Raw genomic sequence first — 57,671 nt, 5'->3', positions numbered from 1 at the left:
CAACAAGCTTTGAATGCTCGCAGCCAATTACGGGAGGACTTTTTACTACAAGGCATAATTTACCGCAGCGATAAAATGCAAAAGCTGTTGGAGATGGCCACTCAAGTAGCGAAATCTGAAGTTCCCATCCTGATCACAGGGCCAAATGGGGCCGGCAAAGAGAAGATTGCTGAGATTGTCCAGGCGAACTCTTCATCTAGAGAAGGGCCTTTTATTAAAGTTAATGTGGGTGCACTGCCGGAAGATCTGATGGAAGCAGAGCTGTTCGGAGCCGAACCCGGAGCCTATACCGGCGCCGGCAATCGGGCACGGGAGGGTAGGTTTGAGGCCGCCGATGGCGGCACCCTGTTCCTCGATGAAATTGGCGAGCTGTCACCCAGTGGTCAGGTGAAACTACTGCGTGTACTACAAACTGGGGAGTTCCAACGTTTAGGCAGCAGCCAAACCCGCAAAACCAAAGTTCGGGTAATCAGTGCTACCAATAAGGATCTCCACAAGGCTATCGAGGAAGGTAAGTTTCGCCAGGATTTATTTTATCGACTCAATGTTATAGAACTGCGCCTCCCGCCACTGCATGAACGCCCTGAAGACATCCCTCCCCTCGCGATAAGCTTCCTCGCGGAAAGTGGCAATTCAAAAAAGCTATCTCCTCAAGCGTTAAACGCCCTTACTCGCTATCATTGGCCCGGCAATGTGCGAGAACTTCAAAATGTTATGCAGCGAGCGGCCGTCCTTAGTCAGGAGGATACTATCGATGAAGCCATCCTGGCGCTCCCTGAGCAAACGCCAACCGATAAAGTGGAAGTGAGTTTCGAGCCCAGCCGTGAGCTGCTACAAGAGACACTATCCAACTGCAATGGCATTATTGCCCAGGCTGCACGAGAACTCGGCATGAGCCGCCAAGCGCTATACCGCCGCCTGGAAAAACACGGTATACCCTATTGATGTCGAAATATTTTTCACTTGAAGGCCGCCTTATTGCAACAGCGGCCATTCCCTTAGTCGCTGGTATTACCATATCCTGGCTCGGCACTCGGGCTGGCTTTAGCCCTTCTCTCGCCTGGTCAGCGGGACTCATCATTTCATTGCCGTTATTAATTGTACTGGTTCGCCTTATACTTACTCCTCTAACTAGCACCCTAAAATCACTACAAAATGGCCTGCTAAATTTTCGTGACGGCGATTTCTCAATATCCCTAGTACACCCCAAGGATAGCGAACTCAGGCAAATAACAATACTTTATAACGAGATTGGGGAACACTTGCGTAAGGAACGTGCCCACATTTATCAACGGGAACTCCTTTTGGATACGGTTATCCAAACATCACCCCAAGCTCTTCTACTGGTGGATCAAAACGATCGTATTATTTATTCAAACAGTAGTGCCAAACAACTACTTAACAACGGAAAACCAATACAAGGACTACTTTTATTGAGGCTTTTATCCAAGAGCCCCAAAGAAATAGCCAGCGCCATTAACAGCTGGAAGAATGGACTGTTTAATTATACCGACATCAATGGTCCCCACTCCATGCATATCGTAAACAGCACTTTTGTTTTAAACACGCAAAAACATCGTCTAATCGTTTTACGCGAAATGACCCGTGAGTTGACTCGTGCGGAGGTAGAAGTTTGGAAAAAAGTTATTCGTTTAATCAGCCATGAATTGAATAACTCTCTAGCCCCAATTTCATCGCTCGCGCACTCTGGAAAAATGTTGGTAGCAAAGCCTGGTAAAGAACAGGCTTTGGAGAAGGTTTTCGATATTATCGCAGACCGCTGTAAACACCTGACAGAGTTCACTCAGGGATACGCCTCTTTTGCCAAACTACCCGCTCCAAGCTGTGAGACTATTAGCTGGCAGGAACTGGTCAATCGTATAATGCCAATTCAAGCTTTCTCCCTAAAGGGAGGTCTGCCAGACAAACCCGGTTACTTTGACCCCATCCAGATAGAGCAAGCCCTACTAAATCTAATTAAGAATTCACGAGAAGCTGGTAGCGATAGCAAAGATATTGAACTTGAAGTTAGTACCGACAATTTTGGACAGAAGCTGGTTCTCTCCGACCGAGGCTACGGGATGAGTGAGAAAGTACTTGAGCAGGCACTACTCCCCTTCTTCTCAACAAAAGAACAAGGCGTGGGCTTGGGATTAGCTCTTTGTAGAGAAATCATTGATGCGCATGATGGGTATATACAGCTTTTGAATCGTCCCAATGGAGGGTTGCAAATCTGTCTCTGGCTGCCATGGAAAAACAATAAAAATTAGATGCACAACAAGTTATACTACAGAAGCCATCCAAATAGGGGAATAATCCCCAATAACATTATTAGGAAAATTTATCAGCGATAAAATGAACATCACACTTTAGTTTAAAATGATGCAAAACCCCCATAAATTTATTGCTGCCTAATCATCTTAAAACGTCATCCCTCTGTAGCTAATAATAAAAAACCTGAGCTGCCATAACTCGAAATCCGACTATTTTAGTTAGTTTTACTTATGTCCAATTTCGAAACTTAAAATCATCTCGAAACGCACAAGAAGGGACTATGTTAAAAATAAATAGTTTGCTCTCCGCCAGCACACTTGCACTAAGCCTGATGGCAGCCAATGCCCAGGCGATTAATTCACATCAAAAAGGTGGTGATCAAGTTGACTTGGTCATTGCCAATGAAGCCAAATTAATTGATATGCTCAAGCGCTCTGGGCGCATCAGCCAAGATGCCTCTATTGCAGAAGCTGAACGCACTTTAAGGGCTTACTTAAAAGAGCGGGCCACCCATAGCATTAATGGGGCTCAAGATCTTTCCAGCGATACCGTAACGATGATGCGCGATGCCCGTGGAAAACATCACCCCCGGCTTAAAAGGGGCAAAGGTTCCCTTCACCGCAACCATGGCAGCCGCCACCCTAGAAACATTCAACTAGAGAGCTACGACGGTGAAGCCCAAACTGCACGGGTTCTCGCTATTTTGATGGAGTTCCCCGATTTTCCCCATAACAGCATCGAGCCCGGGGAAAGTGATATGTACTACGCGGATTACGCCGCTGAACATTACGCTGACTTACTTTTCTCCCAAGACGGCTTTGAAGGCCCCAGTGGGGAAAACATGCTATCCATGCAACAGTTTTACTGGCAGCAATCCGGTAACAGCTACTCAGTTGAAGGCTCTGTAGCAGGTTGGTATATGGCCAGTCAACCAGCAGCTTTTTACGGCAATAACACTGATGGTGATGCTCGCTCCCTAATTCGTGAGGCCCTGGAAGCTGCAGCTGCCGACCCCACAGTAAACCTGTCAGATTTTGATATTGAAGACCGTTACGACTTGGATGGTGATGGCGATTTTTGGGAAGCAGATGGTTTGGTAGACCACATCATGATCTTCCACTCCTCGGTTGGTGAAGAAGCAGGTGGCGGGCAACTGGGTGAAGACGCCATTTGGTCTCACCGTTGGAACCTTGGCAGCGTCTATTCACTTGAAGGAACTACTGCGGAGGTAGATTACTGGGGCGGCACTATGGCTGCTTATGATTACACCATTCAGCCGGCGGACGCCGCTGCAGGGGTTGTCAGCCATGAATATGGCCATGATTTGGGCTTGCCCGATGAATACGATACCGATGGTAGCGGTCGCGGTGAACCCGTCTCCTCCTGGTCCATTATGTCCAGTGGTAGCTGGGCCGGTATTATTCCGGGTTCAGAGCCCACCGGCTTCTCTGCCTATGCCAAGGAATACCTGCAACACAACCATGGTGGGAACTGGCTTCATGGTGAAACTATTGCACTAGATGAAATTCCTCGCCGCGGTATCGAGTTGCTACTCGATGAAGCGGTTAATAAGGGGACCAATAACGATGCAGTCCGAATTGACCTACCAGCAAAACAAGAAATAGTTACCGAACCCAGCAGTGGAGAATACGCCTACTTCAGCGGTAGCGGCAACAACCTGCAAAACTCTATGACAATATCTGTTGATCTGAGCAATGCAGAAACAGCAAGCCTCTCTTTCAAAGCTTGGTACGACATTGAGCTGGATTGGGATTACGCCGCGATCATGGTAGATTCCGGTGATGGCTTTGTCTCCATTCCTGGTTCAGTAACTACAGATACCAACCCCAACGGCACCAACCCAGGTAATGGTATTACTGGTAGCTCCGAGGGCTGGATTGACGTTGCATTCGATCTAAGCGCTTACGCCGGGCAAGAAATTAGCCTTTCACTTACCTATATTACTGATGGCGCCGTAGCGAATTCAGGTCTTTTTGCCGATGACATCAGCATCGAAATTGATGACACAACATTCCTTTTCGATGATGCTGAAACTGATGGCAACTTTAGCCTTGCAGGCTTTAGCCGAAACCCTGGCTATCTCGAGCACGATCACTACTACTTACTCGAATGGCGTACGCATCGCGGCGTTGATGCCGGATTGGCACATGTCAATGTAGCCGGCGAGATGCTCACTTTCACAGAAGGCCTCTTGGTTTGGTACGTAGATTCCAGCTACGATAATAACTGGGTTGGCGTACACCCAGGAAACGGCTTCCTCGGAGTTGTTGATGCCGACCAAAATGTATTGAGATGGAGTGATGATTCCGTTGCCAGTACCCGCTATCAGGTTCACGATGCCACATTTAACATCGAAAGAGCCGACGACATGGTTCTGGATTTACTCGAGGACTACGGCATACTCTTAAGTGACACTCACAACCGCCGCTACCCATTGTTTAATGACACCCGGAGCTATAGCAGCGAAGAAATACCAGATGCCGGCCGCGCTATCACACCTTACGGCTTAAAGGTTCGGGTCGTATCTCGCAGCGGAGATAAATCTGTAGCTAAAATACGCGTAACCAAGTAAAGAAGTAAAAACAGACGGCGCCTACATGGCGCCGTCTCCAATTTAACAAATAGAATAAGATTACCGCTTAAAACAAAGCCTTTAATTTGAGCAAAACTCCCTTCGCCAACTAACCTGAATGCCAGAAACTTTTTTTCATCATTCAGGCGTTCATTTATGGAAAAGCCTCTAGACAACTCCCGCCGCCACTTTCTTAAGCTTTCAGGAACATCGCTACTTTTAATTCCTGCCACATTTATTGCAACACCCTCAGCTCAGGCCCAAATCAAAGCGCAAAAAGACAAGGTAAATTACCAGGATACTCCCAAGGATGGGAAAAAGTGCGTGGACTGTCAGCTGTTTGAGCCCCCCAATGCCTGCCTGGTTGTGGAGGGCGATATCAGTCCCGAAGGGTGGTGTAGCTTATTTGTTTTGAAGCAGGGCAACCCAGTTTCAAATTAAGCTGGGACCCGTTGTTCACCGCGCAATTTAATCACGTCCGCGCGGGGCGGAAGACCAAACATGCGGCTGTATTCACGACTGAAATGAGAGGGGCTCTCATAGCCAACCCGATAGCTGGCGGAAGCCGCTTCCAGCCCCTCGGTCAACATTAGGCGTCGCGCCTCGTGTAAGCGCAGCTTTTTCTGGAACTGCAACGGGGACATGCGGGTGATCTGCTTAAAGCTGTGATATAGGGATGACTCACTCATATTGGCCTGGTCGGCCAAGTCGCTAATACGCAGCGGTTCTGAGAAGCGGTCTTTTAGCACCTCAATCACGCGGGATACCCGGTTCGCCTGGCTATCTACCATGGCAAACTTGCGCATCCGCGCGCCAATCTCCCCCATCAGGGCGCGATAGATAATCTCACGCCGGGCTAATGGCGCCAGTATCGGGACATCTTTAGGGCTATCCAACAAGGAGACCAGCCGGTTTAGCGCATCGAGCATACCGTAATCCATTTTGGTCAGGCACAGGCCGCAGCTGACTTCGGGACAGTCGTAGCCAGCCTCTACACCCGGCGCCTTATCACCCAGCTCCATAACCAGGTCTGCCACCTCTTGCGGATCGATCGTTATCTTTACGCCGAGAAACGGAGTATCCAGGGAAGCGTCTTCAACACGCCCCAGGATCGGTAAGTGCACTGAGGTTGCCACATAGCTCAGCGGCATATAGGAAATTTCCCGGTCTCCCAGCTCCAAGGTCTTGCGGCCTTGAATAATAAAATTCAGGGACGGTGTATACACCGATGCCGCACAGGCTCCCGGCTCGTTGCAGCGAATCAGGGAGAGACCACCCAGTACTGTTTCATTTAATCCCTGTTCCGGTGCCTGACGCATCAGGGAGGCAATCAGTTTCTGCCGTATCGACTCCATATCCATGGCGACAGAGTTGAATTCCGCTCTTTTTCCAGTGCTCATATGCTCCCCTTGTGCCCGCTAACAATTCCACGTCTCAACACGAAGTGGCACAGAGTATACGGAGTTTTAGGCAATTTCCGTGCAGTTTTGCAGGATTGGGCAATCACTGTGCAGTAATAGGTAACCATAACCGATTAATAGCCCTACAGTCACTGTAATATCTTAATCACTTTTTGCGACAACTAGTTATATATCCAGTTCTTTACACATCCACCAGAATGTGATCCTTCCAACCCAAAAGCACGCCTTCAGTAGAAATAGGCAATCAATTAACAGTTCCCGGATACCGCAACCAACTTGGCCAGCGCTAGAGTTACGCCCTTACTGGGAGAAGCACCCAATAGCCCTTCCCCCTCCGTAGCAAAGGGAGTACACGCGTAATGGTAAGAAAATTAACGACGGTTTTATTCGGCGTATCTGCACTGGTACTCGCCGGCTGCAACAGTGACGCACCCAGCGGTCAACAACCGCCTCCCCCAGCTGTGGAGGTCGCCCAGGTATCTGCAGGAAATACAACATTGTGGCGCAGCTTTACCGGCCGTGTGGCAGCCCCAGAAACCGTTGAACTGCGCCCGCGGGTTAGCGGTTATATCGACAAGGTTTCATTTGCCGAGGGAACTCTGGTCAAACAGGGCGATGTCCTGTTCACCATTGACCCCCGCCCTTATCAGGCCCGCGAACGCGCCGCCCGCGCAGACCTGGCTCGGGTTCGCAGCGACCTCTCCTATAGCGAGAAGCAAGCCGGCCGGGCAAAACAGCTACTCAACAGCAAAGCCATCTCCCGCGAGGAATACGACCGGCGTATCGCTTCGCGAGATTCGGCCCGAGCGGCTCTCAGCGCCGCCGAAGCAGCACTGGAAAATGCCCAGTTGGACCTTCAATACACTGAAGTTAAAGCACCAATAAGTGGCCGAGTAAGCCGCGCCCTGGTTACTCAAGGCAATCTCGCCAATGCCGACAGCACCCTGCTGACAACGCTGGTCTCTGTCGACCCAATGTACGTGTATTTCGAAAGTGACGAACAGACTTTTGCTAAGGGCCGCGACTTACTTAATAGCGGGCAAAAACCTGCTGTGCGCGTAGGTCTCGCCGGTGAGCAGGGCTATCCACACAGTGGAGAGTTGGACTTTATTGATAACCGCTTGAACAGCCATACCGGCACTATTCAGTTCCGCGCTGTGGTTAACAACAGGGACGGCTTTTTCAGACCGGGGCAATTTGCCCGGGTGGAAATGCCAATTGAAGAGGTTTCACAGACAGTTTTAATCAATAGCAAAGCGGTTCTTACCGATCAGGACCGCCGCTATGTCTACATCGTCAACGACAGTAATGTCACCGAAAAGCGCCCCGTGGTCGCTGGCCAACGCCAAGGTGACCTTGTGGTTATCCGCAGCGGCCTGGAGCCCGGCGAGAAAATTGTGGTGAATGGCCTGCAAAAGATTTTCTTCCCGGGCATGCCCGTCGCACCGGAAATGGTGGCCATGCAGGAGCAGGTAAAGGCGACCCAAGTCGCTGGCCACTAAACAAAGAGCAAGGGGCTTGCCGAAGTGAGCCCATACATTCAGCTAATCCTATCAATGGAATCCGAGCGGCTGACTGAGTCGCTCTCGGAGTAGCAGTATATGAATTTTTCCCGTTTCTTTGTCGACAGACCGATATTTGCATCCGTGTTGTCGATCATTATTTTCGTCGTCGGCCTGATCAGTATTCCCTCACTGCCGGTCAGCGAATATCCCGAAGTTGTACCCCCCAGCGTGCAAGTGAGTGCTCGCTATCCTGGCGCTAACCCTAAGACGATCTCAGAAACTGTAGCCACGCCGCTGGAAGAAGCGATTAACGGCGTGGAAAATATGATCTACATGAAGTCAGTGGCTGGCAGTGATGGCACCCTGACTTTGAACGTGACCTTTGAGTTGGGCACCGACCCGGACCAAGCCCAGGTACAGGTGCAAAACCGGGTGTCCCAGGCCCTGCCGCGCCTGCCTGAAGATGTCCGCCTGCAAGGTGTTACTACCCAGAAGCAGTCGCCAAACCTGATGATGGCGGTGCACCTGATTTCACCGGACGATAGCCTCGACGCTACCTATATTCGCAACTACGCCGTACTGCATATTCGCGATGAGCTATCGCGCATTCCCGGCGTGGGTCTTGCCGCCGTATTCGGTTCCGGTGACTACGCCATGCGCTTGTGGGTGGACCCGCAGAAAGCCGCCGCCGTAGGCATTACTGCTGCCGATATTGTCAGTGCCGTGCGTGAGCAGAACGTACAGGTTTCCGCCGGCCAGATCGGCGCCTCCCCCATGCCGAACGGCTCCGACTTCCTGATTTCCATTAACGCCAAAGGCCGCCTGGAAAGTGAAGAGGAGTTTGGCGATGTTGTACTCAAGACCGGCAATAATGGTGAGATCACCCGCCTGAGAGATGTGGCCCGTGTAGAGCTGGCCTCTTCCCAGGACTCCCTGCGCGCCCTGCTCAACGGCCGCCAGGCTGTCGCCATCCCTATTTTCCAATCCCCCGGCTCCAACTCACTGGAGGTTTCTGCGGCGGTACGGGAGAAAATGGCTGAACTGGATGATCAGTTCCCGGAAGGCCTCAAGTGGGAAGTCGCTTACGACCCCACGGTTTTTGTTAGCACCTCCATCAGCTCAGTGATCAAGACCCTACTGGAAGCCGTGCTGCTCGTGGTTCTGGTAGTTATCCTGTTCCTGCAAACCTGGCGCGCCTCATTGATCCCACTGTTGGCCGTGCCGGTATCTATTGTCGGCACCTTTGCGGTGCTGTTGATGTTGGGCTTCTCAATCAACACCCTGACCTTGTTCGCTATGGTGCTGGCCATCGGTATTGTGGTGGATGACGCCATTGTGGTGGTGGAAAACGTCGAGCGGAATATCGAGGAGGGACTGACACCTTTAGCCGCTGCCCACCAGGCCATGCGAGAGGTGAGCGGTCCAATTGTCGCGATCAGCCTGGTGCTCTGCGCGGTGTTTGTGCCCATGGCATTCCTGGACGGCATCACCGGCCAGTTCTACCGCCAGTTTGCCACCACCATTGCCATCGCCACTATTATCTCCGCGATCAACTCTCTGACTCTGTCTCCGGCTCTGGCGGCAACTCTGTTGAAGCCTCACGGCGCCAAACCGGATATGCCCGCGCGGATTATTGAGCGTTTGTTCGGCTGGATATTCCGCCCGTTCAACCGCTTCTTCCAGCGCAATTCCGAGCGTTACCAGCGGATCGTTGGTGGTAGCCTCAAGCGTCGCGGTATCGTATTTGGTGTTTACCTGATATTGCTCGGCGGTACTTTCGCCCTGTTCCAACAGGTGCCCGGCGGTTTTATTCCGGTTCAGGATAAGACTTACTTGGTGGGTAGTATCCGCCTGCCGGAAGGTGCTTCTCTGGACCGCACCGAGGAAGTTGCTCGCCGCGTGAGTGAATTGGCCCTGGAAACAGAAGGTGTTGCCAACGCCGCGGCCTTTGTCGGCTTCAATGCCCTGCAAGGTACCAACACCCCCAACGTGGGCACGGTATTTATCCTGTTCGACGATTTCGATGAACGTGAGCGCAGTGCCCAGGAAATCGCTGCGGAGCTAAATGGCAAGATCTCACAGATCAAGGAAGGCTTTGCAATGACCTTTATGCCGCCGCCCATCTTCGGTCTGGGTGCCGGCTCCGGCTACTCGCTCTATGTTCAGGACCGTCGCGGTGCCGGCTACGGTGAGTTGCAAAACGCCACCAATATGTTGGCTGGTGCCCTGAGCCAAGCCAGCGGCCTCAGCTACCCCTTCAGCTCCTACCAGGCCAATGTGCCGCAGATGGACGCGGAAGTGGATCGACTACAGGCCAAGGCTCAAGGTGTGCGCATGGACGACTTGTTCGGCACTCTGCAGCTCTACTTCGGCTCTATGTATATCAACGACTTCAACCTTTTCGGCCGCACCTACCAGGTCGTTGCCCAGGCTGATGCACCCTTCCGCGATGAAGTGCAGGATCTCGATAATCTCTACACTCGCAATATGAATGGGGAGATGGTGCCCATCAGCACCATGGTGACCCTGCGCCAGAGTTACGGACCCGATCCGGTGATCCGCTACAACGGCTATCCGGCAGCCGACCTGATGGGACAGTCCGATCCCAGCATGTTGTCTTCTTCCGAGGCACTGGCAGCGGTTGAGCAGGTTGCCAGCCAAGCCCTACCACCGGGCATGCAAATCCAGTGGACCGACCTCAGCTTCCAGCAGGTCAACCAGGGCAATGCCGCCATGGTGGTTTTCCCTCTCGCAGTACTACTGGTATTCCTGGTGCTGGCCGCCCTCTATGAAAGCTGGGTAATGCCACTGGCGGTGATCCTGATCGTGCCCATGTGTCTGCTGGCTGCACTATTCGGTGTCTGGGCTACTGGCGGCGACAACAATGTATTTGTTCAAGTCGGGCTGGTTGTACTGATGGGGCTGGCTTGTAAGAACGCCATTTTAATCGTGGAATTTGCTCGCGAACTGGAAATGGAAGGCAAAGGCACTGTCGAGGCTGCACTGGAAGCCTGCCGCCTGCGTCTGCGCCCGATCATTATGACCTCAGTCGCCTTTATTGCCGGTGTTGTTCCACTGGTATTGGCCGGCGGCGCTGGCGCTGAGGTGCGCAATGCCATGGGCATTACCGTATTTACCGGCATGATCGGTGTAACCCTGTTTGGCCTGTTCCTCACTCCGGTATTTTATGTTGCCCTGCGCAAGATTGCCGGCGGCAAACTATCAGCTGCCCGCACTACAGATAGCCAGGAGAGTAACTTACCTCTGGAGCAAGTAGCTAACACTTAACCCCGCTTAGCCCGAGCGCATAAATGCTATGCGCCCGGGCTTTTTTCTATTTGCGCGTTTCCTTTTTCCAGCGGGCTCTCGGAAATAAAATTACATAAACCCGAATCAATAACCCCATGGGTACACAAAAAATAATAACGATCACCCCCAGAAGGGCTCGCATATAGTCACTGCCCTCTTCGTGTTTCTCAGCGCGATCCCACAGATAAGACTGGTAACAGTGATCCGGCCCATCTATTGGCATCAAGGTGTAATTAATCACCCGCTCCAAAAATCTCCAATAGTGGCGAAAACGGGTTTCCGTCACTCTAGAAAAATACCCACAGCGTGCCGATATAGTTGCATCGGGATTACCACCGGCAATAGCATTTCCCAGCTGATCCACTGCGACAATTACATTTCGCATCCAGCTTCTATTGGCACCCCTCATTATTAAACCTGTTTAAATCGGCATCCCAAAATAAAACGATCCAGTCTTAATTTTTACTCCACTCAGGAAAAAACAATGGAGTCAAAATAAACTGCGTGCCCCCATACCACCATTTCGCACCGGCTCAAAAAGCGGCACTAGCGGAAAATTACTTGGTCAGTAGAAACTGTAACTCAACTCAAATGGTGAATAGGGTCCTTCACACCAATCACCGGTGTCCAGTTGATAGCAGTGCACACCCTCGGCAATACAGTTGTCGAGACTTCCCATATAGGGATCACCGGCCAGACAAAAACGCGGGAATGCTGTAAGTTCATCCGGTGGCACCGGAGTAGTTTTGTAGGTGTAGTAAGTTGCCGTGCCGGTTAAGTCATAACCGAAACCGTCAGCCACGCAGCCCGCCAGGGACTGCGCTACAAGAATAAGAAAAAAAACAACGCTAATTTTCATAGGAAATACAACGCCTTCCACCGGAAATGTCAAAACAACGGGCACTGGGTGGACAAATAGAACCCGGCGCCAGCTCCTCAGAATCCCCCGGGCAGCTTGTTGGAGACGCAGGTGCATCTGGCACATGGGAGGAATGAGAAGAGTGAGAAGAGGGATAACCCCGGTATTCCGCATGGCGGGGAATTGGCGGGCTTACGGGATAAACCACTTGATTGCGCGTATCGGGGGTTCCACAACCCTCAAGGAATACACCCATCGACAAGGCAGAAATAAATATCGCAAACTTTTGCATGGTAGCGCTCCGTATCAGCACCGCGCGGACAGAGTCCACGCACTTTTAGATCCGGCTATTTCGCAACAGCTCCACACTGGGCTCGGCTACTGTCGTTAGTAAACCCGCAATATAGGGAAAAACCAGGCCATGGAGTCCTGCAAGCTATCTACGCAATCCGCCGCCTCGCATTCGCTTTTGGCGGTAAGGGGTTGTGGGTATTTTGTGTGGTTACTGCCGACTTCCACAAAGCTGGCGCTTTGTCCGGCAGCCTCTGCCTCATAAAAGAAAGGGTCTTCGCCCTCCACTTCGTCCGCAGGCAAAAACAAGCAGCCCTGCATCGCAAATACCGCCACAAGCGGCAACGCGAATTTCCTTGTAGGTCCCATAATCCGACACCTCACATTTTCAGTGCTGCGATGATAGTAGCCTCTCTGTGAGTCTAGCTGCCGAGGCATTAGCAGCCAGCAACCCAGAATCGATTTGCGCGTAAATCATCTTGTTGATGTTTTTCGCGGCGAATATTTCATTTCCACTTAAAAGCTAACTTACTTATATGGAATGTACGGAGTTATTCAGAGGCTCCCTAGTCCTGACTATAAAAAAAGCGGCCGATTGGCCGCTTTTTTGTACTGACTTTAACTCGCTGGTAATTACAGCAACAGTCTTCGCACATCTGCCAGCACGCTGACCAAGTAAGTCATAAAGCGTCCGGCATCTCCGCCATTTACCGCGCGGTGATCGTAGGAGAGCGCCAAGGGCAACATCTGCCGAGGCTCAAAGTCCTTACCGTTCCACACCGGCTTCATCGCCAGCTTGGAAACACCGAGGATACCAACTTCCGGAGAATTGACGATCGGGGTAAACCCGGTGCCGCCGATAGCCCCCAAACTGGAAATGGTAAAGCAGGCGCCCTGCATCTCGTTGGGCTTCAGCTTGCCATCGCGGGCTTTCAGGGCCATTTCAGTGGCCTCTGCCGCCAGCTCGTACAGGCCTTTCTTATCCACATCGCGGATAACCGGCACCATTAAGCCTTTTGGAGTATCTACTGCCATACCCACATGCACATAGTCCTTGCGCACAATGTGCTCGCCATCGTTGTGCAGGGACACATTAAAGCTCGGCTCTGCACGCAGGGCTGCGGCTACAGCTTTCAACAGGAAAGGCACTGGGGTGAGCTTCACTCCGCGCTTCTCCGCCTCAGCCTTCATGGACTTGCGGAAGGTTTCCAGCTCTGTGATATCCGCATCGTCAAACTGGGTGACGTGAGGCACGTTGAGCCAGTTGCGCGACATGTTGGCTGCGGTAATCTTGTGGATCTTGCTCATCGGCTCCACATTCACCGGGCCAAACTGGCTGAAGTCGATATCCGGCATCTTGGCGATACCGATTCCACCGCCGACACCAACCGCGCCGCTCTCAGCTTTCTTCACCTGCTCGCGGATATAATTATGCAGATCGTCCTTGGAGACCCGGTTGCGCGGACCAGTGGGCTTCACCTTATTCAAGGTAACACCCAACTCGCGGGCCAGTTTGCGCACGGCGGGGCCGGCGTAAACCTGGGCTGCTGCGGTGAGGTTGCGCTCCAGCTGATAGTCTTTCTGCGGCACTGCCGGGGGCTCAACAGACGCTGCTGCCTGCTGTGGCGCGCTCTCGGCAGGCGCTGTCGCTGCAGGGGCTGCAGCTGTAGCTGCGGGCTCGGCGGCGCCTGCAGCAACTACTTTCAATACGCCCAGGGTGTCACCCGTGGAAACCTTATCGCCTTCTTTCACCGCGATAGAAACTACGGTACCGGCGCTGGGGGAAGGCACATCCATAGAGGCTTTATCGCCTTCCACCACAATCAGGGAGTCGCCCTCTTCGACCGCATCACCGGGCTGCACACTGATCTCAATCACATCAACTGCATCAGCGCCACCCAGATCCGGGATCTGGATCGTTTCTTCTTTCGGCTCGCCGCTCGCCGCTGCCGCAGGGGCTTCAGCCACAGGCTCTGCAACGGGTGCAGCTTCTTGCTTGGCAGGGGCCGCAGCGGGCTCCTCTGCCGGCGCTTCCGCCACATCGGTTTCTATCTCCCCAATCACATCGCCTTCAGAGACCTTATCGCCCTCTTTCACGCTGATGCTGAGGATTTTGCCAGCCACTGGGGCTGGCACATCCATGGAGGCTTTATCGCCCTCCACCACAATCAGTGAATCTTCTTGCGCGACGGTATCGCCGACAGCAACAGAAATTTCAATCACATCCACCTGATCGGCACCACCGAGATCAGGCACTTTAATGACTTGTTTTGCCATAGGAGTTCTGCCTTCTCTTAGCTGATGCGTGGATTAACTTTTTCGGCGTCGATATTGAGCTTCACGATTGCTTCCGCAACCTCTTTCGCATCAATAACGCCCTGCTTGGCCAAGCCATTCAGTGCGGCGATCACCACGTAGTTGCGATCCACTTCGAAGAAGCGACGCAGCTGCTCGCGGCTGTCACTGCGGCCGAAACCATCGGTACCCAGGGTGGTCAGTTCACCGTCGATAAATTCGCGCAGTGGCTCCACATAGGAACGGATGTAGTCGGTGGAGGCGATAACTGGGGAGGTATTGCCTTCGAACTGCTCAGTGATCCAGGCTTTGCGCGGTTCGGCTTCCGGGTGCAGCATATTCCAGCGCGCCACATCCTGGCCTTCACGGGCCGATTCCACAGCGGAGGTGAGGCTCCAGACATCGGAGGTCACACCGAACTGGTCGGCGAGGATATCCGCCGCTGCCAGTACCTCGCGCAAAATAGTACCGCCACCAATCAGCTGTACATGTTTCTTCGCCGCTTTGCCCTTGGCGCCTTTCTTGACGTTGGACTGCAGCTTATAGATACCGCGGATAATGCCCTCTTCCACGCCCTGAGGCATTTCCGGCTGCAGGTAGTTTTCGTTCTCGATAGTGATGTAGTAGAAGAGGTTCTTCTGCTCTTCGTACATCTCTTTCAAGCCGCGCTGCATAACCACCGCCAGCTCATAACCGTAAGCCGGGTCGTAGCTGCGGCAATTGGGGATAGTGGAGGACAGTACGTGGCTGTGGCCATCCTGGTGCTGCAGACCCTCACCGTTCAAGGTGGTACGGCCAGCAGTGGCGCCGATCAAGAAGCCGCGCGCCTGCATATCGCCAGCGGCCCAGGCCAGGTCGCCGATACGCTGGAAGCCGAACATGGAGTAGTAGATATAGAAAGGCACCATCGGCACGCCGTGGTTGCTGTAGGCAGTAGCCAACGCCATCCAGGTGGACATGGCACCGGCTTCGTTGATGCCCTCTTCCAGCACCTGGCCTTTCTTATCTTCCTTGTAATACATGATCTGGCCGTGATCCACCGGGGTGTAGCGCTGCCCCTGGGAGGAATAGATACCCAGCTGGCGGAACAGGCCTTCCATACCAAAGGTACGGGCTTCATCGGGAACGATCGGCGCGATGTTCTTGCCAATATTCTTGTCTTTTACCAAGGCGGCGATCGCGCGGACAAATGCCATGGTGGTGGAGATTTCGCGCTCACCGGAGCCTTTGGTCAGTGCGCTGAAGGCATCGAGGCCGGGAACTTCCAGTTTCGGGCACTCAACCGGGCGACGGGGAACCGGACCGCCCAGGGCCTTGCGGCGCTCCGCCATATATTTCATTTCCGGGCTGTCCGGAGATGGGCGGTAGTAAGGGACCTCTTCCAGCTCTTTATCGGTGAGCGGAATGGCAAAGCGATCGCGGAAACGCTTGAGGGAATCCAGATCCAACTTCTTCACAGAGTGGGTGTCCATCGCCGCTTCACCGGCGGAGCCCAAGCCGTAACCTTTAACGGTCTGGGCCAGGATCACGGTGGGCTGGCCTTTGTGGGCCATCGCCGACGCGTAAGCTGCGTAAACTTTGTAGGGGTCGTGGCCGCCGCGATTGAGCTTCATAATCTCATCGTCGGACATATCCTTAACCAGCTCCAGCAACTCCGGGTATTTGCCGAAGAAGTGCTCGCGGGTATAAGCGCCGCCGTTGGCCTTGAAGTTCTGCATCTCGCCATCGACAACTTCGTCCATGACTTTCTGCAACAGGCCTTTGTCATCTTTCTCCAGCAGCGGATCCCATAAGCGACCCCAGAGTACTTTGACAACATTCCAACCGGCACCGCGGAATACGCCTTCCAGCTCCTGCACGATCTTGCCGTTGCCGCGTACCGGGCCGTCCAGACGCTGCAGGTTACAGTTAACCACGAACACCAGGTTTTCCAGTTGCTCGCGGCCAGCCAGGGAGATTGCGCCCAGGGTTTCCGGCTCGTCACACTCACCGTCACCTAGGAAAGCCCACACCTTGCGATCGCCGCGCGGGGACAGGCCGCGGGCAGACAGGTAGCGCATAATGTGCGCTTGGTAAATCGCCTGGATCGGCCCCAATCCCATGGAGACCGTGGGGAACTGCCAGTACTCTGGCATCAGCCAGGGGTGCGGGTAAGAGGACAGGCCATTGCCGTTCACTTCGCGGCGGAAGTTGTCCAGCTGCTCTTCATCGAAACGCCCTTCCAGGTAGGAGCGGGCATAAATACCCGGTGCGCTGTGGCCCTGGAAGAAAATCAGGTCGCCGCGCTCTTCACCTTCATTGCCACGGAAGAAGTAGTTGAAGCCCACATCGTAGAGTGTGGCCGCAGAGGAGAAACTGGAGATATGGCCACCGAGGCCATCGTCATTCTGGTTGGCACGTACCACCATCGCCAGGGCATTCCAGCGAATCAGGGAGCGAATGCGGCGCTCCATAAATAAGTCGCCAGGCATACGCTTTTCCGCATTGGGCGGAATGGAGTTGCGATAGGGAGTGGTGATTGCCGCAGGCAATTGTACGCCTACATCGGTAGCGCGGTCAGACAGCTGCTTCAGGAGGAAGGCTGCGCGTTCTTTGCCGCTATAGCGGATAACCGCTTGCAGCGCGTCCAGCCACTCCTGCGTTTCGAGGTTATCGGTATCTTCGTGCATCAAGTGCTCCTCGGCGAATTAGGCGACGTCGAGTCGGTCTATTTCTCAAAAATCGGTACGCGGGCAAACTACAGCGCGAGCAAAAAAAAGCTTCCTTTTTTTCTTGGTTCCGCCAATTCACCAACTTTGTTGGCGTAAATGCAAAGTTTGTGAATCTTTACTCGAATATGACGGTGAGGAAAGCGGCGCAATTGATTGCCGCAAGTGCCTAGTTTGACTGTGATTATTTGTTCCGGGGCCCGCGCAGACTGGCGGACAAAACCCCATCCCCGGTTGTTAGCGGAGGGAATTGTAGTATTACTACAAAAAATTTTCCAGATAGGACGGTTAGTAACAAATAAAACAAAAGAGCAAAACAATTATTTGCCGTTTGGCCGTTTCACCGGAACATTTAGTGGAATTTTTGAGAAAATGAACTACAAAATCGAGTCTCAAACAAAGACATCAGTCACAGCTGAACCAGCTCCCCACCGGGTTGATATTCAGCGTAGACCAAGTAACGCAGCGGGCCACCAGCCGCCAGGGCATTAAAGGGGTAACAAGTCACCAGCAATAAACCCCGCTCGGCAAAGATCGGCAAACGCTCTCTCTCACTGTCCACAATTCGCATTTCCGCAACCCGATAAGTATGCCAGCGTCCGCGTTTATCCTGCAGGTAAATGGAGGTACCCCGCCTGACACGCTCTAATCCCGCAAAGTGAGTATCCCGGTGTGCGGCAATAACCGTGGTGCGAGGCTCGCCAGGATTGCCGGACCCAGCTAAGAGACCAGGGCCGAAAGCCAACGCCTGGCCACTACCGCCACTGAGAACAATTAATGGCGACTGTCCTTCCAACTTTAACTTGGCCACTGGCCAGGTGTCCGCCCAGGGCCAGGGCTTTTGCAGAGCCCCGCCCTGTAGCTGTTCTTCCCAAGCACTATTAATCAACACTTGGGCCAATTCTGCCTTGGCCAGGAGCCAGCTGGCGGAACCCAGCTGCCACAAGCCCGTTCCCAAGCAAAGCATAAAGAGCAGTGAGCGAGCCACGCTTACGCACCTCCCCGTTGCAGAGGATTAGCGCTGCTGGGTTGACGCGGGTCCGGTAAAACCCTGCGCAGGAAGCATCGCAGGACTCGGGCCAAATTGCTGCGCAAGGCCCGACCGCGTTGGAAAATCACCGCAAACATCAACAACACTGCCGCTGCCAATAACTGCCCATAGAGACCTGTAGCAGTTTGCGGGTAGGCCTGGCGTTGTAGCACTTGCCCTTTAGCCACCATATTGGTGACCGAACTGCGAGATAACTTCTCTTCAGCGCTGCGCACAACTTCTTCTTCGACTGCAACAAAACTGGTGTAGGGGCTGGCAAGTTGATGCCTCAGGGCAATCTGCAAAATCTGTTCGCGCAGAGCCAGGCCCGCATCCGACTGCTCTCCAGACTGAAGCTGCCGGTCCCGCAGAGAATCTATTTTACTGCGCGCCCAGACACTGCCGATGCCTGAAGTTTCGCTACCACTCTCTACTTTCAGAGCGAGTTTGCGCACAAACTGCTTACCTGCCATTCGGCCCCGCAACTGAATATCTCCCTGCAAGAAATCACCCTGCACCTTTGCCACCAACTGCATAGGCTCACCGTTATAGAGATCGGGGATACGCTTGGGGTAGGCATCCACGACGACGCCTTGGGGCCAACTGAGTTGCAAGTCTGTAGCCATAGGATTTTCCAACTTGGCGAACAGGGCCTGCATACGCTCGCGAACCTCGGAAATATCACCGATGGTGACGAAAGTACCGCGACCAAACTGAGCAGCTTTGCGCATAAAGTGGCTATTGGGAGCCGAACCAATACCCACAGTAAACAGCCGGGCGTTATGCAGGGATTGGCTAATTAACTCGAACAGGGCCCGTTCATTGCCCACCGCACCATCTGTAATAAACACGACTTGCTGAACGGTGCTGGTGTCATCCTGCATTTGCTGACCGAATGCCATTCGCAAGGCCGGCGCCATTTCTGTGCCCCCCTCCGCATTCAGGTTTTCGATTTCCTGACGCGCACGGCGGATATTCTCCGCGCTCGCGGCTATCGGGCGCGGGAAAAATACGCGGGTTGTACTGTTAAATTCAATAACATTAAAGCGGTCATTGCTGTGCAGGCGAGACAGTGCCAGGGTAAGGCTCTCCTTCGCCTGGCGAATAGAGTTGCCAGACATAGAGCCGGAAGTATCGATCACATAAATCACCTCCCTTGGTAAACGCTGCGCGGAAGTACCGTCGCTGGGTGGCAGCAGCATGACCTGTAAATAAGCACCAGCCTGTTCTTCTTCCCCCTCTTGCGCCGTGATTTTCTCGCTAAACAGCGCCGCCCGTGGCATAGCAGAAGCGCGCGGCTGCCAGTTCAACAAGAAATCCCGATCCATTGCAGCTGTTTCATCGCGCAACTGAATCCGATAGCAACCGTCACCTCGGTTATCAATATCAATCTGGTGATAGGGGCTATCGATTTTTGCCAGTGGCAGTCCGCCATGCAGATCTACCTCGATAGAAATATTATGGCTATCCAGTGCCTGTAGCTCCTGCGCTGACTGCATAAACAGAGTTATCGCCGCAGCATCCGGCACCTGGTCAGTGGGCAGGGCCCAGCCACTACTCTCTGCCACCAACTCCTGTTCATCGCCGTTCAATGCCTGGGAGGGTATTGGCTTGCCAGGGATATAGCGCGGGGTCAATGTCGTGGGCATGCGCAGTGAAAAAACGCCGCTGTCATAATTGACCGGCTGCATGAAGCGGATATTAATTTGCACCATCTCATCGGGGGCAATATTGGCCACTTTATTAGTAAACAGATTTGGGCGCTGCTGCTCTAGAAGAGCTGCACGCTTACCCGCCGCACGAGCAGCCTTATAAATCTTGGAGGCCTCTTTCCGCTCGCGCACCTTACCGACAATGCGGCGCTCACCCACCTGAATTTCAAGCCCCGCTACCGCAGCTTGCTCAGGCAGTGGTAATGCATAAACCGCTTCCTGCCAGCCGTCAGTGGTATTCTTGAACTGCTGCTGAAGCTCTACTTCCGCTACCAGACCCCGCACGGAAATACTGACCTGACTTTTCAGGTGCACCGCTGGAATATACTTTCCCGACTCATTGCCAGTAAAAAGTAAGTCCCCTCCCTTCACATCGTCCAGGGTAACCACCTCGGTGAACTCCTTCTGAATCGCATCACTCACAGGAGGAAGTTCCTGGGCATTGACCTCTGCCCCGATTGCCGCAATGACTACCGCCAATACCACCACAATAAATAATAACCAGCGCCCGACACCACCGGTCTTCTGGCGGCGACGATAGTATTCCTCTGTCGACAACATCAGATCGTCTTTATGAAACCGCTGCCCAAATAACGTCACCCTGTTCACTCACTTCCCTCCACTTTTAAATTGGATGCTGAAGTCATTAAACAGGGGGAAGCGGGCGAAAGGCGGCAGGAATACAAGCACAAAACAGGAGGAATTGTGGCGAATTATGGCAGGCATAAAAAAACCGGCGAAAACGCCGGTTTTTTGCAGTTCGATCCAGGTTAGTCGACCAGACCGTAATCCTTGCGGAGAACTTCAAGCAATTCCGCTTTGGGATTATCAGATATCTCTAGTTTCGTACCAATAATCTTCTCAGCAATACCAATATAAGTATTAGAGAGATCCATCAACATAGATTCTGGCAGCTCGTTATCACGAGCCAAAGCCGAGCGTTCATCCATGCGATCTTTGTTCAACAGGATATCAGCATCAGGGAAATAGTTGAGCAGGGCCTGGCGAAAACCCTCTTTGGATTTTTCCACTACCTTGCCCGTGCGGTACTGTTCGCCGTCCCAGATACGGGAGGAGTCCGGGGTACCCACTTCGTCCATATAAATCAGCTTCTCTTCACCATTGGCATCGGTGACATAGCCGAATTCAAACTTGGTATCGACAAAGACCTGGTCGAGCTTTTCCAGCTCGGCGGAAATCAAATCAAAACCTTCTTTCAGCAACTTCTCGTACAGGTCGATATCGCCTGCCTTGCGGAAGCCGAAGGCCGCGAAATTGTCTTCGATATTCTTGCGGGTGACATTGACATCGTCTGCTTCCGGCACGCCGGGGATACCCTTGAGAATGCCTTTGCTGGAGGGAGTAATGAGCAATTCAGGCAGCTTCTGGTCTTTCTGCAAGCCATCAGAAATCTCGATACCACAGAACTCCCGCTCACCCTTCTCATAGGAGCGCCACATGGAGCCGGTGATGTACTGACGGGCGATCGCCTCGATCATAACCGGGCGCGCCTTCTGTACGATCCACACCAGCGGGTGCGGGATATCCAGAATGTGGCTATCGGCGAGGCCCTGCTCTTTAAACAGCTTGAACCAGTGGTTGGAAATAGCATTTAGTGCTGCGCCCTTGCCTGGTACGCCGCGCATGCCGCCTTCGCCAGTCCAGATACAGTCGAACGCGGAGATGCGATCAGAAATCACCATTACCGCAAGTGGAGTGTCAGGAGAAACCGGGTAGCCCTTCTCCTCAATCAGGCGGCGGCTGTCTTCTTCGCTCAGCCAGTATACGGAACGGACCTTGCCACTGTGGATAGGCTTGTCGGTGCGGATCGGCAGGTCATTATTGACCGCTAGAACTTTGTCAGCCAGGCTCATGGGCTCTCACCTATTTGAAGGGACCAAATAAAAGAAAGCGCGGCATTCTAGCAAATGCCGCGGCCTACAGACAAAGAAAGATATCGGGTAATTACTCCGAGCTTCGCCGGGCCTCCCATTCCACCTGGTGCTCATGGGTGGGCCAGGCACTCATAATGGCCTTGAGCAAGGTCGCCAGGGGAATTGCAAAGAAGACGCCCCAGAAACCCCAGATGCCGCCAAAGAACAGCACTGCGAGGATAATAGCAACCGGGTGCAGATTAACTGCCTCGGAGAACAGCAGTGGTACCAGTACATTGCCATCGAGCAGTTGGATGATGCCGTATGTCATCATCAGGTATAAAAATTCATTACTCCACCCCCACTGGAAAAGCCCAATAGCCGCAACGGGGATAGTGACAACCGCTGCACCGATATAAGGAATCAGCACACTGAAACCCACGGCTACCGCCAGCAACAGGGCGTAGTTCACCCCCAGTAACAGAAAGGCGGCATAACTGACAGCAGCCACAATGCCAATTTCTATCACCTTACCGCGCACATAATTGGCCACTTGGTCATTCATCTCATGCCAAATCTGGTGGAGCATGGGCCGCTCTTTCGGCAGGAAAGAGGTGCACCAGCGAATCAGCTGCTCTGCGTCCTTCAGGAAGAAAAATACCAGGATCGGCACCACTACAACGTAAATCAGCAACCCGGCAAAAATGGGTAGGTTGGTAAGGGAGAAGGCCAGCAGTGTCTGCCCCAGGCCGCCCAGTTCGCTGCCGAGGGTATTGAAGATTTCATCGATCTGCCCGGCTGAAATTAAACGCGGGTAGCGCTCAGGAAGTAACAATAAAAGCTCCTGCCCGCGCTGCACCATATTGGGCAACTCCGCCCCAAGCCGCACCAATTGACGCCAGATAATAGGCAGCACCACAAATAACAGGGCCACAATAGTGCCCACCAAGACCAAACAGGAAAGGGTAACCGCCAACCAGTGTGGCACACGCCAGGACTTCAGCTTTTGCACCATGCCCTGCATCAGGAAGGCGATCACCAACGCGGTGAATACCGGGGCTAGCACAGCGCCCAGAGTCGCCAGAACTACCAGGGCCAGGGTCAATATTAAAACCAGAAGCACCACTTCTTCCTGACTGAAGTAGCGGTTCACCCAGCCTTTTACAATCGATAACATAGACTCTCGGGATTTATCTTTATTCATTTGCCAGCGTACAGCCAATATTGAAAGGTATTATTACGTCGCTCAGCGCGGAGCAGGGGCCGGCCACTTAAAGATGCAAAACTGTGGAAGTCTCGCCAGGACCCTTCATCAGTGGCCAGCACACAAAGCAGTGTTCCCTCTGGGTATTCCCGCAATGCCCGGCGCATGACCAGTAACGGTTGTGGGCAGGGCAGATTTCTTGCATCCACAATAGTGGCCGCGTCCCAGTTCGGTATCTGGGTATCGGGCTGATTGGTAGAAGAAGTTACTGACATTGCCTTTTTAGTCACAAACCAGAATTGCCGGGAATTATAGCGCGAACCAGACGCCATAACCCGCACAGGCTTTACGCTTTTTAACTTTCCGCCTGGCGCAAGCGTGAACCTTTTATGGTCCACTAAGTCCAATCCTCGACAGTCCAACGGGGTAGCGTATAGAGTTGGACTATAGATCCTTCATGGACAGACCGAGCAGTAATCAAGATGACTGATTCCAAAAACAGCCTGCTTCACCGAACGCGCCCCTCAGCTATCCTCCATCGACTTCGCGCAGGACTGCGAAGCCTGGGTATGGGGTTGTTACTCGGCGCAGTCCCGTTTGCTGCCATCGCGGACAGCGATGAAATCCGCCTCCCCGAACTGGGCGATAGGACCAGCGGGGTCGTATCGCACACCCAGGAAAAAGAACTGGGGCAGATGTGGCTGCGTATTTTTCGCAGTCAGGTTCGCACTTCCAGCGACGCCCTGATCCAGCAATTTGTCGAAGGCATGGTCAAGGAATTGGCCGAATACAGCCCGCTGGAAGACAAAGAAATTGATGTTGTCGTAGTAAACAACAAAACCATGAACGCCTTTGCGGTCCCCGGCGGAGTCATGGGGATCCATACCGGCCTGTTTCTATTTGCCGAACGTGAAGACCAGTTTGCATCGGTAGTTGCCCACGAATTGGGCCACCTCAGCCAGCGGCACTACGCCCGCTCTCTGGAAGCACAGCGCAATAGCACAATTCCCACCTTGGCCGGTATGCTCGGTGCCCTGGTTCTGGCTGCCACCGCCGGTGGTGAAGCGGGAATAGCAGCTATGAGCGCGACCCAGGCTGCAGCCCTGGATAACCAACTGCGATTCAGCCGCAAGAATGAGCAAGAGGCAGATAGGGTCGGTATTGATACCCTGGCCAAATCCGGGCGCGATCCAGAAGCCGCCGGTGAAATGTTCGAGCAAATGCTCAAGGCCACACGCTACTACCAGCGCCCGCCGGAATTTCTCCTGACCCACCCCGTTACAGAAAAGCGTATTGCCGATGCCAAGTTGCGCGCTCAGCGTATGGATAAAGTGGCTCCCAGCGAGGACCTGGATTATCACCTGATGCGCGCCCGGGTACGGCTCGCAACAGAACCAACGCCGCAGCAAGCAGTAAAACGCTTTAGCGCAGAGCTGAATGGTATCAATGATAATGAGGATGCCGCCCGTTACGGCCTCGCCCTGGCCCAAGTAGCCGCAGGTAGGCCCGACTCAGCGCTGGACACCTTGCAGCCCCTGTTAGACAAGACTCCCTCAAAAGCAGCCTATGTGCTGGCCCGAGCGGATATCGATCTGGTGCGAGAAGACTACAGCAGTGCCACCAAGCGCCTGCAATGGGCCCTCGATCGCAACCCGGGAGACCACGCCTTAATCATGGGCCTAGCCAATGCCCACTTTAAAGCCGGTAACTACCTGGCTGCAGAGCGCCTGCTGGCGAAATATAGCCGTACGCGGAAGAAAGACCCGGCAGTTTGGTACCTATTGGCGGAGACCCACGGATTAGCCGGAGATATTGTTGGCGTGCACGAGGCCCGGGCTGAGTATTACATCCTCAACGGCATATTCGACAAGGCTATTCAGCACCTGCGCCATGGAATTCGCATGTCAAAAGACGATTACCAGGTCAATGCCATCCTGGAACAGCGCCTCAAAGATGTACTGAAAATGCAGGAAAGAATCGAGGAGCTGTAACTCCCCCCAACGAAAAAGAGCGGCCACTGGCCGCTCTTTTTGTTTACTCACCGCCGCTCCCTCGAGAGCTAACCTTTGCGGAAATCCAACATCCGCTGCAGCGGAATCATCGCCTTGCGTCCCAGTTCCGGGTCCACAAAGATCTCATTATCCCCGCGCTCCAGTACACCGCAGAGGTTCTCCAGAGAGTTCATCGCCATCCAGGGGCAATTAGCACAGCTGCGGCAAGTGGCTCCAGCGCCGGCGGTTGGCGCCACCATCAGCTCTTTGCCTGGGCACTCCTGTTGCATCTTGTAGAAAATGCCCTGGTCGGTAGCCACAATAAAGCGCTTCTCTGGGCGGGTCTTGGCAGCATTAATAATCTGTGAGGTAGAACCCACCACATCGGCCAGGGCTACTACAGAGGCGGGAGATTCAGGATGCACTAGAACCACAGCATCCGGGTAGAGGGCCTTTAAGTCCTCAACCCCCTTGGCCTTAAACTCTTCATGCACAATACAGGAACCGTCCCATAACAGTACGTCTGCGCCGGTTTCCCGCTGGACATAGCCGCCGAGGTGTTTGTCAGGTGCCCAAAGGATTTTTTCGCCATTGGCATCCAGGTGATCCACTACATCCAGCGCAATACTCGAGGTCACCACCCAGTCCGCCCTGGCTTTTACCGCAGCAGAAGTATTGGCGTAAACCACCACAGTCCGGTCCGGGTGCTGATCGCAAAAGTCAGAGAATTCTTGTGGGGGGCAGCCGAGATCCAGGGAGCAGGTTGCCTCAAGGGTCGGCATCAGTACTTTCTTGTTCGGGGTAAGGATCTTAGCGGTCTCACCCATAAACTTTACCCCGGCCACTACCAGAGTATCCGCCGAGTGCTGAGCGCCAAAACGGGCCATTTCCAATGAGTCAGAAACGCAGCCACCGGTCTCCTCCGCCAGGGCCTGAATCAAAGGGTCGGTATAGTAGTGTGCGACCAATACTGCATTCTGTTCTTTCAACAAGCGCTTGATGCGCTCGCGCCATTCTTGCAGCTCTTCTTCGCTATATTGAGACATTACCGGCTCCGCCAGGTGCGCTTGCACCAAAGAGCGAGAATCTACCTTGTCTGCGGCAATGGACTTATGAGTCATGACTAACTTCCAGTCGCGGAAAAGCGCGCATTATAGCGCAATGAAACGACACCACCACGCACCCTTTCGACAGCAATTTTAATCTGGCGTTACAGGCAAAATAGGCCGAAGGGATTCAACCTGGTCACCTCAGAAAGTACACATTTCGGCAGCAGGACCACTATGGAGATATTGGATACCGTGATAGTCGGGGCAGGGGTATTAGGACTTGCCTGCGCCTACCAGCTGAGCCGCGCTGGCCACAAAGTGATAGTACTGGAACAACACAGTGCCATTGGAACTGAAACCAGCGCACGCAATAGTGAGGTTATTCACGCAGGCCTCTACTATCCAACAGACAGCTTGAAAGCCCGCGCCTGTGTTAAGGGTAAATCCATGCTGTACCAATTTTGCCAAGAATACGCGGTGCCCCATAAGCAAATCGGCAAACTGGTAGTCGCCACCGATAAAGCACAGCTGCCGCAACTCCGAGCCCTCAAAGCCCAGGGGGATGCGAACAACGCCGGCGGACTTCGATTACTAAGCGCCTCTGAAGCCCGATCTATGGAGCCGGAATTACAATGTGCCGGTGCCATTTACTCTCCGACGACCGGCATTATCGATAGCCACAGCCTGATGCTAGCCCTTGAGGGTGCCATGGAAGCCAGGGGAGGAGAAGTTATACTTGCGAGCAAAGTTGCGCGAATTGAAATATCCAGCGGCACTTGCCAACTCGTGATGGAGGATGGCTACAAACTGAAAACCTGCAATCTAATTGTGGCCGCAGGCCTCCACACAAGCTCGCTAGTGGGGACGATAAATAGCGAAGCTATAAAACGAGAAATCCCCACCACGTATTTTGTTAAGGGCAGTTACTTTACCCAGTCAAGTAAGGTACCTTTTTCACACTTAATTTACCCTCTACCTGAAAGTGCCGGTCTGGGTATTCACCTCACTCTGGATTTGGCTGGAGGTGCGCGCTTCGGTCCGGATGTGGAGTGGGTCGAGACCATTAACTACCAAGTGGATCCTCGTAAACTAAATACATTTTATGACAACATCCGTCGCTACTGGCCTGGAATATCAAAGAATACTTTACGGCCAGGCTATGCGGGCATTCGCTCCAAAATTGTACGCAGGGGCCACCCCGCTGGTGATTTCCAGATTTATCACAAAAGCCTATCGGATAAATCTCAGTTAGTGGCATTTTTGGGAATTGAATCCCCCGGGCTGACCTCTTCACTGTACCTCGGAGAAGTAATCGTAAAAATGATTTGCTAATTATTTATCCACTGGAAGAGAAATTCTGTTTAACTCAAAAAATCACAACGAAAGCAGAAAGAATACGCTATTGAAGTGATAAAGTAGGAATAGTATTTATCCACCAATCACCTACATCAGGTTCAACATAAACCCCAGGGTATTCTTTCCCTCTAGCTTTTACGGTGCGAATTACTGAATAATCATACCCATATTTCCCGTACCCAGCTGTGTTGCCAGTGCGGTTTGGAAATCATTCACTTGAGTGGTGGTATGAGTATTTAAAGTACCTGTCTGAGAGGTGGTACTGGCGCTACTGGAAACCCCAGCTTGGCTGACATCAACCGTATTCATATTTCCATCTTGGGTAATGGTGATATTGGATGATGTGACATCCGTTTGTAACACCATCAGAAAATTTGATGTACCAGTTTGCAAAGTAGTCACACTACTCAGGTCAACCAATGTATCTTGCTCAACATCAGCGGTATTATCCGTTCCCGATTGGGTGATATCAATCACACTATTACTAATAAATTCGTCCTGTTCAGCATCCACCATATTGGTGGAACCACTCTGAAATACCGTCAATGTTGAAGAGTCTACAAAATTACTTTGACTAATATCTACTTCATTCATACTACCGCTTTGTATAACAGTCGCGGCTGTTGAGGAAACGTCTCCCTCTTGACTTACCCCGGCTTCATTATTATCGCCAGTCTGGTTAATAGTGATAAAACTCTGGGAAACCAGGTCTTCCTGATCTACAAACATTCCATTGTCATTACCGTTTTGGGTAACAATGATAGAGCTATTTGAAATCTCATCACCCTGATCTACGTCTGCCTGATTACTTGCACCAGATTGAAAAATGCTCGCGGTAGACGAATCAACAACTGAAGCCTGAACTATATCACCATCATTTGAAGAGCCCAGCTGTATAATAGTCGCGGTGGATGAAGTGATATTGCTAAACTGATCGACATCTAAAACATTATCATCGCCAACTTGATTAACAATAATAGTACTAGCCGAAATTACAGTCGACTGTTGTGCATCTGCATCGTTCATATCACCATTTTGAACACCACTAATCGTACTGGTATCAATTAAGTCTTCCTGCTCCAATTCGGCTCTGTTTGTTGAGCCCACCTGAGATGAGATTACACTACTGAAACTAACTTGGTTATCCTGCCTGGATTCAAATTCATTATCAGTTCCCGACTGGGTTGCGACCACAGAACTATTACTCACGATATCTCCTTGCGGGACCACTGCGTCGTTCATATCCCCTGTTTGAGTAATCGACACCAAGCTCTGGGTAACTCCCTCCTCCTGATCAAGGTCCGCATCGTTGGAATTGCCAAATTGGTTGACCGTTAAACTGGATGATTCAACTGTATTCTCCTGAAAGGACTCAGCCTGATTCATATCCCCCTGTTGATTAATTGTGTTATTAGCTGCATTAACATTTATATCCTGAATCGAACTTGCCTCATTGTTATCTCCAATTTGTATGTGTGTAATCACACTATTGGTTGTATTATTCACCTGTTCCGCATCAGAGACATTTCCAGTTCCATCTTGAATAACCACAATCTGATTATCTGTAACCGAAGGATCAGACTGGTCAATTGTGGCTGTATTCATAGAGCCCTGCTGGGAGACACTGCTGACATTACTGTCTGCTAAAGCCCCACAGTGAATCACGGCCAACACTGCCGCAGCCAATGGCTTCATAAACTTCATAGCAAATTCCTTTTCAAACAAATTACCGACCAAACTACTGAGCAGGGGACTTCCTCACAAGGACAACGAGGAATTCATAACTATTTAGCACTATCAATCACAATTAAAAATTATGAATTAACAATAACAAATACAGGCATAATTTTATGGCCTTGAAATTCTACTGCATAATACTTCCCGTATTACCCCCCCCCACTTGGCTAGCAATAGCCACCTGCCCATCATTTGTTTGTGTCGTGACATGAATATTGGAGGAACCTATCTGGGAGACAGTGGCCAATCCAGTACTTAGCCCCAACTGAGAGACTTCTACATAATTCATATCACCACTCTGGAAGGTGGTAATAGAGGAGAAAAGAGCAAAGCCCTGCCCTACCAATGCCTCGTTGAGAGTTCCATCTTGCTCAACACTAATAAAGCTTGATTCAGTTAAGTCTCCCTGAAATAACTCGGCACTATTTTCACTCCCAAGTTGATTAATTAGCCCAGTGCTATTAAGCGCAAAATCCTCATGGATTGCTTGTGCAAAGTTCATTGTCCCAGTCTGAGTAACAGCAACAGTTCCCTGTATCCCCCCAACATCCACCTGGGCAGCAATACCCTCATTATTTGAACCGGACTGGATAACAGAGGCACTACCTGCAACAACAAAGTCATCCTGAACCACCCAACCGAAGTTGCCATCGCCAGATTGACTAATTAGAGCTGTACTTTCTGAGACTTCTGCAATTTGCTCCAGAATCGCCTCATTCATCAAACCCGATTGCTCCACCGTGCCCATATTCAAATCTGTAAGTGCCCCCTGTAAAACAGACACTTGATGTGAGTCTCCGGTTTGGGTTATTGAAACGGTATTATTGGTGCTGGTAGGATTAGACTGATCTACTGTTGCCAGATGTCCGTCGCCATCCTGGTCAATATCAGTCGTATTATTACCGCCCATAGAGTGACCACTAAAAGTGAGCGCAGCTATTGCAGTAACTGAAGTCCAAACTTTCATTTAACTAATTCCTTATCCATAGATTTCACCTCTTGCGTTAAGCAAATGCACAGCACAACGCCCCCAAATCAAAACCTGAACTCTCTTTGGAAAGTAGAGTTAAAGGCCTATATCAGATAGACGAAAATCAATAGGAGGAAACAATTTTACCTCCTTGAAAATAATTATCTGATCCTAAAATACAAAATTGAAAAATACATGGAGCTCCGCAGTCGCATTGCAGCGATCCGTATTCACACTAATACCGCGAAGCCCCTATCCAATTTACTGAAAAATAAATCCAATATTTGAAATACCATTTTGCGTCGCAATAGCAGTTTGCGAATCGGACAATTGCTCGGTTGTATGTTGATTTAACTCACCTATTTGGGTGGTTGTAGCAACACTGAGCATATTTCCCTGCTGGAGCACACCTGCAATATTGCTAATGCCATCTTGAAGTATGGTTCCTGTAACCGAGCTTGCAGTAACTTGTCCAAGCATCGCCTCATTCGAAGTCCCCGATTGAGAAATCGATGCTAATGCTGCTGATGTTCCACCTGCCTGCTGGGTAACTCCCATGTTCATCGAGCCCAATTGACTGACATTTCCAACACTTGTATCAACTATTGCTTGCTGAACTCCGCCACCAAAGTTTCCATCTCCAACCTGATTTACGTTTACAGAACTGTTCTCGACAGTATCTTGCTGCAATGAACCAGCAAAGTTTCCATTACCTACCTGAGTAATAGAGACAAAGCTGGTAGTGATTCCATTTTCTTGATCAGAGTCGACCTCATTCATATCCCCAGATTGCAGAACACTTATAGTGGAGGAGAACACCCCCATTATTTGTTCACTGACAAAGAGATTTTGATTGCCAATTTGATCGACAGAAATAGTGCTAAACTCCACAACGCTTTGCTGACCGATCTGGGCCATATTGTCATCGCCAATTTGATTTAGGATGACATCACTTCCCAGTATATCGAAGACCTGCCCCATTATGATCGCATCATTCATATCGCCAGTTTGAGTCACCGCGATACTAGATGCTTCGGTATCAGTCTGGGTGATGGTCATAAAGTTCATTTCCCCAGCTTGATTTAGTTCCTGGGTAGAACCAAGTGATTCAAGTTGCTCCGCTGTCGTATCGTTATTATTCCCAATCTGGTTAATTTCTAGCGAACTTGTCTCAGTCATAAACTGCTGGAAAGACTCGGCCATATTGCCATCACCCTCTTGGTAGTGGGTCATGGTATTACTTACGGCATCGCTCGCCTGGGTCGATGACGAAGAGTTCGCATCGCCAATTTGGGTGACATCTATCAGGTTCCCTATAGCCGTAGGGTCAACCTGATTGGCATTCGCTGTATTACCCACTCCCTGCTGATCTATTAACGTCGTATTATTACTGGCCATCGCACTTCCACTCACTGCGACCAATATAACTAGAGCTACAGGCTTCAATTTCCTCATAATTCAATCCTTCATTAACTATTCAAGCTTTTCTTGGGACTCAACTTAGAGGGCCTCATCAACAACATCGATACCAATAGGCATGCCGGCGTAAGGAGTGCGCAGAATCCAATTTAGCGCCATCCCTACTCCAAACAACAGCATCCACCAAAGAAGTGTTAAAGCTCGCCAAACTTGAGCGCTGAGGCAATAAAATTGACACAGGCAATTATGCGAACAACAAATCCCAAGAGGAATTGACATGCACTGGCACAAGGTCACTTGCGATAATGAACGACTGAATACTTAGAAACTATTCTCAAATCGCTGATCATGGGCCGACCAACTACTGGGTAAGAGTTAACGATAAGCGGCGATACAGCTATAAGAAGGAAGTGGGGAAAAACTAGGAACAAAGTTTGGAATTAAATTTCTGTGCCACCGGTAGAGCATTAATAACTCACTCTTAGCGGGTCAAGTCACTCAACAATTAAGAAGATGACTCTCTCTAGCCACTTATGTCGCTAATCTGGTGCCAGTAGTACCAGCACGAGAAGTGACATATTCCTTAGATAGGTTCGGTCAAGATCTAGAAACGCCTTAGTGATGAAATAAAATAGATCCAGGCGCACGAACAAATTGCTTGCGTTGTCAGCACCTACTGAAAAGCAGCACCCAATAGTCAAGAGAAAATATACAGCAAACAGAAATAAAAAATTAAATAGATTTTAGAGAAGTCTAAGAGAAGTAATTATTACGGAAGCAGAGAAGATATGGTGGGTCGTGCTGGATTCGAACCAGCGACCAATTGGTTAAAAGCCAACTGCTCTACCAACTGAGCTAACGACCCCCAGGATGGTTGGACTAATTTGGTAATGGTCCAACTTGGGTTGTTTTTACCTTCGCGCAGAAGTGTAAAAACTGGGTGGGCTGCCTTGGGCATCCCTGTCGAAAATGGTGGGTCGTGCTGGATTCGAACCAGCGACCAATTGGTTAAAAGCCAACTGCTCTACCGACTGAGCTAACGACCCTTTTCGATGCCTCGTTGTGAGGAGCTGCGTATCTTACGGATCTATTTCGAAAAGACAATACCTAACTCGAAAAAAAATCTAACAAATTTAAGGAGTTAGGTATTTGTTCAAAAAATTGGCGCCAACGGCCAATTAAGGTACGTAGACCGTGGGGTCCTCCAGGCCGGCCTCTGTGAAGCCGCCAGCCCTCAGGCGGCAACTGTCGCAGCGACGGCAGGCAGCGCCATCTGGCAAGGCTTGGTAGCAGGACACAGTTAAACTGTAGTCCACCCCTAAGCGGGTTCCTTCGGTAACAATATCCGCCTTGCTCATGTCCATTAGCGGCGCTCGTATAGACAGCTTGTTGCCCTCGACACCGGCCCTGGTAGCCAGGTTGGCCATCTTCTCGTAGGCCTCAATATATTCCGGTCGGCAATCCGGATAGCCGGAGTAGTCCACGGCGTTTACACCCACGAAAATATCCTGGGCGCCCAGCACCTCTGCCCAACCCAGGGCGATAGACAGGAATACCGTGTTTCGCGCCGGCACATAGGTCACCGGAATACCGGAGGTTTCTTCTTCGGGTACTTCGATAGAATCATCGGTCAGCGCCGACCCGCCGATTGAGCGCAGGTCGAGCTTAACCACCTTGTGCTCAACGGCCCCCAAGTCCTTCGCCACCTTCTGCGCAGCCAATAGTTCTGCCTCGTGACGCTGGCCATAATCGAAGCCCAGGGCATAACACTCGTAGCCCTCAGCGCGAGCCATGGCCAGTACGGTGGCTGAGTCCAGGCCACCGGATAGCAAGATTACTGCTTTCTTTGCTGTCATTTTTTCCTCTTTTCTTGATGTGGCGCAGCGGCGCTTTATACGCCTGGGATGTCGCCCCACAACAGCTTGTGCATTTGCATCTGCATACGCACCGGTAATCCATCTTCCAGAATCCATTCAGCTAGCTGGCGCGGCTGCAGCTGCTCGTAGCTGGGGGAGAAAAGCACCTCTCCAACCCGCTCAGGTATACGGTACTGATCCAGGGTAAATCGAGCCCAGTCGTAATCCCCGCGATCACAGATCACAAACTTGATCTGGTCCTGGCGAGTGAGTACTTGCATATTCTCCATTCTGTTGCGGTGCTGCTCCCCGGAGGCCGGCGTTTTCAGGTCGACCACTCTCGACACCCGCTCATCCACTTTATCCACAGGCATTGCGCCACTGGTCTCGAGGGACACCGCATAGCCCGCATCGCAAAGCGCCTTCATCAGGGGAAAACAATTGGGTTGGGCCAGCGGCTCACCACCGGTAACGCACACATGGCGAGCGGGATGGCTTTGCACCTGCTGCAAAATCTGCTCCAGCGTCATGCGCTCGCCACCGTAAAAGGCGTACTCGGAGTCGCAATAGGTACAGCGTAACGGGCAGCCCGTCAGGCGTACAAACACCGTAGGAAGGCCACTTTCTCGCGCCTCTCCTTGGAGGGAGTAGAAAATTTCACTGATTCTGAGTGATTCTTTGGAAAGATCGGTCATACACACCCAACACAAAAACGCCCGAGTGGCACATGCCACCCGGGCGCGGGATCATAGGCTTTTTCTGCTCAAAAAACCAGCGATGGCAGTCAGTAGCGGCTGAAGGCTACTGGAAGTTCTCCTGCAGATACTTCTTCGCCAGGTTCGACGCTCTGGCGTCACTGGCTGCCACCTGCTCCAGCAGGTTGCGGGCTTTTTGTTGGTCGCCCAGCTGGTGATAAACAGTACCCAGCTTGTAGCGGCCATCCCAGACTTTACTGGAATTCGGGTAACCGTCGAGGAGGGCTACGAACCACTCCCGAGCCTCTTCCAGGTTGCCTTGAACCAGTGCAATCTCACCCAGCCAGTAATTCGCATTCGGGGCGTACTGACCATTGGGGAAGTCCTGCAACAGGCTTTTGAACTCTTCACTGGCGCCGCCGTAATCGCCATTGCGGGCCAAGCCAAAGCTGGCCTGGTAGCGGTCGCGCTCGCTCTTGCCATCTTTCGGGCCCTGGGGTTTAGGCGGCATTGCTGAGCCCCCCTGCCCTTGCATGGACGAAGCACCGCCTTCAGCGGTAGACGGCGGCTGAGCCGCTGGCTCTGTACCACTCAGGCGAGCAATACGCCGGTCCAGATCCATATAATCTTCGGTGCGCTGCTGTTTGAGACGCTTGATCTCATGGCGCAACTCTTCAACTGTGCCACGCAACTCCCGCACTTCCTGCTGCAAAACCTGCATCTGATAGTAGGCTTCGGCCTGGGGGTTGCCCTGGGCTCGGGGTGGTGACATACCGGCACGGGCGAGCTGTGTCGGAGCACTGCTTTCCACTTCATCGGTATAAGTAATGGTCGACTGGTCCTGGCTTTTAGAAGACAGGTCTACAATCGGGGCCTGGGAAAATACTGGCGATGCCGCAGTCATTACTGCTGCGGCGATCGCTAGTTTTCTAATCGTTAAAGCCATTGGCATCCATTTTTACGATTAGTTAATAACAACGCGACGGTTCATCGCACGGGCAGATTCGTTAGAACCCATTTGAGCTGGACGCTCTTCACCGTAGCTGATTACTTCCAGGTTAGCTGCGTCTACGCCTTGCAGTACCAAAAAGTCGCGAACGGCATTGGCACGACGCTCACCCAGAGCCAGGTTGTACTCGCGAGTACCCAGTTCGTCAGCGTGGCCTTCCAAACGAACAGAACCGGCGGCAGCGCGCATACGGTCAGCGTGACGGATCAGCAGTTCACGGGTTTCGGGCTTCAGCAGAGACTGGTCGAAATCGAAGTAAACTACGTTTTCAAGAGGTGCCACTGTCTCGGTTGGGGTAGTCTCAAAATCAGTGGTTTCAACCACAGTTTGATCTGCCTGATCTACAGTTTCCCCAGTGCTGTCACTAGTATTAGTGTTACTACAACCAGCCATTACTGCCAATACACAGGCTAACCCGAGGCCTGTTTTTACTGATTTCAACATAAGCTACTCCGCTTTATATATAGTGTTATCGAAAATCCTGAAAGATTTCTAATTGCTCTAATTCACACCCTTCGCTTAAGCGCGTCGGGCATCCCCGCCTTATTCAAAGTACGGCGACCAGGCCGGTTCACGGACATCACCCCTCTGAGAGGGCAGGTTGTACTTCACCCCAGCATCCAGCGACACCGCTGCCAGAATACCTTTATCCCCACGTTTGGTAGCGTACATCAACATGGCCCCATTCGGCGCGATACTAGGGGATTCGTCCAGCGTAGTCTCCGTAAGGACACGCACTCTGCCCGAGTTGATATCCATCGTAGCGATGGTAAATACGCCCCTATTACGATGCACCATCACCAGTGTCTTTCCATCGGGAGAAACACGGGGCCGCGCATTGTAATCGCCATCGAAGGTTAAGCGGTCGACTTGACCAGTGGCAAGAGTCAATTGGTAAATTTGTGGCTTCCCTCCCCTATCGGAGGTGAAAACCAGTGATTTACCATCTGGCATCCAGTTCGGCTCGGTATCAATGGAGAAGTGCCTTGTCATTCTTGTCAGTTTATTACTGACCAGATCCAGCACGTAGATCTCCGGGTTGCCGTCCTTGGAGAGCACCATCGCCAGTTTGGTTCCATCCGGGGACCAGGTCGGCGAACTGTTGATGCCCTTGAAGTTAGTTAATTGCTTGCGCGCACCCGTGCGCAGGTTCTCGCGGAAAATTGCCGGGCGCCCGGTTTCAAAGGAGACGTAGGCGAGCTCCTGGCCATTGGGGGACCACATGGGAGACATCACCGGCGCGCTGAAACGACGGATCTGCTTGGCGCGAGCACCATCGATATCCGCACGCATCAGCAGATAGCTGGGCTTGCCGCCACGGGTCTCTTCCTGCACGTACACCATTTCGGTGGAGAAGGCACCGCGAATACCGGTGATAGCTTCAAAGATCTCATCGGCGGCGCGGTGGGCGATATCCCGCAGCTGGGTCTGGCCGCCGCGCACTTGCTTGGTGAACATCTTGTGCTGGCCGAAAACATTGACCAGATCAAAAGTGAGCAGGTAACCGGTGGCCTGCGGCTCAATGCGGCCGGTCACTATGTACTCAGTGCCCAGGATACGCCAGTCGCGAAATACCACGTCTTCCGGGGCCTTTGGGAAGGACAACATGTCCTCCTTGGGCACCGGGGAGAAAAGGCCACTGCGGCGAAGGTCTGAGGAAATAATCCCGGATACATCTTCTGCCAGTACCCCGCCACCAGACCAGCTGAATGGGGACACGGCAATCGGTGTGGGGTCATCGATACCACTGGTGATATCCACCACCAGCTGGGCACGGACACCCAGGCTCACCGAGGCGATTGCAATAATGACGACTGTCTTGAGTAAACTCTTGATCATTGGCGCAGATCTTCGACTTTAAAGTTCAAAATGGTTGTGCGGACTTCCCGCTCGAATATCACCGGTTCCTTTTGGGCCAGCTCGGCCACTTCGGGAAATACCTCCACCTTCTTAATGGCGGTCAGTACCGAGCGATCGAGGGCAGCGTTACCACTGCCCTCGACGATATTAGTTGCCACCACCCGGCCAGTGGGGACAAAGTTTATTCTCACCTTGGTAAGCATACCGTTTCGGGCACTGGGTGGGCGACTCCATACCGCCTCAATTTGCTGCTGAATTGCCTGCCCCACTGACATTACTGCCACCTCGGCCTCATTCGCATCCAGTAGCTCCTCTTCATCCTGAAGAGCCTCATCAAAGGAACTCTGGCGCTCTTGGGCCAGCTTCTCCTTCAGCTCTTTTTCTTTGCGCGCCTTCTCTTGCTGCTCTTTCTCGCGACGGGCCTTCTCTGCCTGCGCCTTGCGATCAGCTTCGACTTTCGCTTTGCGTTTCTTTTCCGCCTCGAGCTTTTTCTTCTGCTCCAGGGCTGCGCGGCGCTTACGTTCGACCTCAGCCTTGCGTTTTTGCTCCGCAGCGCGATCGGCACGTTGTTTTATTTTATCGACCTTTTTCGGCAGTTTCTTCTTCGGTGTTGCCGCTTCAATCGTCACCAGCTTAGCCTGCACAAACTTTGGCATCGGTTTGCGCTCGGGCATACTGCTGGCTTCCCAGCCGTAGGTCATGGCAGCTATCAACGCCCCGTGTAACACGAGGCTGATGATGATCGCCAATGCATAAAAGCCTTTATTCACCGGCACCCTACCCCTGAGGTGGCTCTGTCACCAGGCCGACGCTAGGCGCTCCCGCCTGCTGCAGTTCGGTCATGGCATTGACGATCAGGCCATAGCGGGCCTCGGCGTCACCCCACACCAAAACCGGAGTTCCCGGCTTTTGGCGCAACACCTTAGCGACCGTTTGTTTAATCTCTTCGAGCGGCTTGGCACTCTTCTCGTCAGTCCCCAGATTTAGGTAATAGGTGCCATCGGAGCGCACGGAAATAATCAGCGGCTCCTCATCGGTTTCCTCCATCGGCGCCGAGGGCGCGTTTGGAAGGTCGACTTTGACCCCCTGCATCAACAATGGTGCCGTGACCATAAAGACAATTAGCAGCACCAGCATTACGTCAATGTAGGGCACCACATTGATCTCGGAGACCAGCTTCTTTTTGGTTCCCTTGCGAAACACACTCATAGGGTTCGCCTATTCACTACTCAGCCGGAATGCACTTTGCGGTGCAGGATAGAGGAAAACTCCTCGGCGAAAGTTTCGTAGCTGGACAACAGCGACTCCGCCTTGGCGGAATAGCGGTTAAAAGCCATCACCGCAGGAATTGCTGCAAACAGGCCCATAGCCGTAGCCACCAACGCTTCACTGATACCGGGTGCGACCGTGGCAATAGTGGCCTGGTGCATAGTGGCGAGACCACGGAAGGAATTCATAATCCCCCACACGGTGCCAAACAGGCCGATATAGGGACTGACAGAGCCTACGGTTGCCAGGAACGGCAGGTTCATTTCCACCTTTTCCTGCTCCCGGGACATAGCCACACGCATGGCCCGCTCAGTGCCTTCCATCACCGCTTCAGGGCCGCTGCTGCCCTGTTGGCGCAGGCGGGTAAACTCGGTAAAACCGGCGCGGAAAAGGGACTCAACACCATCGGTTCGGCCTTTTTCCGCTCGCTCGTTACCTTCGCGGAAGAGTTTGTTCAGGTCGGCACCGGACCAAAAGCGGCGTTCGAAATTGTTCAGGGAGCGCTTGGCCTGGGACAGGTAAAGCCCGCGCTGGATAATCATCACCCAGGACACCACAGAGGCCAGTAACAGCAGCAGCATAACTAACTGTACCAACAGGCTGGCGTTCTGGATTAGCCCCCAAAGAGAAAGTTGTTCACCGGCGTTCATCTTCTTAAATAACTGCCTTTAATGCTGAATAAATAGGTTCCGGCAGGGCACAGGGCCTGCGGCTGTCGTCAGCGACACAAGCAACTTTGACCACACCTTCGCAAATTAGCTCATCGCCGCGCCAGATTTTTTGCTCAAAAGTCACTGCGGCCCGCCCCAGTTTGCCAATCGAGGCCGTAGCGCGCAATGCATCATCAAGAAGTGCGGACTTTCGATACTGGATCTCGGCGGAGTGCACCACCAGTAACAGACCCTGTTCTGGCATCGCCGGCTTATCATACCCGAGGGAGCGCAGCAGTTCTGTGCGCGCGCGCTCCATATACTTCAAATAATTGACGTAATAAACGATACCACCTGCGTCGGTATCCTCGATATAAACCCGCAGCGGAATACTGAAAACTTCCTTCACCCCATCCTCTCTCTACTTATTATCTGGCTTCGGCAAGCCGAAGTGCTCGTAGGCCAGGCCGGTTGCCACTCGCCCTCGCGGTGTGCGGGCGATATAACCCTGCTGAATCAAGTAGGGCTCTAATACATCTTCCAGGGTATCCCGCTCTTCACTGACTGCTGCAGCGAGACTGTCCACCCCCACCGGTCCACCATCGAACTTCTCGATCATGGCCAATAGCATACGGCGATCCAGCTGATCGAAACCACGGGAATCCACATTGAGCATGTTGAGGGCGGCATCGGCAATTCCGGAATCCACGGCACCATCACCTTTAACTTCAGCGTAATCACGCACGCGGCGCAGCAGGCGGTTGGCTATTCGGGGGGTACCCCGAGCTCGACGGGCAACTTCGAGAGCACCACCTTCATCCATCTCCACTCCCATCAGGCCAGCGGAGCGACGGACAATACTGGTGAGATCCTCAACGTTATAGAACTCAAGCCGCTGGACAATGCCGAAGCGGTCCCGCAGTGGCGAGGTAAGCAGGCCCGCCCTCGTGGTGGCGCCCACCAATGTGAAGGGTGGCAGGTCGAGCTTGATGGAACGCGCCGCAGGCCCTTCACCGATCATAATATCCAGCTGGTAATCTTCCATCGCCGGATACAGTACCTCTTCCACATGGGGGCTGAGGCGGTGGATCTCATCGATAAACAGCACATCCCCCGGCTCCAGGTTGGTCATCAACGCAGCCAGATCGCCAGCCTTCTCCAATACCGGGCCCGAGGTGGTCTTAATGGCCACTCCCATTTCGGCAGCGATGATATTTGCCAGCGTAGTTTTACCCAGCCCCGGCGGTCCGAATACCAGGGTGTGATCCAGGGCCTCTTTGCGCAGCTTGGCAGCCTGAATAAAGATCTCCATTTGCTCCCGCACCACTGGCTGACCCACATAATCATCCAGGGTTTTGGGGCGCACGGCGCGGTCGTACTGCTCTTCCTGGCCCGAGGGGCCCACGGGCTCCGGTGCCACCAAACGGTCGGCTTCGATCATTGCAACAACTCCAGGGCCTCAGCTTAAGCGGGGGCCATTCCCTTAAGGGCCAGGCGAATCAAAGTCGCACTATCGGCATCCGGCTGCTCCTTGCTGGCGCGGGCCACCATTTTGCTGGCTTCAGTGGGCTTGTAACCCAGAGCCTCCAGGGCGCTCTCCGCTTCACCGGTGTGATCCACCTTGGGCTCGGCAGCAGCGGCCATCAGGGGGATATCGTTGGCGTCGCCAAAATCCGGGGTCAATTTATCCCGCAGCTCCACAATCAGGCGCTCGGCAGTCTTTTTACCGACGCCAGGGACTTTGACCAGCGCCGCTACATTATCCTCCGACACACAGCGGGCCAAGGCAGCGCCGTCCAGCCCGGATAAAATAGCCAGGGCCATCTTGGGGCCCACTCCACTCACCTTGATCAGGGTGCGAAACAATTTGCGGTCCCCATCGCGAATAAAGCCATATAACTGCTGGGCCGTTTCGGATACCGCTAAATGAGTGTGCAGCTGTACCGGCTGCCCCAGTGCGGGCAGTTCAAAAATCGTGGTCATGGGTGCGAGCACTTCATAGCCCACCCCCTGTACATCCACCAACAGCAGAGGTGGCTGCACTGCGGCCAGGGTACCGCTCAATCTTCCAATCATGTGTTATTCCAGGTTTATATTGTCTGCGCCCATTACGGGGCCAATTCTACCAGCCGATCACACGCTCAGGCGGCCGCGACGAAAACGACTGCGCGCACCGCCAGCGGTAAATACCAGGGTTTGCTCGGTATGCATATGACACAAAGCCACGGCCAGCGCATCGGCGGCATCCTCCTGGGGCGACGCAGGTAGGGACAGCAGGGTTTTCACCATGTGCTGGACCTGCAATTTATCCGCTCCTCCGTTGCCGACCACTGCCTGCTTCACTTTGCGAGCTTCATATTCGGCTACTGCCAGACCGCTATTTGTCCCAGCTACAATAGCTGCCCCCCGGGCCTGTCCTAATTTCAGGGCGGAGCCGGCGCTCTTGGACATAAAAACATTTTCAATTGCCATCTGAGCAGGCTGGTATTGCTGGGCAATCTGGCTCACTGCATCAAAAATCAGTTTGAGACGCTCAGGCAGGGGACCTTCGGGAATACGAATCACCCCGCTGGCCACATAGCGAGCCTTGCCCCGCTCCACATCGATAATTCCATAGCCCGTTTTTCGCGAGCCGGGGTCAATACCCAGGATTCGGGTCAAAAGGCAGCTCCCCAAATATCTGTATGTTTATATAGTGGTGGGAGTGTCCCAAGGTGAACAGGAAGCGTCAAGGGAGGGGGAGTAAGAAGGGCTTGAAAAGATAAAAAACCAGAGGCGGGACAGTAGCCGCCTCCAGTTACGGAACCGGCTTTAGCCCAGCTCCTCCATCACCTCTGCCGGAATATCCGCATTGGTGTAAACGTTTTGCACATCATCCAAGTCTTCCAGCATCTCGATCAGAGCGAGTACTTTTTCAGCACCGTCTTTATCCAGTGGAATCGTGGTGGACGGAATCATGGCAATTTCGGCACTGTCCGGGGTAAAACCAGCTGCAACCAGGGCGTCCTTAACCGTCAGGTAGTCCTGGAATTCAGTGGTAACTTCAACACTTCCGTCATCGTTGGATTCGATATCCTCAGCCCCGGCTTCGAGAGCTGCGTCCATCAACGCATCTTCATCCACTCCGGTCTCGTAGAACATCTGACCTTTGCGGGTAAACAGATAGCTAACGGAACCGTCGGTACCCAGGTTGCCACCGCGCTTGGTGAAGGCGTGGCGCACTTCAGCCACAGTGCGGTTGCGGTTGTCAGTCAGGCACTCCACCAGGACCGCTACACCACCAACGCCGTAGCCCTCGTAAACTACGGCTTCGTAGTTTTCACCATCCGCATTGCCGGCGCCACGGGCGATAGCTTTGTCGATGGTGTCGCGCTTCATATTGGCGCCCAAAGCCTTATCGATAGTGGCGCGCAGCGCCGGGTTATCGTCCGGGTTTGGCCCCGATTTGGCGGCTACCGTCAACTCGCGAATGATCTTGGTAAAGACCTTGCCCCGCTTGGCATCCTGAGCTGCTTTGCGGTGCTTAATATTGGCCCATTTACTATGTCCGGCCATTTTCCGTCTCTCTTCAGTCAGTGCGTAGGATGGGCCAAAGAGCGAAGCGAATCGCCCATCACTACGATTGGATAGGCCCGCTTCGCTCGGCCCATCGGGGAAAAATCAGCTGATTTTCTCTTCTTTTTGTCGCAAGCGAATACTCAGCTCACGCAGTTGTTTCGCATCTACAGCACCCGGGGCATCTGTCATCACACAGGCGGCGCTCTGGGTTTTCGGGAAAGCGATAACATCGCGAATTGAGTCACTGCCGGTCATCAACATCACCAGACGATCCAGGCCAAAGGCCAGGCCACCGTGGGGCGGCGCACCGTATTTGAGTGCATCCAGCAGGAAGCCGAACTTCTCGCGCTGCTCTTCAGCATCGATACCCAGGATGCGGAATACCGCTTCCTGCATCAATTGGTCGTGGATACGAACAGAACCACCGCCCAGCTCGGTGCCATTGAGCACCATATCGTAAGCGCGGGAAAGTGCTTCGAGCGGATTCTTTTCCAACTCTTCCGGGGTACAGGAAGGCGCAGTGAAGGGGTGGTGCAACGCAGTCAGGCTGCCGTCGTCATTTTCTTCAAACATTGGGAAGGCGACAACCCACAAAGGCGCCCACTCGCTGGTGTACAAATCCAGGTCTTCACCCAGCTTGCAGCGCAATGCACCCAGGGCTTCGGAGACAATCTTGGCCTTGTCCGAGCCGAAGAAAAGGACGTCACCATCTTCTGCTTGCAGGCGATCAAGAATGGCTGCACGGGTTTCAAGCGGCAGGAATTTAACGATTGGCGACTGCAGACCATTTTCCAGGTCAGAGCGATCGTTAACCTTGATGTACGCCAGGCCCTTGGCGCCATAAATACCAACAAATTTGCCGTAATCGTCCAGCTGCTTGCGGGTCAGTTTCTTACAACCGCCAGGTACTTTAATCGCGGCAACACGTCCCTTCGGATCATTGGCCGGCCCGGAGAATACCTTGAAGTCCACCTCGGTCATCAGGTCCTTGATCTCCACCATCTCCAGCGGAATACGCAGGTCCGGCTTGTCGGAACCGTAGCGCAGCATCGCTTGGTAGTGGGTCATACGCGGGAATTCACCCAGATCAACACCCTTAAGCTCTTTAAACAGCTTGCGAACCATGTTCTCGGTGATCGACATGATTTCCTCTTCGTCGAGGAAGGAGGTCTCAATATCGATCTGGGTAAATTCAGGCTGGCGATCAGCGCGCAAATCCTCATCGCGGAAACACTTAGCGATTTGGTAGTAGCGATCGAAACCGGAAACCATCAGCAACTGCTTAAACAGCTGTGGTGACTGTGGCAGGGCGAAGAACTTGCCCTCGTGAGTGCGGCTCGGCACCAGATAATCCCGGGCACCTTCTGGGGTGGCGCGGGTCAGGATTGGGGTCTCGATATCGAGGAAGCCGTGCTCATCCAGGTAATTGCGGATTGCGGTAGTCAGCTTGGAACGGAAATACAGGTTGTTCTGCATTTCGTTGCGGCGCAGATCCAGATAGCGGTATTTCAAGCGGATATCTTCACCCACCTCGGTGTGCTCATCCAGCTGGAAAGGCACTGTCTCAGCAGTATTGAGGATCTCCAGCTCTGTGCCGTAAACCTCAACTTCGCCGGTCACCATATTGGGATTCACGGCCTCTGGGGCACGGGCGCGCACACGACCTGTCACTTTAAGCACATATTCGCTGCGCACGCGATCGGCCATCTCGAAGTGTTCGGCCGCATCGGGGTCGAACACCACCTGTACAATTCCCTCGCGGTCGCGCAGGTCGATAAAAATCACTCCGCCGTGATCGCGGCGGCGGTCGACCCAGCCACAGAGGGTTACTACGCGGTCAATGTCCGCAGAACGAAGGACGCCACAGTAATCGCTGCGCATGGATGAAAATTCCCGTTATCGATAGGTGAAAAGATTAGTTAGAGGGTACACCGCACGGACAGCCCCGCACAGCTCGCCTAGGCCGTCTTTGCCGCCGCTGTGCCAGGCTTGTCGCTTTTGGCCTTACCATTGTTGGCAGAGTCACCGCCAGCGAGGTTTTTCTTGCTACCAGTTTTAAAATCAGTCTCATACCAACCGGCGCCCTTCAGGCGAAATCCAGCCGCTGAGATTTTCTTGCGCAGCTCGGCCTTCTCGCAAGCTGGGCAGTCTTTGAGCGGGTCATCGCTCATCCGCTGCAAAGCTTCCATTTCATGGCCGCAGGCATTGCACTGGTATTCATATATCGGCATTACACAGTACCTGGTGCTTAAAAAAAGGGGGAGAGAGTATACATGAGGCCTACAGAGGTAAGAAGCTGCACGGGTCTTTTCCCTGGGTAAAGCGTCCCATAAAGGCGACGTGAGGCTAAAAAATGTAAAAAAAGCACTATTTTTCTAGTATTTCTTCGTGCGGCCGAACAAAAACTATATATACTTCCCCCATCACCCGCTGAGACACCCGTAACGGATGCAGCGCAGCGGGAGAAAAAACACACTTTTACCGGATATATACCGAACAACAAAGAAGGAAGTAAGCCATGGCTGTCTCCAAGAAAGCTGCTACTAAAAAGGCCCCGGCAAAGAAAGCTGCGGCCAAAGCTGCACCGGCCAAGAAAGTAAAAGCAATCAAGGAAAAGTACACTAAGACTCAAGTACTTAATCAGATTGCAGAAAGCACTGAGCTGTCCCGCAAGCAGGTTCAATCTGTTCTGGACGAGCTGAACGATATCATCGAAGGCCACATCAAGAAGCGCGCAGTTGGCGAATTCACCCTGCCGGGCCTGATGAAAATCACCACCGTGAAAAAGCCGGCTAAGAAAGCTCGCAAGGGTATCAACCCATTCACCGGTGAAGAGACTACCTTCAAGGCGAAGCCTGCCAGCATCCAGGTTAAAGTTCGCCCACTGAAGAAGCTGAAGGAAATGGCAGAGAACTAATACACTCTATAAAGCCTCAGCTTAAAAACCCCGCATATGCGGGGTTTTTTATTCACTCCCATTCCAAGCCAGTGCCCAGGCACCTGCTAAATAGATACCCCGGTATAGCAAAAGGCAATCCGCATTGAGGCAATACTGCCCCCAGGCAATATTTATTGCCCAGCGAATAGCGTAAAATAGCCAGCTTACCCGTAATAGAATCCATATAATTCCTATGCGCGCATCTCGTTATCTCATCGCAACCCAAAAAGAAACTCCCAACGACGCAGTGGTGATCAGCCATCAGCTGATGCTGCGTGCCGGCATGATCCGCCGTCTGTCTTCAGGTCTCTACACCTGGCTGCCCACCGGGTTGCGGGTGTTGCGCAAAGTCGAGCGCATTGTTCGCGAAGAGATGGACCGCGCTGGCTCCCTGGAAGTACTGATGCCGGTCGTGCAGCCGGCAGAGCTTTGGGAAGAGTCCGGCCGCTGGCAGCAGTACGGCCCCGAACTCCTGCGCATCAAGGATCGCCACAACAATGACTTCTGCCTGGGCCCGACCCACGAGGAAGTCATCACCGACCTGATCCGCGGTGAAATCAATAGCTATAAGCAGTTGCCCGCCAATTTCTACCAGGTGCAGACTAAATTCCGCGATGAAATCCGTCCGCGCTTTGGCGTAATGCGCGCGCGCGAATTCACCATGAAGGATGCTTACTCCTTCCACGTGAACGAGGATTCCCTGCAGGAAACCTACGATATTATGCACGGCGCCTACTGCCAGATTTTTGAGCGCATTGGCCTGGACTACCGTCCGGTACTGGCAGACACCGGTTCAATCGGTGGCTCCAGCTCTCACGAATTCCACGTGCTGGCGCAGAGCGGCGAAGACGATATCGCCTTCTCCACAGAATCCCGCTACGCCGCCAACGTCGAATTGGCAGAAGCGGTTGCCCCAGCTGGCGAGCGCCCTGCTCCGTCGCAGGAAATGCAGGAAGTTCATACGCCGAACCAAAAAACCATCGCCGATGTCAGCGAGTTTTTGAAAAGTGATCCCGCCCACTCAGTAAAAACCCTGATTGTTCTGGGCGAGTGCGAAGAGGGTGAAACCGCTCCATTAATTGCCCTGGTACTGCGTGGCGATCACGAGCTGAACGAATTAAAAGCAGAGAAGCTGGCTGGAATCGCCAGCCCCATTCAGTTCGCCTCGGAAGAGCGTATCGCCAAAGAACTCAGCTGCAACATTGGCTCCCTGGGCCCGGTGGGCATAAAGATCGAGACTGTTGTGGATCGCTCTGCAGCGCACCTGGCAGACTTTATCTGCGGCGCCAATCGCGATGACTACCACTTAACCGGTGTGAACTGGGGTCGCGATGTGGAGTTGGGCCGCGTCGAAGACCTGCGCAATGTAGTGGCAGGCGACGCCAGCCCCGATGGCCAGGGCACCCTGGAAATCAAACGGGGTATCGAGGTCGGCCACATTTTCCAGTTAGGCGACAAGTACAGCCGCGCTATGAATGCCACAGTACTGGATGAAAACGGTAAAGAGCAGGTTATGTCCATGGGCTGCTATGGCATCGGCGTTTCCCGTATCGTTGCTGCGGCGATCGAGCAGAACCACGACGACTCAGGGATTATCTGGCCCACTGCGATTGCACCTTTCCAGCTGGCGATTGTGCCAATCAATATGCACAAGAGCGATGTGGTAAGGGAAAAGTGCGAGCACCTGTATGAGTCCCTGCGCAGCAAGGGTGTTGATGTATTGCTGATGGACGAAGCCAAAGCGCGACTGGGTGCTATGCTCGCCGATGTGGAGCTGATCGGTATTCCCCACCGCATTGTTATCGGCGATCGCGGCCTGGAAAAAGGTGTGGTGGAATATAAAGGTCGCGGAGATGCGGAAAGCCAGGAGTTTGCCGTATCCCAGCTCGAAGAAGTGTTATTGGAAAAATTTAATCAATAATTGTCGAGCCGCCCGGTCTGCCCCTAAGCAGGCCGGGAACTCTTACAGCAAAAGTGCTTTTTATCGGCGGCGTCACAAAATCACGCTGCCCATTTTGCCGGGCTTTTCGTAGAATCACCCCATGATAAAAAAAGCCACCGCCCTCTTGTTGCTCTGCCTTACCTGCTGTGCCACCCAGGCTCAAAGCAGTAGAGCCGAGATCGACCCGGAGTTGCGCCTCGCCCTGCAGGACGCAGTTACCCAGGCCGACAGCTTTGTGGACCGCTTCGATGCGGAAGTGTGGCTAATGTCTAAATCCCAGCCTCTGTCCCGCTATATCAAAGATCCCAAGCGGCGGATGCACGTACTGAAAGCCGTCCACCGGGAGGCAACTCGGGCCGGGCTGCGCCCGGAAATTGTATTGGCGGTTATCCAGATTGAGAGTGCTTTTGACCCCTATGCGATATCCCGCGTTGGCGCTCTGGGTATGATGCAGGTAATGCCATTCTGGAAAAATGAAATCGGTCGACCCGACGATAACCTGATCGATATGGACACCAACCTAAGGTATGGATGTACCATTCTTAAACACTACATCAAGAAAGCCAAAGGCAATCTAGCCAACGCCCTCGCCTATTACAATGGTAGCTACGGCCGCCATACTTATAGCAGCAAGGTCCTGGATGCCTGGGCCGAGCGCTGGAGATAAACGATGACCGCCGGCTACTTATTTTTCTCCGGCGGTGCATGCGCTCTTCTTTTATTGGCGGCAACCAAGGTTGCTATACATCACTACCGGCTTGTTGCCGGGCGCTGCTTACTGGCCCTGCTGATAGCCGTGATCTGCTATTTACTCTGGCCCATCCTGCCACAATTGAGTGGACCTACTGCGCTCTTGCTTAACCTGCCAATTACTCTGATTCCCGCAATTTTTTGGCTGTTTACTCACCTGTTATGCCGCGAGGAAGAGCCTTTTCCCCTGTGGGGCTGGATTCCGATTGGTATTACCCTGGTCATCGGCATAGTCGCCTACCACGCACCATTGCCATTGACGTCAGATCAGCAATCCCCACTATTTACCCTTTCGCAGCTACTCAAACTCGGTTTAATCAGCCTCGGCCTACTGACACTACAACGACAGTTTCACCTGGACTTGGTCGCAGAGCGCCGACGCCTGCGCACAACCCTACTTATCGCCGTCGGCGCCTATATGCTGGTGGTAATTGGCGCAGAATCTATCTTTGCTTACCGCCCGCTTCCCAACGGTGTACCGACACTGCACGCACTATTTGCCAGCCTGTTGTCACTGGTTGCCTGCCTATGGTTGCTGGCCCTTTCCCCCAGCGCTCTGGGAGAATCCCTGCCGCGCCCGAAGAGGAGCGAGCCAGAGGAGGAAGAACAGCCTTTAGCTCCGCCACCTGAACTGGATGAACAACAGCAAACCCAGCTGCAAAAATTACAGGAACATATGCACAACGGTGGTTATCGCCACACCGGACTCACCATCAGGGAGCTCGCGGAGCAGTTGGATATTCGCGAACATGTGCTGCGTGTGCTGATTAATCGCCACCTGGGTTATCGCAATTTTAACGAATACCTAAATCAGTTTCGTATTGATGAAGCCAGCAACCGGTTGGCAGATCCGGAACAGGCCCATTTGCCAGTACTCACCATTGCTCTGGACATCGGCTATCGCTCCTTGAGCCCATTTAACGCTGCTTTCAAGCGCCGTCACAGCCAAACCCCCACTGAGTACCGCCGGGAAAAGCTGCCCGCCTGAATCTCCTCTCCTGAAAGAATCCGTCAGCATTTTTTCATATTCCGCAAGCTCGCAAAGTAAAAGGCTCCCAGACTGGGAGCGCGGTGAAAGCGATTTTCCCGCTGCGTGCCCGGCTCACCGAGACTTGTTTTAACACCGGTGGGTCTCCCTTCAATAGAAGAATAATGATGGTGAGAATATGGATTTTTTAGTCGACATATCCCAGGACGGAGCCAAACATTTCCAGTTGAGTTTATTTCGCTATGTGCTGGCCGCTTCAGTAATGAGTATTTTGGCCGGCTGGCTATTTCGCTCCTGGATGAACCGGCGCCGTATCCAAAAGCGTCGTGCCGAGTGGAAAGACATTCGGCGGGAGGTGAGTTATTCACTATTAACGGTGTGTATCTTTACCCTGGTAGGGGTTATTACCACCATGATGCACGATCTGGGACTGACCAAATTTTACTGGCAGTGGAGCGATTATCCACTCTGGTGGAGTATTGCCAGCCTGCCAGTAGTGATTTTGATCCACGACGCTTATTTTTACTGGACCCACCGAGGTATGCACCATCCCAAGGTGTTTAAACACTTCCACCGCCTACACCATCAGTCCAGAACACCCACGCCCTGGACGGCATACAGTTTTTCCGTAGGTGAAGCGGTCCTGATGGGCGCTTTCTCTCCCCTGATTGCCCTGATACTGCCGCTTAATCCAACTATTTGGTTCACCTTTTTATTTATCAGTATCTTCCGCAACGCCATGCTGCACACTGGCCGCGAGTTCCACCCCCGCAGCTGGGTCGACGGCCCTATGGACAGGCTCACCACCACGACTCACCACGACTTGCACCACCAGCGCTTCCAGGGCAACTACGGCTTTTACTTCACTTGGTGGGATCGCTGGATGGGCACAGAATTTAAGGACTACAAGCAGGTCTTCCGGCAAGCGGTGGATGGGCAATTACACGGGGGAGAAAAAGAGGTGGAAATAGACAACAGCGCAGCGGAAGGCGTAAAAGCTCACGCTTAACCCACTCAAATTACTTAAATGGGTGCCGGGGTTCCCCCGGCTCCTTTCTACTAGCCGTAACAACCGTGTTAATGGCCATGCTGCAAAGGCAACCAGCGGGATTCTCGGTAACAGTAAAGTCCCCAGATCACAAAGACGACTTCGATAGCAAAAAGCACTAAATTGCGCTGGTCAAAACCACTGATAAATAACATTCCGTAGAGGCGCCCAAGAGCGAAGCCGATATAGGCGATAGACATCGCAGCGTAAGCAACCCTGCGGTGCGGGCGCATAGCCAAAGCCACCAGTAGAATCACCGCGATAGCCAACATAAACCCGCCATAAGTGGCCATAAACTCGGGCATGGCTTCGGGGGTATCAAATGAAAAATCCACTTCATTCGCAAGGCTCTGCGGTTTAAACAGGGCCCAGAGGCCAATAGAAGCAAAAACCAATAGATTGAGTGTCAAATAGACTCTTCCCAAATATTTCAATCGATTCTCCCCTCTAATTTCTGTTACTCACCCCTATACAAGGGGAACACCGCTTTGGAGTACTGTCACAGTATATATGAGCCACACCCCGCCATACGCCGGAACAATTCACCAATTTGGTACAAAGCGATGGATTTATCAATATTTTCTTACTGGCAAACTGAGAATGTCTTTCCATAATTAGAATCCACAGCGCAACTCCGACCCACTCCAAAATAAGGGCCGCGCTTTTGAATACCACCACCTTCCTCAAGTCATTGGCGAAAGAGCCCCTGCTGTATTTTATTGCGATCGCCCTAATCCTATTGGGATTGGGAGAAATCCTGGAACCGCCTGCACAAGAGATTGTTATCAGCGAGGGGCGCGTCGAACATCTACGTTCGGTGTTTGAGCGCAAGTGGCACAGGTACCCCACCGATAGCGAGCTGGAGCAACTTATTGAGAATTACCTAAGAGAGGAAATACTTTACAGGGAAGCGCTTGCCCTGGGATTAGCCGAGAACGATACGGTAATCCGCCGCCGCCTACGAATGAAAATGGAACTTACGGCGCGTAATTTCGCTGACACTCAAGAGCCTGGCGATCGAGTATTGGAGAAATTCCTTCAAGGTCAGGCTGATAAATACCAGAATCCCCCCACCCTATCTTTCCAACAACGATTTTTCTCAGTGGATCTGGCCTCATCAAATTCACGTGATTTTAACGACTTACTCATGCAGCTAAACAGCGATCAGGCTTCGCCAATGATTGGAGACTCAACCCTACTGCCAGCTGCTTTTATCGACACTTCAGAGCCACGAATAGACAGGCAATTTGGGCTGGGATTTTCCGCTCAATTATCCAAGTTGCCTATTGGCAAATGGAGTGGTCCAGTCCGCTCGACCTTCGGCGATCACCTGGTCCTCCTTGAGGAAATCAAGTCCACCCAGCTACCGGCATTGGCTGAAATACGCAGCCGCGTACTAAATGATTGGCAATTCCAGGCGCAAAAGAAGATTCTGCAGGAGCAGTATCTCCAGTACCGTAAAAACTACGAGGTCACTGTCCACAAGCCGGATAACTTCTCAGCCGAGGTTGCCGTCAAGTGATGCACATACGGCCACTCCTGTTCATTCTGCTCCTCAGCTCTACTCCAATACTATCTGCCCACGAACTGCGCCCGGCTTACCTGGGCATCACTCAAGTTGATGCACAATTATTTAAAGTACTTTGGCGATTGCCCGCACAAGGCAATCTTCGCCTCGCTCTGAATGTCCATTTGAACCAAGCTGCCTCTCCCCTAAGCCAACCCAGAGCGCAAATAAGTAAGGGCTACTACACAGAGCACTGGACCATCCATCACCCCAGGGAGCTACAACAGCTGTCGATTTATATCGATGGTCTACAGAGCACTATGACCGATGCGCTAGTGCGAGTCTCCTGGCTAGATGGGCGTGAGCAAGTTATCCGACTGACACCAGACCAGCCAGAATGGACCCTTAACCAACCCGCCAGCGAGCTCCAAATCGCTCAAACTTACTTTGCACTGGGCGTTGAACATATTCTTCTCGGTGTCGATCACTTGCTGTTCGTTTTGGCCCTGATCTTACTCAAACAAAGCCTTCGCCACCTGATCGGCACTATCACTGCTTTCACTATCGCCCACAGTATTACCTTGGCAGCTGCCGTACTGGGCTATATCCACCTGCCATCAGCGCCAGTGGAGGCGATTATCGCCCTCAGTATTTTACTGGCAGCCAGGGAGGCTGTACGCCAGAGGCATGGTGTTTTCAGTTTGACCAGTCGCTACCCATGGGCAATTGCCTTTGCTTTTGGACTTTTACACGGTTTAGGTTTTGCCGGTGTACTGGGGGAAATTGGGCTTCCCCAGGGGGCTATTCCCCAGGCATTACTGACTTTTAATCTCGGTGTGGAAGTGGGGCAATTAGTATTTATCACCGCAGCTCTTGCAGTTATCCACTTGTATCAAAAGCTCCTTAAACACTGGCCAGGGTATGCCATTCGGAACCGCGAACAATACTCTTTCGGGGAAGGTGGAGGTATCGGAGTACCAGTCGCTACAGTGGTCGCGTATACGCTGGGGGGCATTGCCTGCTACTGGGTGATTGAGCGCAGCCTGCTTATTGTTTTCCCATAACAGAGAACATTAACCGGTGCCCTGTAAATCACGGGCACCGGTTAATTTAAGGCTCAGTCCTGAAACAAGAGTTCCAGTGGGTAGCCGGTAAAAGGCTTGGTTTTCTCAATCACCAAATGAGAAGTCATACGGGAAATCGCCGCCTCCTCATTGGCCAACAACTGCTCTGAGACTCGATTAAAATCTGCTGCGTCCGGGCAGACGAAATGCAGCATATAGTCGAACTCACCAGACATCTTCACACAGGAAACAATCTGTGGAATATCGCTAATAATGCGGCGAAAGTTCTCACTAGTACGGGCATCCTGCCGCTTAAGCGCAACGTTTACATAAAACTCTGCATGCCGAACTTTATCCAGGTTTATCTCGGCAAAGAACTCGCGGATATAGCGCTCACTGGTCAGGCGTTTAACCCGGGCCAGGCAGGCACTTTCCGATAATCCAATTTTTTCACTCAAATTCAGGTTACTTGTACGTGCGTTTGATTGCAGGGCCTGCAAAATACGCAAATTATGCCGGTCAATTTTCACGGAGCTATTTTCTTTTGAATCTGAAAGGGGGCAAGGATAGCGGTATTCGCCGGTGGCATAAACATTACAGCCACCGGCATGGGAAACTTGTCATCACTTCAAAAGCGAATTTGGCGACAACCAGCCTCCCGGCAAAGGCCTAACCGGCCTGACGGTTACCACTGGTGACGAACTGTTCAATGCGATCCAAGGCCCGCGACAACTCGGCCTCATCAGCCGCCAGGGTGAGGCGAACATGATTCACTGAACTGCTACCAAAGGGCGCGCCAGGCAGTACCGAGACCCGCTCAGCATCCAAAAGGGCTTCAGCGAAGGTTTGCCCGGAGCTGGATACCTTGGAGACATCCACCATAACAAACATCCCAGCCTCAGGGCTGTAGCAACTCAAGCCAGGTATCTGGCCAATCCTCTCAACAATCAGGTCTCGACGCTGCTGATAGGCATCCCGCATCTGCTTCACGAAGTAGCTATCAAACTCCAGGGCAAAGGCTGCAGCCTCCTGGATGAACTGAGGGCATCCAAAAATTGTCGCCCCTGCAAAAGCAATCAAACGATCTACCAGGGGACCACGAGCCACTGCCCACCCCAGGCGCCAGCCACTCATGGCGTGGGATTTGGACAAGCCATCAACCACAACAATATTATCCAGCGACTCCGCAGCCGTACGCAGAGAGGTGTGGCGACGGGCAAAGGTGATCATTGAATAAACTTCATCACACACCAGCCAAATATTGCGCTCGCGGCAGTATGCCGCCAACTCGCGCAATTGTTCAGGGGTAGCCATCGCGCCAGTCGGGTTTACCGGCGTATTGATCATAACGACCTTGGTCTGCTCGCTGATGGAGGCCTTGATAGCGTCGACATCAAAAGCGAAATTAGTCTCCGCCGGGCAAGTCACCCGCTTTACGGAGAGGCGCAAGGCATCACAAATGGGGACATAGCCGATATACATCGGCTCGGGAATTACTATCTCCTCACCGGGGTTTAGCAGGCAGGCAAGTACTGCGTAGATAGCGTTGGTTCCACCGGGGAAAACAACAACATCATCTGGATTACAGGGGTGGGGAGAGACCTTGCTCTCGATGTCCGCGATAGCCCTGCGCAACATTGGCTCCCCGGCCGCAGGGGAATAGTGGGTGCGCCCCACTCCCAGGCGAGCACGGGCAAAGTCGAGGATCGGCTCGGGGGTGTCAAAGTTGGGATCACCTACACAGAGAAAGATGACATCCTCCCCTTTATTGGCGAGATCGTGAGCCCGGTCGCTCACAGCCCAAACATTGGCGTCCTCACCATTCAAAGCCTCACTTTGCAAGCTGAACCTGGGGGTAAAATTTGTCACGTTTTTCACTATTTAGCAGCCATTTATAGGGGCTAAGGTAACAACCATCTGGGTAATCGGTGCCGCTATATGACCGTCAATTTCGCATTAGAGGGAGCTTTTCTCAGGTATTCCCGCAGATAATGCGGGGGCCAGTGTGTTCAGGAGGATCGCGACTAAAAATAGATTTTTAGTCTCAGTTATTCAGGACGACCCTGGCGCCCAAGAGAGAGCGAGTAATGAGTAAAACTTAAGCAAAGTATCACCCCATCCCACTGAAATTGAACACTATTAACCGGAGCCAGGAAAAACCCAGGGCTATGGACAAAGCTTCATTACGATGTTCTCTTTTGACATCCCGTCCGCGCCCCATGCTCCTTTCACCTGGCTCGCAGCAATCTCCCTCAAGTTTTCGCTGTATTTAGATTAACTTTAATCTTCAAAGATGGAGGGCAAGCTCCAATCCCGGTATAGGTGCGAAACTGGCCCCTTAGCGCCTCTGGATATACTTAATGTTAACCAGCTTTGGTCTTCCGAGACTATCAATTACGGCTTGATTGCGTGTTATCGTTAACACCTAAAAACCAATAAGTAAATTTAAATCATGGATAAGATGAAACAATTACTAACCTTACTTTTACTTTCCTGTTCACTTACGGCAATCGGCGCTGAAATTTCTCAGTAAAGGAAGTTGAAGCTTATTAAATCTATCGAAAAAAAGATTGCCTCCAACTATGTCTTGCAAGAAAACCTAGGAGCTATTCACTCTTCATTAGATAAAGTTGCAGAATCAGAGGCATTCAGACAAGCCACTGATACAGAGTCAGTGGCTGGAATTATTAAATCCGCCTTAACAAAGCATGATAAACACTTTGACGTAAGCTGGGATGATCCAGAATCTCCCCAACAGCAGCCGAAACACGAGGATTGGTTTAGTAAGCTCAGTAGAAAAAATTCTGGATTTACCCGAGTCGAAGTTTTAGAGGGTAACATCGGCTAAATTGCTTTCTGGGGGTTTGACCATGTTAACGAGGAGTCCCAAGGTCGAGTGGCTGCAGCTATTGCATTAATCCAAGATACTAGCGCTATTATTTTTGACCTGAGAAAGAATGGTGGTGGTAATGGCTTTATGGGCGGCCTTATCAGCAGTTATCTTTTTGATAAACCCACCCACCTCAATAGCATCCACTGGAAGCCAGCGGGCAATGTTACAGAGATTTGAAGTCAGGAAAAGGTTCAGGGTAAAAAGGTAGCAAACACCCCGGTATATATCTTAACCAGTAGCGATACCTTTTCAGCAGCAGTGGCCTTTGCGTACTATTTAAAGCACCTGGACCGTGCAACCATTATTGGAGAGGCAACCAAAGATGGGGCAAATCCCTGGCAGTACTTCCCCCTTGAGAATGGCTTTACAATAGCAATCCCTATCGCCAAGGCAGTCAATCCGATTACCAAAACTAACTGGGAGGGGACTGGTGTAAAACCAGATATCGAGACATCTCGGGAGAAAGCACTTTCAACAGCCTATAGACTCGCTTTACAAGAGGCCAAAATCTCTACTGCACACCCGGAACATTTAAAAGAAATTCAACAGAAACTGCAGGATTTCGACAGCCTTTAAAATACCTTAACCCCTTTCAATAACTTTTCAGACTACTACTTCAGGAAGGGGTCCTAGTTATTAGCCACCCCTCCCAGATCAATTCAACATCCCATAAATAAAAAACAGCCCTTAATAATTGTAAAAATCTTTCACTCACATTAACCTAAAATCATTCCCTTATCTTATTCGTGTAGCAGGGCGAATTGGATGTTTCAATTTACTCAAATCCTAAAGTACATTCCTGAAGAACTTGCGGACAGCTTTGCCCACCTCCCTCCAGATGAATATCTAAAATCCCAAAACCCATATCGCTACCGAACATATAGTTCAGGACTCTATAGTGGCAATTCAATTGAGTGGAGCAACAATACCATCTTCATACAGAGTAAAACAATTAACACGTACCTTGGGGATATAGAGCGTCACTACCCCTCATTAGGAGCAATCGCTCGAATATTCTCACAAAATATTGTAAGACACTTAATTTCCCAACAATATATACCGGCAAAAAAATATCAGGTCGGGTGCCACCAGATAAGAGTTCGTGCTACAGATGAATTCAACGCTTACCCCACCCCTGAGGGTTTTCACCAAGATGGGTTTGACTATGTAGCGATTAATTGTATTAATAGAAATAATGTCAATGGAGGCGAATCATTCATCAGCAACTTGGATGAAAATGAAATTATATTTCATGGCACACTAACCCCTGGAAAAGCTTTGGTTTTGAACGACAGGTCGCTCAAACACTACGTAAGCCCCATCACTCCTCTTTTTCCCGGGGAGGCTTTAAGGGATGTTGTGGTAATTACATTACATAACGATAGAAACACCACATGAAAACATGAAGCTTACCCAAACCAGATCCCAAAGAATTTTTTCAAGTTTAAAAAGATGACCGCCTAAATCAAACTTCAAATCCTCTCAAAAATACCAAACCAAGATCTCTTATTAACTTAATATCCGCATCAAGATGCTTGCAAGACCATATAGTAAACCACCAGATAGCGTAGACATTTACCCATGGCAACCAACAACAAAAACCAAACCAAGCGAATTCTTAGAATACCAGCCATTACAGTAAGGGGATCACCAATAATAGGCACCCAGGAAAAAAACAGGGAGAATACCCCATATTTTTTAAACCTCTGTTCAGCCTTTACAAATTCCTCTTCAGACATTCTCAACCATTTCTTGATCACGCCCAAACTGGCCCAGTAGCCTAATGCATAATTGAGAAGAGAGCCCGCTACATTCCCTGTAGTGGCGACTATTATCAGGGCCCAAGGGGAGAGCCCCTGGAGCAATAGACCAGTCATTACAATTTCTGAGCTTAGCGGCAGAATGGTCGCTGCCAGGAATGCTGATACGAAAAGGCCCAAAAATCCAAACTCAAGAAAGTACCCCATAATGACGACTCATACCTAGCTAAACTCGGCATTCCTTCTATCTATACTTATAATTGCGCCACTATAATCGAAAAAGGGGG

53 protein-coding genes, 2 tRNA genes and 1 pseudogene (1 of these 56 only partly in view) are annotated in these 57,671 nt (G+C 52.1%); 19 read left to right on the top strand and 37 right to left on the bottom strand.

Annotated elements, in window-relative coordinates; genetic code table 11:
* From ACJJI4_RS00795 to ACJJI4_RS00780, 4 genes are all read left to right on the top strand, one after another.
* Positions 1-945, top strand: partial view of a sigma-54-dependent transcriptional regulator gene (locus ACJJI4_RS00795; RefSeq protein WP_444926713.1) — the 3' portion only. It extends 408 nt beyond the left edge of the window; only the last 945 of its 1,353 coding nucleotides appear in the window; its start codon lies off the left edge, out of view; its stop codon occupies positions 943-945.
* Entirely contained in the window at positions 945-2,270 is a 1,326-nt protein-coding gene (locus ACJJI4_RS00790; RefSeq protein ID WP_444926712.1) for a sensor histidine kinase, read from the top strand. The genes ACJJI4_RS00795 and ACJJI4_RS00790 overlap by 1 nt, the downstream gene beginning before the upstream one ends.
* Positions 2,271-2,554: 284 nt before the next feature.
* Positions 2,555-4,867, top strand: coding sequence for an immune inhibitor A domain-containing protein (locus ACJJI4_RS00785; protein WP_444926711.1), 2,313 nt, complete (start codon positions 2,555-2,557; stop codon positions 4,865-4,867).
* A 156-nt stretch (positions 4,868-5,023) separates the two neighbouring features.
* Positions 5,024-5,308 (top strand): hypothetical protein, encoded by a 285-nt coding sequence (locus ACJJI4_RS00780; protein WP_413664439.1) that lies wholly within the window; start codon positions 5,024-5,026, stop codon positions 5,306-5,308.
* On the opposite strand, the gene ACJJI4_RS00775 is transcribed toward ACJJI4_RS00780, so the two are convergent.
* Positions 5,305-6,267 carry an AraC family transcriptional regulator gene (locus ACJJI4_RS00775; RefSeq protein WP_444926710.1) on the bottom strand — a complete coding sequence of 321 codons (963 nt, stop codon included), beginning with the start codon at positions 6,265-6,267 and terminating at the stop codon, positions 5,305-5,307. The genes ACJJI4_RS00780 and ACJJI4_RS00775 overlap by 4 nt on opposite strands.
* A gap of 380 nt (positions 6,268-6,647) precedes the next feature.
* Here ACJJI4_RS00775 and ACJJI4_RS00770 point away from each other — a divergent pair, with 380 nt between their 5' ends.
* Positions 6,648-7,790, top strand: coding sequence for an efflux RND transporter periplasmic adaptor subunit (locus tag ACJJI4_RS00770; RefSeq protein WP_444926709.1), 1,143 nt, complete (start codon positions 6,648-6,650; stop codon positions 7,788-7,790).
* 99 nt (positions 7,791-7,889) lie between these two features.
* Positions 7,890-11,081, top strand: a complete 3,192-nt coding sequence (locus tag ACJJI4_RS00765) for an efflux RND transporter permease subunit (RefSeq protein WP_282934204.1) — start codon at positions 7,890-7,892, stop codon at positions 11,079-11,081.
* Between the two features lie 46 nt (positions 11,082-11,127).
* Here the strand turns inward: ACJJI4_RS00765 and ACJJI4_RS00760 are convergent, their stop codons facing one another.
* The 11 genes from ACJJI4_RS00760 to ACJJI4_RS00710 all read right to left on the bottom strand — a co-directional run bounded on the left by ACJJI4_RS00760 (position 11,128) and on the right by ACJJI4_RS00710 (position 23,365).
* Complete coding sequence (locus tag ACJJI4_RS00760) at positions 11,128-11,487, bottom strand: hypothetical protein (protein WP_444892827.1); 360 nt, start codon at positions 11,485-11,487, stop codon at positions 11,128-11,130.
* A 180-nt stretch (positions 11,488-11,667) separates the two neighbouring features.
* On the bottom strand, positions 11,668-11,961 hold the full coding sequence (locus ACJJI4_RS00755; protein WP_413664437.1) for a hypothetical protein: 294 nt from the start codon (positions 11,959-11,961) through the stop codon (positions 11,668-11,670).
* Positions 11,951-12,253 carry a hypothetical protein gene (locus tag ACJJI4_RS00750; protein WP_282934207.1) on the bottom strand — a complete coding sequence of 101 codons (303 nt, stop codon included), beginning with the start codon at positions 12,251-12,253 and terminating at the stop codon, positions 11,951-11,953. The genes ACJJI4_RS00755 and ACJJI4_RS00750 overlap by 11 nt, the downstream gene beginning before the upstream one ends.
* A 95-nt stretch (positions 12,254-12,348) precedes the next feature.
* Complete coding sequence (locus ACJJI4_RS00745; protein WP_282934208.1) at positions 12,349-12,621, bottom strand: hypothetical protein; 273 nt, start codon at positions 12,619-12,621, stop codon at positions 12,349-12,351.
* Between the two features lie 264 nt (positions 12,622-12,885).
* Complete coding sequence (aceF, locus tag ACJJI4_RS00740) at positions 12,886-14,529, bottom strand: dihydrolipoyllysine-residue acetyltransferase (RefSeq protein WP_444926708.1); 1,644 nt, start codon at positions 14,527-14,529, stop codon at positions 12,886-12,888.
* 17 nt (positions 14,530-14,546) lie between these two features.
* Positions 14,547-17,216: a pyruvate dehydrogenase (acetyl-transferring), homodimeric type gene (gene aceE, locus ACJJI4_RS00735; RefSeq protein ID WP_282934210.1), complete on the bottom strand. Its 2,670-nt coding sequence runs from the start codon at positions 17,214-17,216 to the stop codon at positions 14,547-14,549.
* A 448-nt stretch (positions 17,217-17,664) separates the two neighbouring features.
* A complete protein-coding gene (locus ACJJI4_RS00730; RefSeq protein WP_444895154.1) occupies positions 17,665-18,243 on the bottom strand; it encodes a class GN sortase in 579 nt (192 codons plus the stop codon).
* A 2-nt stretch (positions 18,244-18,245) separates the two neighbouring features.
* Entirely contained in the window at positions 18,246-20,606 is a 2,361-nt protein-coding gene (locus ACJJI4_RS00725; protein ID WP_444926707.1) for a marine proteobacterial sortase target protein, read from the bottom strand.
* A gap of 161 nt (positions 20,607-20,767) precedes the next feature.
* The gene (locus tag ACJJI4_RS00720) at positions 20,768-21,871 is read right to left on the bottom strand and encodes a phosphoribosylaminoimidazolesuccinocarboxamide synthase (protein ID WP_444926706.1); all 1,104 of its coding nucleotides are present in this window, start codon (positions 21,869-21,871) and stop codon (positions 20,768-20,770) included.
* A 91-nt stretch (positions 21,872-21,962) separates the two neighbouring features.
* On the bottom strand, positions 21,963-23,048 hold the full coding sequence (locus ACJJI4_RS00715) for an AI-2E family transporter (RefSeq protein ID WP_282934585.1): 1,086 nt from the start codon (positions 23,046-23,048) through the stop codon (positions 21,963-21,965).
* 23 nt (positions 23,049-23,071) lie between these two features.
* Positions 23,072-23,365, bottom strand: a complete 294-nt coding sequence (locus tag ACJJI4_RS00710) for a sulfurtransferase TusA family protein (RefSeq protein ID WP_444926705.1) — start codon at positions 23,363-23,365, stop codon at positions 23,072-23,074.
* Positions 23,366-23,557: 192 nt separating this feature from the next.
* Between ACJJI4_RS00710 and ACJJI4_RS00705 the strand changes: the two genes are divergently transcribed.
* Complete coding sequence (locus ACJJI4_RS00705; protein ID WP_444926704.1) at positions 23,558-25,066, top strand: M48 family metalloprotease; 1,509 nt, start codon at positions 23,558-23,560, stop codon at positions 25,064-25,066.
* 68 nt (positions 25,067-25,134) lie between these two features.
* Here the strand turns inward: ACJJI4_RS00705 and nadA are convergent, their stop codons facing one another.
* Entirely contained in the window at positions 25,135-26,187 is a 1,053-nt protein-coding gene (gene nadA / locus ACJJI4_RS00700; RefSeq protein WP_444926703.1) for a quinolinate synthase NadA, read from the bottom strand.
* Between the two features lie 162 nt (positions 26,188-26,349).
* On the opposite strand from nadA, the gene ACJJI4_RS00695 reads away from it, so the two are divergent.
* Complete coding sequence (locus ACJJI4_RS00695; RefSeq protein WP_444926702.1) at positions 26,350-27,447, top strand: NAD(P)/FAD-dependent oxidoreductase; 1,098 nt, start codon at positions 26,350-26,352, stop codon at positions 27,445-27,447.
* A gap of 171 nt (positions 27,448-27,618) precedes the next feature.
* Here ACJJI4_RS00695 and ACJJI4_RS00690 read toward each other — a convergent pair whose 3' ends face one another.
* From ACJJI4_RS00690 to ACJJI4_RS00595, 20 genes are all read right to left on the bottom strand, one after another.
* Positions 27,619-29,175, bottom strand: coding sequence for a hypothetical protein (locus tag ACJJI4_RS00690; protein WP_444926701.1), 1,557 nt, complete (start codon positions 29,173-29,175; stop codon positions 27,619-27,621).
* 160 nt (positions 29,176-29,335) lie between these two features.
* Complete coding sequence (locus ACJJI4_RS00685) at positions 29,336-30,175, bottom strand: hypothetical protein (protein ID WP_444926700.1); 840 nt, start codon at positions 30,173-30,175, stop codon at positions 29,336-29,338.
* A gap of 264 nt (positions 30,176-30,439) precedes the next feature.
* On the bottom strand, positions 30,440-31,633 hold the full coding sequence (locus ACJJI4_RS00680) for a hypothetical protein (protein ID WP_444926699.1): 1,194 nt from the start codon (positions 31,631-31,633) through the stop codon (positions 30,440-30,442).
* Between the two features lie 753 nt (positions 31,634-32,386).
* A tRNA-Lys gene (locus ACJJI4_RS00675) sits at positions 32,387-32,462 on the bottom strand.
* A 105-nt stretch (positions 32,463-32,567) separates the two neighbouring features.
* A tRNA-Lys gene (locus tag ACJJI4_RS00670) sits at positions 32,568-32,643 on the bottom strand.
* A gap of 132 nt (positions 32,644-32,775) precedes the next feature.
* Positions 32,776-33,453: a 7-cyano-7-deazaguanine synthase QueC gene (queC, locus tag ACJJI4_RS00665; protein ID WP_444926698.1), complete on the bottom strand. Its 678-nt coding sequence runs from the start codon at positions 33,451-33,453 to the stop codon at positions 32,776-32,778.
* Between the two features lie 35 nt (positions 33,454-33,488).
* Complete coding sequence (queE, locus tag ACJJI4_RS00660) at positions 33,489-34,148, bottom strand: 7-carboxy-7-deazaguanine synthase QueE (RefSeq protein WP_108731832.1); 660 nt, start codon at positions 34,146-34,148, stop codon at positions 33,489-33,491.
* Between the two features lie 106 nt (positions 34,149-34,254).
* On the bottom strand, positions 34,255-35,094 hold the full coding sequence (gene ybgF / locus ACJJI4_RS00655; protein WP_413664416.1) for a tol-pal system protein YbgF: 840 nt from the start codon (positions 35,092-35,094) through the stop codon (positions 34,255-34,257).
* A gap of 18 nt (positions 35,095-35,112) precedes the next feature.
* Complete coding sequence (locus ACJJI4_RS00650) at positions 35,113-35,601, bottom strand: OmpA family protein (RefSeq protein ID WP_444895168.1); 489 nt, start codon at positions 35,599-35,601, stop codon at positions 35,113-35,115.
* Positions 35,602-35,700: 99 nt separating this feature from the next.
* Positions 35,701-36,996, bottom strand: coding sequence for a Tol-Pal system beta propeller repeat protein TolB (gene tolB / locus ACJJI4_RS00645; RefSeq protein ID WP_444906392.1), 1,296 nt, complete (start codon positions 36,994-36,996; stop codon positions 35,701-35,703).
* Positions 36,993-37,787, bottom strand: coding sequence for a cell envelope integrity protein TolA (gene tolA / locus ACJJI4_RS00640; RefSeq protein WP_444926697.1), 795 nt, complete (start codon positions 37,785-37,787; stop codon positions 36,993-36,995). Before tolA ends, tolB begins: the two co-directional genes overlap by 4 nt.
* A gap of 7 nt (positions 37,788-37,794) precedes the next feature.
* Complete coding sequence (gene tolR / locus ACJJI4_RS00635) at positions 37,795-38,226, bottom strand: protein TolR (protein ID WP_444926696.1); 432 nt, start codon at positions 38,224-38,226, stop codon at positions 37,795-37,797.
* Between the two features lie 20 nt (positions 38,227-38,246).
* Positions 38,247-38,936 (bottom strand): protein TolQ, encoded by a 690-nt coding sequence (tolQ, locus tag ACJJI4_RS00630; RefSeq protein ID WP_108731827.1) that lies wholly within the window; start codon positions 38,934-38,936, stop codon positions 38,247-38,249.
* Positions 38,937-38,940: 4 nt separating this feature from the next.
* Positions 38,941-39,345 (bottom strand): tol-pal system-associated acyl-CoA thioesterase, encoded by a 405-nt coding sequence (ybgC, locus tag ACJJI4_RS00625; protein WP_282934233.1) that lies wholly within the window; start codon positions 39,343-39,345, stop codon positions 38,941-38,943.
* 12 nt (positions 39,346-39,357) lie between these two features.
* Entirely contained in the window at positions 39,358-40,377 is a 1,020-nt protein-coding gene (ruvB, locus tag ACJJI4_RS00620; RefSeq protein WP_413664411.1) for a Holliday junction branch migration DNA helicase RuvB, read from the bottom strand.
* 23 nt (positions 40,378-40,400) lie between these two features.
* Positions 40,401-41,012 carry a Holliday junction branch migration protein RuvA gene (gene ruvA, locus ACJJI4_RS00615; protein WP_444926695.1) on the bottom strand — a complete coding sequence of 204 codons (612 nt, stop codon included), beginning with the start codon at positions 41,010-41,012 and terminating at the stop codon, positions 40,401-40,403.
* A 57-nt stretch (positions 41,013-41,069) separates the two neighbouring features.
* The gene (ruvC, locus tag ACJJI4_RS00610; RefSeq protein ID WP_444914738.1) at positions 41,070-41,597 is read right to left on the bottom strand and encodes a crossover junction endodeoxyribonuclease RuvC; all 528 of its coding nucleotides are present in this window, start codon (positions 41,595-41,597) and stop codon (positions 41,070-41,072) included.
* Positions 41,598-41,747: 150 nt separating this feature from the next.
* The gene (locus ACJJI4_RS00605; RefSeq protein ID WP_282934236.1) at positions 41,748-42,491 is read right to left on the bottom strand and encodes a YebC/PmpR family DNA-binding transcriptional regulator; all 744 of its coding nucleotides are present in this window, start codon (positions 42,489-42,491) and stop codon (positions 41,748-41,750) included.
* A gap of 105 nt (positions 42,492-42,596) precedes the next feature.
* Positions 42,597-44,375: an aspartate--tRNA ligase gene (gene aspS / locus ACJJI4_RS00600; protein WP_282934237.1), complete on the bottom strand. Its 1,779-nt coding sequence runs from the start codon at positions 44,373-44,375 to the stop codon at positions 42,597-42,599.
* Positions 44,376-44,452: 77 nt separating this feature from the next.
* On the bottom strand, positions 44,453-44,725 hold the full coding sequence (locus ACJJI4_RS00595) for an FmdB family zinc ribbon protein (protein ID WP_444912137.1): 273 nt from the start codon (positions 44,723-44,725) through the stop codon (positions 44,453-44,455).
* A 287-nt stretch (positions 44,726-45,012) separates the two neighbouring features.
* On the opposite strand from ACJJI4_RS00595, the gene ACJJI4_RS00590 reads away from it, so the two are divergent.
* From ACJJI4_RS00590 to ACJJI4_RS00570, 5 genes are all read left to right on the top strand, one after another.
* Entirely contained in the window at positions 45,013-45,411 is a 399-nt protein-coding gene (locus ACJJI4_RS00590) for an HU family DNA-binding protein (RefSeq protein WP_282934239.1), read from the top strand.
* A gap of 214 nt (positions 45,412-45,625) precedes the next feature.
* Positions 45,626-47,353 (top strand): proline--tRNA ligase, encoded by a 1,728-nt coding sequence (locus ACJJI4_RS00585; RefSeq protein ID WP_444926694.1) that lies wholly within the window; start codon positions 45,626-45,628, stop codon positions 47,351-47,353.
* Positions 47,354-47,474: 121 nt separating this feature from the next.
* A complete protein-coding gene (locus ACJJI4_RS00580) occupies positions 47,475-48,041 on the top strand; it encodes a lytic transglycosylase domain-containing protein (RefSeq protein ID WP_444906397.1) in 567 nt (188 codons plus the stop codon).
* A 3-nt stretch (positions 48,042-48,044) separates the two neighbouring features.
* Positions 48,045-49,112, top strand: a complete 1,068-nt coding sequence (locus ACJJI4_RS00575; RefSeq protein WP_413664408.1) for a helix-turn-helix transcriptional regulator — start codon at positions 48,045-48,047, stop codon at positions 49,110-49,112.
* Between the two features lie 178 nt (positions 49,113-49,290).
* On the top strand, positions 49,291-50,121 hold the full coding sequence (locus ACJJI4_RS00570) for a sterol desaturase family protein (protein ID WP_444926693.1): 831 nt from the start codon (positions 49,291-49,293) through the stop codon (positions 50,119-50,121).
* A gap of 68 nt (positions 50,122-50,189) precedes the next feature.
* On the opposite strand, the gene ACJJI4_RS00565 is transcribed toward ACJJI4_RS00570, so the two are convergent.
* Positions 50,190-50,594, bottom strand: coding sequence for a DUF4345 family protein (locus ACJJI4_RS00565; protein ID WP_282934243.1), 405 nt, complete (start codon positions 50,592-50,594; stop codon positions 50,190-50,192).
* A gap of 230 nt (positions 50,595-50,824) precedes the next feature.
* On the opposite strand from ACJJI4_RS00565, the gene ACJJI4_RS00560 reads away from it, so the two are divergent.
* Together ACJJI4_RS00560 and ACJJI4_RS00555 are read left to right on the top strand one after the other, a co-directional pair.
* Positions 50,825-51,682, top strand: coding sequence for a peptidylprolyl isomerase (locus tag ACJJI4_RS00560; RefSeq protein WP_444926692.1), 858 nt, complete (start codon positions 50,825-50,827; stop codon positions 51,680-51,682).
* Positions 51,682-52,731: a HupE/UreJ family protein gene (locus ACJJI4_RS00555; RefSeq protein WP_444928202.1), complete on the top strand. Its 1,050-nt coding sequence runs from the start codon at positions 51,682-51,684 to the stop codon at positions 52,729-52,731. Before ACJJI4_RS00560 ends, ACJJI4_RS00555 begins: the two co-directional genes overlap by 1 nt.
* Before the next feature lie 53 nt (positions 52,732-52,784).
* Here ACJJI4_RS00555 and ACJJI4_RS00550 read toward each other — a convergent pair whose 3' ends face one another.
* Together ACJJI4_RS00550 and ACJJI4_RS00545 are read right to left on the bottom strand one after the other, a co-directional pair.
* Complete coding sequence (locus ACJJI4_RS00550; RefSeq protein ID WP_108731811.1) at positions 52,785-53,261, bottom strand: Lrp/AsnC family transcriptional regulator; 477 nt, start codon at positions 53,259-53,261, stop codon at positions 52,785-52,787.
* Between the two features lie 139 nt (positions 53,262-53,400).
* Positions 53,401-54,600: a pyridoxal phosphate-dependent aminotransferase gene (locus ACJJI4_RS00545; protein ID WP_413664405.1), complete on the bottom strand. Its 1,200-nt coding sequence runs from the start codon at positions 54,598-54,600 to the stop codon at positions 53,401-53,403.
* Positions 54,601-55,270: 670 nt separating this feature from the next.
* Here ACJJI4_RS00545 and ACJJI4_RS00540 point away from each other — a divergent pair.
* From ACJJI4_RS00540 to ACJJI4_RS00525, 4 genes and pseudogenes are all read left to right on the top strand, one after another.
* Entirely contained in the window at positions 55,271-55,579 is a 309-nt protein-coding gene (locus ACJJI4_RS00540) for a hypothetical protein (RefSeq protein WP_444926691.1), read from the top strand.
* A gap of 48 nt (positions 55,580-55,627) precedes the next feature.
* On the top strand, positions 55,628-55,801 hold the full coding sequence (locus ACJJI4_RS00535; RefSeq protein ID WP_444926690.1) for a S41 family peptidase: 174 nt from the start codon (positions 55,628-55,630) through the stop codon (positions 55,799-55,801).
* Positions 55,802-55,834: 33 nt separating this feature from the next.
* A pseudogene (locus tag ACJJI4_RS00530) lies at positions 55,835-56,200 on the top strand (S41 family peptidase); the annotation flags it as partial.
* Between the two features lie 189 nt (positions 56,201-56,389).
* The gene (locus ACJJI4_RS00525; RefSeq protein ID WP_444926689.1) at positions 56,390-57,022 is read left to right on the top strand and encodes a 2OG-Fe dioxygenase family protein; all 633 of its coding nucleotides are present in this window, start codon (positions 56,390-56,392) and stop codon (positions 57,020-57,022) included.
* Between the two features lie 128 nt (positions 57,023-57,150).
* Here the strand turns inward: ACJJI4_RS00525 and ACJJI4_RS00520 are convergent, their stop codons facing one another.
* The gene (locus ACJJI4_RS00520; protein ID WP_444926688.1) at positions 57,151-57,591 is read right to left on the bottom strand and encodes a YqaA family protein; all 441 of its coding nucleotides are present in this window, start codon (positions 57,589-57,591) and stop codon (positions 57,151-57,153) included.
* Positions 57,592-57,671: the final 80 nt, after the last annotated feature.

The sequence above is a fragment of the Microbulbifer maximicatervae (SeqCode) genome (assembly GCF_052467305.1).
Note: the sequence above shows the minus strand (reverse complement) of the source record. Positions and strands in the feature narration are given on the sequence as shown.

What these genes read in the sequence shown, in the direction of transcription:
- ACJJI4_RS00790 (WP_444926712.1), top strand. Translation starts at nt 945, where the DNA reads ATGTCGAAATATTTTTCACTTGAAGGCCGCCTTATTGCAACAGCGGCC.
- ACJJI4_RS00785 (WP_444926711.1), top strand. Translation starts at nt 2,555, where the DNA reads ATGTTAAAAATAAATAGTTTGCTCTCCGCCAGCACACTTGCACTAAGC.
- ACJJI4_RS00780 (WP_413664439.1), top strand. Translation starts at nt 5,024, where the DNA reads ATGGAAAAGCCTCTAGACAACTCCCGCCGCCACTTTCTTAAGCTTTCA.
- ACJJI4_RS00775 (WP_444926710.1), bottom strand. Translation starts at nt 6,267, where the DNA reads ATGAGCACTGGAAAAAGAGCGGAATTCAACTCTGTCGCCATGGATATG.
- ACJJI4_RS00770 (WP_444926709.1), top strand. Translation starts at nt 6,648, where the DNA reads ATGGTAAGAAAATTAACGACGGTTTTATTCGGCGTATCTGCACTGGTA.
- ACJJI4_RS00765 (WP_282934204.1), top strand. Translation starts at nt 7,890, where the DNA reads ATGAATTTTTCCCGTTTCTTTGTCGACAGACCGATATTTGCATCCGTG.
- ACJJI4_RS00760 (WP_444892827.1), bottom strand. Translation starts at nt 11,487, where the DNA reads ATGCGAAATGTAATTGTCGCAGTGGATCAGCTGGGAAATGCTATTGCC.
- ACJJI4_RS00755 (WP_413664437.1), bottom strand. Translation starts at nt 11,961, where the DNA reads ATGAAAATTAGCGTTGTTTTTTTTCTTATTCTTGTAGCGCAGTCCCTG.
- ACJJI4_RS00750 (WP_282934207.1), bottom strand. Translation starts at nt 12,253, where the DNA reads ATGCAAAAGTTTGCGATATTTATTTCTGCCTTGTCGATGGGTGTATTC.
- ACJJI4_RS00745 (WP_282934208.1), bottom strand. Translation starts at nt 12,621, where the DNA reads ATGGGACCTACAAGGAAATTCGCGTTGCCGCTTGTGGCGGTATTTGCG.
- aceF (WP_444926708.1), bottom strand. Translation starts at nt 14,529, where the DNA reads ATGGCAAAACAAGTCATTAAAGTGCCTGATCTCGGTGGTGCCGATCAG.
- aceE (WP_282934210.1), bottom strand. Translation starts at nt 17,216, where the DNA reads ATGCACGAAGATACCGATAACCTCGAAACGCAGGAGTGGCTGGACGCG.
- ACJJI4_RS00720 (WP_444926706.1), bottom strand. Translation starts at nt 21,871, where the DNA reads ATGAGCCTGGCTGACAAAGTTCTAGCGGTCAATAATGACCTGCCGATC.
- ACJJI4_RS00715 (WP_282934585.1), bottom strand. Translation starts at nt 23,048, where the DNA reads ATGTTATCGATTGTAAAAGGCTGGGTGAACCGCTACTTCAGTCAGGAA.
- ACJJI4_RS00705 (WP_444926704.1), top strand. Translation starts at nt 23,558, where the DNA reads ATGACTGATTCCAAAAACAGCCTGCTTCACCGAACGCGCCCCTCAGCT.
- nadA (WP_444926703.1), bottom strand. Translation starts at nt 26,187, where the DNA reads ATGACTCATAAGTCCATTGCCGCAGACAAGGTAGATTCTCGCTCTTTG.
- ACJJI4_RS00695 (WP_444926702.1), top strand. Translation starts at nt 26,350, where the DNA reads ATGGAGATATTGGATACCGTGATAGTCGGGGCAGGGGTATTAGGACTT.
- ACJJI4_RS00690 (WP_444926701.1), bottom strand. Translation starts at nt 29,175, where the DNA reads ATGAAGTTTATGAAGCCATTGGCTGCGGCAGTGTTGGCCGTGATTCAC.
- ACJJI4_RS00685 (WP_444926700.1), bottom strand. Translation starts at nt 30,175, where the DNA reads ATGAAAGTTTGGACTTCAGTTACTGCAATAGCTGCGCTCACTTTTAGT.
- ACJJI4_RS00680 (WP_444926699.1), bottom strand. Translation starts at nt 31,633, where the DNA reads ATGAGGAAATTGAAGCCTGTAGCTCTAGTTATATTGGTCGCAGTGAGT.
- queC (WP_444926698.1), bottom strand. Translation starts at nt 33,453, where the DNA reads ATGACAGCAAAGAAAGCAGTAATCTTGCTATCCGGTGGCCTGGACTCA.
- queE (WP_108731832.1), bottom strand. Translation starts at nt 34,148, where the DNA reads ATGACCGATCTTTCCAAAGAATCACTCAGAATCAGTGAAATTTTCTAC.
- ybgF (WP_413664416.1), bottom strand. Translation starts at nt 35,094, where the DNA reads ATGGCTTTAACGATTAGAAAACTAGCGATCGCCGCAGCAGTAATGACT.
- ACJJI4_RS00650 (WP_444895168.1), bottom strand. Translation starts at nt 35,601, where the DNA reads ATGTTGAAATCAGTAAAAACAGGCCTCGGGTTAGCCTGTGTATTGGCA.
- tolB (WP_444906392.1), bottom strand. Translation starts at nt 36,996, where the DNA reads ATGATCAAGAGTTTACTCAAGACAGTCGTCATTATTGCAATCGCCTCG.
- tolR (WP_444926696.1), bottom strand. Translation starts at nt 38,226, where the DNA reads ATGAGTGTGTTTCGCAAGGGAACCAAAAAGAAGCTGGTCTCCGAGATC.
- tolQ (WP_108731827.1), bottom strand. Translation starts at nt 38,936, where the DNA reads ATGAACGCCGGTGAACAACTTTCTCTTTGGGGGCTAATCCAGAACGCC.
- ruvB (WP_413664411.1), bottom strand. Translation starts at nt 40,377, where the DNA reads ATGATCGAAGCCGACCGTTTGGTGGCACCGGAGCCCGTGGGCCCCTCG.
- ruvA (WP_444926695.1), bottom strand. Translation starts at nt 41,012, where the DNA reads ATGATTGGAAGATTGAGCGGTACCCTGGCCGCAGTGCAGCCACCTCTG.
- ACJJI4_RS00605 (WP_282934236.1), bottom strand. Translation starts at nt 42,491, where the DNA reads ATGGCCGGACATAGTAAATGGGCCAATATTAAGCACCGCAAAGCAGCT.
- aspS (WP_282934237.1), bottom strand. Translation starts at nt 44,375, where the DNA reads ATGCGCAGCGATTACTGTGGCGTCCTTCGTTCTGCGGACATTGACCGC.
- ACJJI4_RS00595 (WP_444912137.1), bottom strand. Translation starts at nt 44,725, where the DNA reads ATGCCGATATATGAATACCAGTGCAATGCCTGCGGCCATGAAATGGAA.
- ACJJI4_RS00590 (WP_282934239.1), top strand. Translation starts at nt 45,013, where the DNA reads ATGGCTGTCTCCAAGAAAGCTGCTACTAAAAAGGCCCCGGCAAAGAAA.
- ACJJI4_RS00585 (WP_444926694.1), top strand. Translation starts at nt 45,626, where the DNA reads ATGCGCGCATCTCGTTATCTCATCGCAACCCAAAAAGAAACTCCCAAC.
- ACJJI4_RS00580 (WP_444906397.1), top strand. Translation starts at nt 47,475, where the DNA reads ATGATAAAAAAAGCCACCGCCCTCTTGTTGCTCTGCCTTACCTGCTGT.
- ACJJI4_RS00575 (WP_413664408.1), top strand. Translation starts at nt 48,045, where the DNA reads ATGACCGCCGGCTACTTATTTTTCTCCGGCGGTGCATGCGCTCTTCTT.
- ACJJI4_RS00570 (WP_444926693.1), top strand. Translation starts at nt 49,291, where the DNA reads ATGGATTTTTTAGTCGACATATCCCAGGACGGAGCCAAACATTTCCAG.
- ACJJI4_RS00555 (WP_444928202.1), top strand. Translation starts at nt 51,682, where the DNA reads ATGCACATACGGCCACTCCTGTTCATTCTGCTCCTCAGCTCTACTCCA.
- ACJJI4_RS00525 (WP_444926689.1), top strand. Translation starts at nt 56,390, where the DNA reads ATGTTTCAATTTACTCAAATCCTAAAGTACATTCCTGAAGAACTTGCG.
- ACJJI4_RS00520 (WP_444926688.1), bottom strand. Translation starts at nt 57,591, where the DNA reads ATGGGGTACTTTCTTGAGTTTGGATTTTTGGGCCTTTTCGTATCAGCA.